This window comes from Nonomuraea sp. NPDC048892 (assembly GCF_040649735.1).
GTDB lineage: Bacteria > Actinomycetota > Actinomycetes > Streptosporangiales > Streptosporangiaceae > Nonomuraea > Nonomuraea maheshkhaliensis.
In genome coordinates this window covers 1-56,618 of record NZ_JBEZFZ010000020.1, presented here as the reverse complement: position 1 = coordinate 56,618, position 56,618 = coordinate 1, and the positions used below count along the sequence as shown (strand labels likewise).

Here is a 56,618-nt window from a genome sequence, read left to right as displayed (position 1 = left end):
TAGTACCGACCGGGCCGCCTGCTCCATCGTCTGCGGACCGGGGTGATACCTACCGTTCGTGGTCATGACCACACAAACGCTCCGCCGCCCCGCCGTGTCCTGGCTCAGGATCGCGGCGTTCCTGACCATCACCTTCGGCGCCATCTGGGCCACCGGAGCCGCCCTCTGGTTCGGCGGAGGTGACGTCCAAGGGGACGCGGCCACGCCCATCCTCATGATCGCGATGTACACGCCGACGCTGGGAGTGCTCGTCACAGCGTTGGCGACAGGAGAGTTGCGCCGTCCGCGCGACCTGCTGAGGGAGACGGGCGTCCTGCCGTCGCGGTCGCTGCCCCGGATGGCCGGCTACACCGCAATCGGCTTCCTCCTCGCACCGGCCCTGACGCTCGCCGCGCTGGGCGTCAGCTCGTCCGCCGGTCGCTTCGCCTTCCACGATCCGCTGCCGCTTGAGGGCCTGGCGAGCATGCTGGCCCCCCAGATCCTGATCTTCCCGCTCGGGATGGTGCTGACGTTCGGCGAGGAGTTCGGGTGGAGCTACCTACTGCCCAAACTCCTCCCGCTCGGGCTCTGGCGCGCCCTGCTGACCAGCGGCGTGATCTGGGGAGTGTTCCACGCCCCGTTCACCTTGCAGGGCTACCACTATCCCGGGCTGCCGGGCGGCCTGGCCGTGCTCGCCTTCACCATCGCGTCGGTGCTGCTCGGCGCTCTGCTGGGCTGGCTGCGCCTGGCCGCCGGCAGCATCTGGCCCGCGGTCGTCGCGCACGCCGCGGCGAACCTGATCGCCTCCGCCCTGCCCGCGCTCCTCGGAAAACCCCTGAGCGCCGCGGACACCGCCTTGCACGCATCGCTTTCCGGTTGGCCGGGCTGGCTCGTCATGGCCGCCACGATCGCCGTGCTCATCGTGACAGGACAGTTCAGGAAACTCGCGGTCTAAGTAGCTGGTATCCCCACCGCCTCAGTGATGCGCGGCGGTACGCGCCGAAACCGGGTCTGTCCAGTGAACGGCTCTGGCCCGTAATCGGTGGTGGCATTAAGTGATCATCACTGAAGCAGGATGCGGTGGCGCAGAAGGTCGAACCCGACCCGGCCGTGCATCTGGCGCATGATCCTCTTCGTGCGGGTGTTGACGCCTTCGGTGCGGCCATTGTGGTGGGGAAGGGTGAGGGCGGCGTTCACGGCGGCGCGGTCAAGCTCGATCCCGTTGGCGAAGCCGTGCAGGTGAGGTAGATCGGCGACGCGGATGGTGGTGATCCAGGTGGTGAGCTTGTTGTCGTTGCCTTCAGCCGGGTGAGGAGCGCGGCGAAGTCGCGGACATGGTGGGCGAGGTCGGTCAGCTCGGGACAGGCGGCGGTGAGCTCTTGCACCAGCCGGGTGTCGCTATCACGGAGTCGGTCGGGGTGAGTGAGCAGCAGACGTGCCAGGCGGCGCGGGGTGGTGACGGGCCGTTCTCCTTCGGCTCGGCCTTGGGTGATATAGCGGTAGAGCAGGTTGAGGCTGCCGGTGTAGCCGAGGTCCTTGATCTCACGGAACAGCTGCTGAACGGGCACGGCTGGGTCGGTGGCGCGTCGGTCGCGCAGGTGATCGCGGTAGGGATCGACGAGCGTGGGCCGGTAGCGCGGTGCGCGGCGTGAAGCCTCGGGCTTGTGGGTGCGGGCGTAGCGCTTGACGGTGCCCCGCGACAGGTTCAGGCGGCGGGCGCATTCCAGCAGGCCGACACCCTTGCCCAGCAGGTCGTGGATCTGCTCCCAGCGCTCGCGGGTGGTCCGTTCGTGGACGCCGGCGGGGCGGGGCGGGTTGACCGTGGCCCAGCAGGCGCTGTGGGAGCGAACCTCGGCGAGGGTTTTGTCGCAGAAATTCGCCCATAAGGCACTGGTGGGCCGCTGGCGAGGTGCCCGCGCGGAGCGCGGGTCCTTTTCCTGCGGCCCCCAGTCCGAACGACGCATGCGACTTTCACCGCACGTCGCTCTCCGGTGACTACTGCGTGAGCTGCGATTTCGGCTGCCCCGTGTGGATGGAGTCATGGCAGGTCCGGCAGACCACGAGGGTCTTGCGCCGTCGCCTGGCCATGAGCTCCGCCCATGCGGGTTGCGGCCGTCCCGGCCGGGCGAGGTCAGCGAGGCGTCGGACGTGGTGCACCGAGATGCCGTCGTCGGCCTTGCAGATCTCGCAACGGTTCGCCAGGAGCCGGGTGACCAGCTCTTTGTGGCGGATGGTACCCGGGACCAGGACGCGGTCGGTGATGGCCGCGTCCTTGTTGCGCCGTAGTGGAATGCCTCCGAACCGTGCGACCAGTGGCTTCCTGCCGCTGCGTTCGATTCTGGCTTCGAAGCACTTGCGCGGCCCGTGCGGCGTGGCGATGGTGGCCGCGTATTTGCGGGCCATCTTCGCCACCGACGAGCGGTGCTTGTTGGCCAGAGTCTTCAGCAGCGAGGTCTCCATGACCCAACCGAGCCGGTGGAGACGATGGACGTTCCCGGCCAGCAGGTAGTACTGGACGATGCCCCGCCACTCGGACCCGTAGGTGTTGACGATGGTGTGGTCGTCTTCATTGATCAGACGGGGCCTGCCCTCAGGTTTGCCGCGAGACAGGTAGGGGGCCTTCTTAGCCTTGATCACCGATGCCGGCACCTTGAGGCTGACGACGCCGTTGGCGCTGCGCCGGCCGCGCGTGACCTTGCGGTCGTTGTGCAGCACGGTGATCTCATAGCCGAGGAAACGCGCCGCCTGGGTGCGGGCGTGCGTGATCAGTGTCTTGTCCGCCGACAGCTCCAGCGCGAGTTCGTCGCGCAGGAACGCGGTCAGGCGAGCTTTGATCTCCTCGGCTTCGGCCTTGGGTCCGGTGAACCCGAGCAGGGTGTCGTCGCAGTACCGGACGTAGCGCAGCCGCCGGAAGCCGGGATCTTGGGGATCCCCGCTGGGCATGCTGCGCAACTGCTTGCGCAACTCCCGCGCCGTGGCGTGGTCTCCGCGCTTGTGCGCCCGGTCTCTGGCGGCGCGCACCCTGGCATAGGCGGTGTCCTGCCTGCGGATCCGCCCTCGGGTGTAGTGCGGGATCAGAACCTTCTCGACGAAGTCGTCCAGCCGATGCAGGTAGATGTTCGACAGGATCGGTGAAACGACGCCACCTTGCGGGACCCCGCTCAGCGTCGCGTTCCAGACCCAGTCCTCCAAGTATCCGGCCACGAGCATGTTCCGCATCAGCCGCAGGAACCGGCCATCGTGGATCCGCTCGGCCAGCGTCGAGAGCATGATCTCGTGATCGAAGCTTCCGAAGCAGTCGGCGACGTCTCCTTCGATGAACCAGGTCGTTCCGGTCCAGGTCTCATTCACCTTCCGCAACGTGGTGTGGCAACCTCGACCGGGACGGAAACCGTGGGACAGGTCGGAGAACGTCGGCTCGTAATAGGCATCCAGCAGGAGCCGCACCACTTCGCCGACGAGCTTGTCCGACCACGGCGGAAGGCCCAAGGGCCTGGTCTTGCCGTTCTTCTTCGGGATGTGGATCCGCTTGACCGGGCTCCACCGATACCGCTCATACCGCAGCGCCTCGATGATCGCCTCAATCTTGCCGATCGACATGCCATCCACGGTCTCCCCGGTGACCCCGGGCGTCATCGCCCCCTTGTTGGCGTAGATGCGCCCGTAGGCCAGCAGATACAACTGCGGGTTGAACAACTGCCGATATAACTCGTTCAACGGCAGGCCACGCCTGCCGCGCTCACGCAGGACACCCAGCACCGTTTCGGCGCTCTGCATTACGCATACCTCCCGACCCTGAGGTGTCCGATCACCTGGCCCCCTTCGCCCTGCGTCCGTCTCTCCCGAACTCCTTGGCCGGTCGTGACTCCGGCGACTACTACGGGGCCTCCGTCGCCATAGGACTCGCATCCCGTAGGCGATCCCATGTTCGTCCTGGCCGTACGTGACAGCGTGACGTAGGCGTCCCACTCATCTCCTTCAATGCCCTCACTGGGCATCGCCCCGCGCTCGGAAGGTGCCCAGGCCATGGCACTAAACCCGGGCAGAGCGCGGCGTCGGCTTCGGGCGTCGCTTTCCGACGGATGCGACCTTCCATCAACTGGAGATTGGGATTCAGGCAATCCAGCTTTCGCCATATCACGCGGGTCCCACGACGCGCCGCCTCCAACGCCTGAGCACGGCCGCCGCTTCAATGACATGCTGCTGTCCCCTTCACCTTTCGGATCCAGGTAAGTCATCGGACCCAGGAACCTCCTTCCAATTCCTCCCGGCTGAGCCGGGGATACGACCAGGCGCCTCATGGCGCACTGCCACCGATCCCCGACCTGCACCGCATCCGGCAGAGCACGTCGAATCGCCTCCCCGTAGGCACCTGACCCGTCCCGGCAGACGATCTCGACGCCAGGGTGCGATCGCATCCATGCCTCCAGCAGATCTGGTCAACCATGTCTCCTACACCGTCGGCTACGCCTTCGGAGGCGTGATCGTCGCGCTCACCGGGCTGTCTGTGGTCCTAGTGTTCAACGCCGCCACCTTCGTCCTGTCCGCTCTGGCGATCCTGTTCGGTGTGCGTGTCCGGCCGGCGACCGCCGGCACCGATTCGTCACCGTCCTGGCTCGGTTCCTTCCGCACCGCGACCCGCTACATCACCGCACACCCCAGGCTGCGGGTGATCATGCTTTTCACCCTCCCCATCGCCACCTGCCTCGTGAGCGCGACGCTCGCGGCGCCGTACGCGGTGCAGATCGACCACGGGACGGCCGCCGCCGGCCTGCTGATGGCCGCCACCCCCGCGGGTATCGTCATCGGACTCTGGCTCCTGCCCCAGCTGATCCCCGAACAGCGCACACCACACGTCGTGGTCCTGTCAGCCGTCAATTGCCTACCGCTGATGCTGTTCGTCGCCGTGCCCGGGGTGGCGGTCGCGGCTGTGCTGATCGCGATCTCCGGAATAGCCCTGTACTTCTGGATCCCGCTCGCCGCCGAGTTCACCCAGACCGTCCCCGACATGCGCGGGCAGGCCGTGGGACTGCTCACGACGACCATGCGTGTCACCCAGGGCATCGCCATTCTGATATTCGGGCTCGCCGCCCAGAACGCGATGTCATCTACGGTGATCGCGGCCTCTGGAGCGATCGGAACAGCCATGGTGATCGGCATGTCCGTGGCATGGGTACGGGCGAGCAGGCCTACGGGAATCGCGGTAGCACGGCGGAACGGCGATGGGGCCCCGTAGGACCGCGGCGACAGACCGGGCGGTCGCGTCCTTGGAGGACTCTGTTGGCGAATCTGGCAGTGATCTGAAGCCTATAGTGAGCCTCCCCTTGCTGGAACCTTCTCAGCGGCGGCAACTGTGGCGATTCTTTCGGCGGACGGCTCCCTGTCCCGGGTATCCGTCCAACCGGCTGGGGGTTTCCTCACTCATTGGCGATATGACCCTTGACGGTGGTCGGCGAGCACTACATCAGGTCGCAGGCGGCGGGCCTATCGGCGGTCTCACCGACGACGGTCATGTCCGGGGGCGCGTCAAGAATGATCCGGAACGACCATGCTGATGCCTTCCTGTCGTCGGCGATGAGGATCCGAATGGCCATGCCGATCACTGAGAGCGGCGCTGTGACGTTGGTCAGTGAATCCACCACAGTGCGGCAGATGGTGGTGGTCACCTCGGCCGGCGCGGTGTTAGTGAGGCAGACGGCTCCAGGCAATCTTGTCCGACTCGATCGGGTGCACTCTGACCGAGGAGATCCAGCAACCGACACAACGCAGAAACACCCATGAGTTTGTTCATGGAGCTGGACCTCGGTGCCATCTGGGCGTTCCTTGCCGTGGTAGACCACGAACATTTCACCAAGGCCGCCGCGCTTGGACATGTCCCAGCGGGCCGTGTCCAAGCGCATCGCCAAGTTGGAAGGCGACCTGGGAGTGCCTCTGCTTATCCGGTCCCGCACTGGGGTCGCGAGCCTGATGGCTCGAAGGAACCGGAATCAAGCGAGCAGCTCATGGTGTCGAGCGAGAGTGCTCCACCTCACGACAAGCCTACGAAAGGGATAGGAAAGTACAGGCCTCTAGCATCGTCGTCCAGTAGTTGAACCACGTAAGAAGGGCAATGAATGAACACGACCCGCATCGCAAAATTCATCACCGCTGTCGCAGCCGGTGCGACAGTGGCAATAATCCCAATCGGGGCATCGGCGCAGGCCAGCGAGACGGCGTCGACCTCGACGTCAGAGTCCGTCGCAGCCGTACGGCTGGGGTACTACGGCCCATACGCGGACATTAACGTGTGCGAGTCGATTCGGCGTGCCTTCGATGTGTTGTATGACACCTCTTCCAGCTGCTACTGGGAGGACTACGCTGGGCCCGGCCGGCCAGCTGGCTGGTACTTCTGGAGTTACGCTCCGTAAGGCAGATATCCGCCGCTAGTCTAAGCGGCCATGGTATTCAACGGCGCATCGGTGCAATTCGAACAGGTCAACACCACTGTTGTCTCTACAAGCGCAGGTGAGCCAGCTGTACTCGGGGCCGGTCCCTTTCGAGGCCGGGCCGCTAGGCCGTGGCCCCGAAGGGGACCCGTCGTTGGAGATACCAGGTGATATCGTCACCTGTTTGGTAGCGGCAAGTGGATGCGTGGCGCGCGAGTGAGCGGCCACCTTGTGGGCCCAGTCGAGCACGGTCGTTCGTTGTTGCCGACCTATCCGGGTTCGTCTGAATCGTCAAAAGTGCGGCTCTCTTTGAGGGAGGCGCACCCGTCCAGCGTCCTGGGTGGTGGCGAAGCGTTTATGCATGTCAAATCTGTTGATAGATCGTGGTGGCAAGATCGCTGGACGCGTCGAGGAATAGGTAGGTGGCGCCTTCGGCGATGGGGTCGCCTTCTGTGTCCTGTGCTTCCTCTAGCCTCGGGCTTTCGCGGCGAATTTCGCGCGAGTTGATCATCTACATAAGCAGATCGCTTCCGAACTGGGGATGGGACTTATCTATGCGGGCGTTTTGTCCTGAAAAGTGACATAAGGACCGTTTTGCTCCGCGCGTTGATCGCCATATCGATGTGCGCTTCGACCCACTTCGGTGTCGGATAGGCAATTCGAGGGAGCGCGGGCCGCCCGTCTGGCCCCGAAAGATCCTGTCTCATCCCAAGATGCGATACCTCGCCCTGGTTTGATCGACGGCCGGACGGCCGTCTGGCCAGCCACTTCGTCCGGCAGTACGCCAAAGGCATGACCGAACCGCGACCGTATCCCAGCGACCTGTCCGACGCCCGATGGGCGCTCATCGAGCCCGTGCTGACCGCCTGGCGCGCCGAACGCCGCTCAGGCGCCCTGGACATCGGCCGCCCACCCGAACACGACCTGCGCACCATCTGCAACGCCATCCTCTACAACCGCACCAGCATCCCCTGGCGCTACCTGCCACACGAGTACCCGCCCTGGCAGACCGCCTATGCCTACTTCGCTCTCTGGCAGAAAGACGGCATCTTCGACCAGCTCACCGGCCTGCTCCGCCGACACGTCCGCACCGCGGCAGGGCGTGACCCCGAGCCCACCGCATGCGTCATCGACGCCCAGAGCGTCAAAACCTCACCCAACGTCCCCGCCACCAGCCAGGGCTACGACGCTGGCAAGAAGATCGCCGGCCGCAAACGCAGCATCGTCGTCGACACCCTCGGACTCCTGCTCGCCGTGCTGGTCACCGCCGCCGGCATCTCCGACAGCGCCGCCGGCCTGCCCCTCCTGACCCAGATCGCCGCCACCCAGCCGGCGATCACCAAGGCCTGGGCCGACAGCGCCTACCGCACCACCGTCATCGACGGCGCCGCCGCCCTCGGCATCGACGTCGGAGTCGTCCGCAAAGACCCCGCCACCAAGGGATTCACCCCACTCCCGCGCCGCTGGGTCGCCGAACGCACTCTCGGCTGGCTCATGCTGCACCGCCGCCTGACCCGCGACTACGAAGCCCTGCCCACCCGCTCTGAAGCCATGATCCACATCGCCATGATCGACCTCATCGCCCGCCGCCTCACCGGCGAGAACACCCCCACATGGCGCGACACCTGAACCCGGAATTAGACAAGATCAAACGCCCACTAAGGTCCTGGCCGCGCCAGATCGAGATGCACGTTCCACGCGAAGCCTATCGCCTCTCACCGCACGATCACCGCCTCTGCCGACGGCACCGGACTGCTCTCCCACGCCGGGAGTCTGCTGCTCAAGACCCTGCTCGTCACCGGACTGGACCGGGCACTGTCGGTGCAACTGAAGCCCTGGTGATCAGCCCGCGCTGGGCACAACCCCGGCAAGATCATCGTCGGCCTAGTCGTCGCCGCCCTCGGCGGAGACTGCCTGGCCGACATCGTCCTGCCGCTGCACCACTTCGCCCGCAACTAGATCTGGTGCGAGCTCGTCGCCCTGGCCTGCGAACTGCTGGCCAGGATGCAACTTCTCGCCCTGCCCGGCACCGCCGCCCGCAGCTACGAGCCCAAACGCCTGCGCCTGCGACTGTTTGCGGTGGCCGGACGGCTGGTGCACGGTGGCCGCCGACTGCGCCTGCGCATCGCGGGACGAGGCGCAAGATCACGAAAGGGGGAGGCTAGGACCGTACGTCCTCAACATGGTGGGGCTGAGGCTTTGGGCCAGTAGTCCCCCACCGAGAAAGCCAGCGATCTGGGCGGACTGGATGGTGATCTGCCGAATGGACAGACCGACCACGTAGTGGTCGCCGGTCAGGACGTCGGCCAGCAGAGCCAGCTGGGCAGCCTTAAACGGACCGCTCAGTGCGGTCATCACAGCCAGCAAGACGCCCAGAACCGGCAGGGGCATACCCGGTAGCGCCATCAGCGCGACCAGCGCCGCACGCAACAGATCGACCGCGAAGATCACGTCGCGGCGCGGGTACCTGTCGCCGATCCAGCTCAACGTGAGTCCGCCCACCATGGACGGCAGATACGTCAGCGCGTACGTCAGCCCCGTCAAGGCGGCCGATGAGGTTCGCTGAAAAACCAGAACCGCGATCGCCACCCTGGCGAACTGGTCTCCTAACTGGGAGAACAATTCAGCCGACCACAACGCCCTGAATTCCGTGACCGCCAACACAGCGCGAAATGTCGCAGGCTTTTCCGATGCAACTGCCTTCAAAGCCAACTCCGTCATGTCCTGGAACCGATGCCGGAACTGCCCTCGGCATCACCCACCGTCATGGACGGTGATCGGAGCATCGGTGTTATCGGCTCGGCATACGTCCCTGGCGGCTCAAGCGACCCAGTAGTCGAACCACCAGAGGCCGTTGTACATGTAGCATTCGCTCACCCTGTAATGGCGGGCGAAATTCGACCGTGTGGTTATGCACGTGTCATAGCCGTAGGGACCCATGGCTTTCCACCAAGCCGGCGCCACGGGATCGGCCGAGACCGTACGTACCTGGGAAACCTGCGACTGAGCTGCCTCGGCGGCGGCAGTCCCCGTTCCGATCGCGGCGACCGCGATAACGGCGGCGGCGGCCGACATTCTCAAGCTGGGCATGATGCCCCCTTTCCCTTCGCGATAGCCATCACGATAGGGAGGAGCGCTGTCGGCGACCTGTCCTGAACCTGTCGCAAGGCAGTTCTCACCGGCCGGTACGCCACGGCCCCACACCCATGCCCACTCATTACAGGCCGTCTAGCCGAGAAACCGAGCGCGAAAATACCCACTACCACGCTTCGGCAACAATGTCGCGGCACATCCAGTTACAGACAGCAGTGCAGGCCGCGGGTCACGGCGCGGCGGCCGGGACGGGCACGGTGCTGAACGTCTCGGCGCACTCACGGGCGTACTGACGAAGCAGCTCATGCATGCGGTAGCGACCGGTGCCGAACGCCTCCACCAGTTGGCCCTCGACCAGGCTTTCTAGCAGCTCATCGGCGCGTCCGACAGGAAGGTCGACCAGGGCCGCGACTGCCTCCGGGCCCACGTCCTTGCATCCGAACACTGCGGCTGCCGGAAATCACATCCGGCCAGGTCATGCCCTCGCTTGGGCTACGTAGTGGCATGCACGAGTTCCGCCGAGCAGGAGAGGGAGGCGAGTGCTGTCCCGCTCGGAATACGGTTCCGTGCCCTGAACTGGGGTTTGCTACATGATCAGACCAGCGACTGCGACCATCGCTAGATCGCTGATGTGAAAATTAGTGATCGGCTGCAGGCCTGACGAAGGGCGTCCATGGTCGGTGTGTGAAGACTGACTTGGACGCCCTTCTGACCGCACTTTACGTGCATCTGGACGATCACGTGATGCCTTCGCAGGGCCGGCCTCGCGGGCGGGGCCGGCCGCCGGTGCTGACCCCGGCCGAGGCGGTGGTCGTGGCAGTGGCGCAAGTACTGCTGCGGTGTGACGACGAAGGCCGCTGGATGCGGATGGCGGCCAGCCGGATCGGGCATCTGTTCCCCAGACTGCCGTCCCAGTCGCAGTACAACCGGCAACTGCGTGCACTGGGGCCGGCCATGTCGGCGGCGGCGTTGTGGCTGGCACGCCAGGTCCCGACCTGGCACGAGCCTTTACGCCTTATGGACGGCACCCCGATCCGCTGCGGCGCCTCGCGGGTGACGGTCAACAGATCGCACCTGGGTGAGATCGCCGGATACGGCATGGACAAGTCCCACCACGCCTTCTACTGGGGTGCCAAGCTGATGCTGATCACTACCGCTGACGGCGCGGTGACCGGCTTCAGCCTGGCCCACCCCAAAGAGCTCGACGAACGCAAGCAGGCCCTGCACCTGCTGCACGTCCACCAGATAGCCGGCGGGCCAAGCCCGATCGTGTGCGACAAGGGATTCGCCGGAGCCGGCATCGAGAAGGCCGCCGCCGATCTGGGCCATCTCCTGATCCGGCCGGCCCGCGAAGACGAACCTGCACGCACCCTGCCATTTCCCGGCTGGCTGCGCCAGCGCATCGAGGCGATCATCTGGACACTGAAGAACCAGCTCGGCCTCGAACGCCACAACGCCCGCCACCCGGACGGCCTCTGGGCACGCATCAGCCAACGCGTCCTCGCTCTCAACGCCGCAATCTGACACAACTGGAACACCGACGCACCGGTGAAACGGTCCCTGACCGCCTACGACCACTAACCAATTTCACATCAGCGATCTAGGTGTTGATGTCGCTTGTCTACCGGTTGATGAGGGGCTTGTTCGGCCTGCTGACGGTGCTGGTCCGCTCCGATCTGTCCAAAGATGTTGAGGTGCTGGTACTCCGTCACGAGAACCAGGTCCTCCGCTGTCAGCTCGGCAGCCGGCCTCGGTGGGGTGGCGCCGACCAGCTCTGGCTGGCAGCGTTGTCGCGACTGATCCACCGCCGTCGGTGGGCGGAGGTGTTCCCGGTCACCCCGGCCACGATCCTGCGTTGGCGCCGCAATCCTGTAGCGCGGCGCGGAAGTGGACCTTCACCGACAGGCGGCGCCCGGGACGGCCCTGCACCCACCAGCCGGTCAAGGCACTCATCATTCGGATGGCACGAGGGAACCCGACCTGGGGACATCGAAGAATCCAAGGCGAATTGGCCCGGCTGGGTTACAACATCGCGGCCTCCACCGTGTGGGAGATCCTGCACGCCGCCGGTATCGATCCCGCGCCCCGCCGGGCCGGACCGACCTGGCGGCAGTTCCTGACCGCACAAGCCCACGCGATCATCGCGTGCGACTTCCTCGTAGTCGAGACGCTGCTCCTCAAGCGGCTGTATGTGCTGGTCTTCATCGAGCACGGCACCCGGAGACTGCACCTGGCCGGAGTGAGCGCGCACCCGACCGGAGCATGGACGGCCCAGCAGGCTCGCAACCTGGTGATGGGTCTGGGTGATCGCATCACCGGGCTGCGGTTCGTGATCCACAATCGGGATCCGCTCTTCACCTTCGCCTTCCGGGAGGTCTTCACGGCTGAAGGGCTACAGGACATCACCACCCTGCCGCGGACGCCGAGGATGAACGCCACCTGCGAGCGCGTCATCGGCACCCTGCGCCGTGAACTCCTGGACCGGATCCTGATCCTCAGCGAACGCCACCTGATCTGCGTGCTCCGCGAGTATCTGATCCACTACAACGGCCACCGGCCGCACCAGTCCAGGCAACAACGTCCCCCGGACATCGCAACGCAGCCCGCCCGCGGCGTGACCGAACTCAACAACTTGCGATCTATACACCGAAAACCCGTCGTCACCGGCACGATCAACGAATACCACCACGCCGCATAACCGCAGCTCAGACCACGTAACTCAATATTCGAGCGGTACACCATCGATAGGGGTGGATCGCCGTGCTCGGCACGTGCTCTAACCCGTACACCACTCCCGTGGACGCTAACCGGCGGTAAAGCCGACCAGCCCGCATAGCGGGGCAAGAACAGTCGATGCGCCGCCAGGCGAACCGGCGTCCACCCGGCTCAGAGCGGCGGTTCTGCTGCTCGATGTACTGGCGCAACTCTACGTTGTCGTCGGACATGCCCAGGACCCAACACCGGCCGCGCCGCCATTCCTGGCGGGGCGCGTCAGGGAGTCAGGAAGCCGGTGATGGAGCGCCGAAGGTTGTCGCCCGCGCCCGCCTCCACCTTCCTCACCCGGTGGAACGTGCCGGCCACCATCACCGCGAGCCGGTTCGGCCGGGGCGCGATGGACGTGGCCGGCACGGGAGCGTTCATCAGGTCCTTGGGGACGTCGAACTCGGCACACGGCACCTCGCCGACCGGGCAGTCGAACAGCTCCAGCTCGCCGCCCCACGTCGCCCGCCACTCGCCCGACAGGTAGAGCGTGTACGCCGCCCCCCGGCCGCTCCCGTCGTCGTGCCAGTCCAGCCCGGACCCCCGGCCGTACCGCCAGAACTTGAACCGGTCGTTGTCCGCCGCCGTCACGCCGAGCGCGTCGAGGCCCCTCCTGACGGCCGACATCACCTCTCCGGCGTGCTCCTCGCCGGCTTTCGCGGAGGCGTACGACGCGTCGGCGTAGAACGCCACTCCGTCGAACATCGGATCGACCGAGCTGAAGGTGGGCCGGTACTGCACGGCCCGCTCCTCCTCCCGCCAGGCGGCCAGGGCGTCCGGGGACAGGGCGTTGTCGACCACCACGAACCGCCGCCCCTGTACGAGGGTCACGGCCTCGGCGGTCCGTCCGTCATGAGCTGCCACGCTCGCGCCTCCTGATCTCCTTGGACATGGCCTTCCGCCTCGCCTTCTCGGCCACCCTCGCGACCGGATCCCGGGGAGGTCGACGAGGGCACCCCCTGCCACGCCGAGTCACCGGCGCCGTCCTCAAGAGCACGGTCCCGCAGCCCCGAACGCGGGACCGCCCAGACGAGCACCGCCGCTGCCGTGGCGACGATGACGGCCGCCAGCCCGGCCAGGTACGCCGTCCGGCCCACCAGGTTCGCGAGCGGCAGCGCGATCACGAAGCCCAGCGGCACCATCGCCGTGGTCATGGTCGTCTCGAACGATCCGACCCGCGACAACATCGGCTTGGGGACCGTGAGCTGCACGAGGGTGTCGAAGACGACCCCGGCGACCCCCGCCGCCAGAGCCGCCAGGAACAGGGCGCCCGCGACCACGACCAGATGCCGGCCGTACGCGAGAGTTAGGAGCTGCACCGGCATCGAGACGACCAGCAGGGCGACGGTGAGCACCCCGCGCCACTCGACGCGCACGTGCCCGCTCACCAGCGCTCCCAACAGCCCGCCCGCGGCCAGGAACGTCACGATGACGCCCCACTGCTCGATGTTCCCGGACCTGTCCTGCACGATGATCGGTCCGAGCACGCTCACCGAGGCCAGCCCGACCTGCACCGGAACCCAGACGAGGATCGCGCCCAGGACCAGCGGCAGGCGGGGCATGACGCGCACTGCGTCGAGGAACCGCACGCGCTCCCCCGCGCCGCCGTCATCGTCCTCGGCGGGTCCGCGCTCCGGCGGCCGGGCCCGGATCAGCCGCCTCAGCCAGGCGAGCGAGACGAGGGAGACGACGAAGGTGGCGGCGTCGAAGAAGAGCGCCAGCGGCACGCCTCCCACCACCACCAGCAGCGACGCGAGCGCGGGCCCGGCCAGCCGTCCGGTGTCCCCGGCGACGTCGAGCCAGGAGTTGGCCTTCTGCAGCTGGGCGGGGCGGACCAGCTCGGGGAGCAGCCCGACGGCGCCCGGCGTGAAGAAGGCCGTCGCCGCGCCATAGACGGCCGCGGACACGACGAGGTGCCAGAGCTCCGGGTTCCCGAGGGCGAAGGTGATCGCCGGGAACACCTGGGCGGCCAGGCGGACGGCGTCCGCGCCGAACATGACCGGCAACCGCCCGACCCGGTCCGGCAGGCTGCCTCCGTACGCGATGAAGACGAACCTCGCCAGCCACAGGGCCAGCAGCACCATCGGGATGCCCCGCCCGTCGGGCGCGACGGCCAGGGCGGCGAACGCGAAGGTGACCGAGACGACCCCGTCCCCCAGCTGTGAGACCGCCTGCCCCGCCAGGTAGACCCTGTAGAGCGGCGACGACAGGGGCGAGCCGGGTACGGCGGGAGCGTCGGTCATGCGTCTTCTCCGGCGAAATTGTTCACCAGCGAGCCCCGCCGCCGCCCCACCACCTGCCCCGCCTCCGCGAGCTGGACGGTCTCCACGAGATCGGCCAGATGGGCGGCCGTCAAGTGGCGGCCGGACGGGGAGGGGCACGCCTCCACCAGGTCGCTCGCGACCAAGCGGCCCGCTGCGGCGACGCTCCGTACCAGGGCCGTCAGAGTCGCGGGGTCGAGACCGCCGCCGGCGGGATAGACGACATCGGGAGCGTACGCCGGGTCCAGCACGTCGATGTCCACCGTGAGGTGCACGGGCGCGCCGGCGCAGAACCGCGCGATCGTGTCCGCCGCCTCCGGCGCGCGGGCCTCGTCGGCCGTCAGGTAGGAGACGCGCCCGTCCGTGGCCTGGTCCAGGTTCGTGTCGACGCCGCGCACGCCGATGGTGAGCCATTCGACGTGGGGATGCTCGGAGAGCACCCAGCTGACGAAGTTCCCGCAGTCCGCGGTGACCGCGTTCCCGGCCGGGCGGCGGTCGGCGTGCGCGTCGAAGTGGACGACGCGCAGCGCCGGATGCCTGCCCGCGACCGCGCTGATCACCGGGTAGCCGATCGAGTGGTCCCCGCCGATCACCAGAGGCCGGTGGCCCTGCGCCAGGACGGTGCCGACGAGGGCCCGCAGCCGCTCGTGTGCCGCCGCCCCCGTGTCGGTCTGCGGATGGACCGCGAGGTCACCGTGATCCACGAGGCCGGGCAGTCCCTCGGCCGGCCGGGCCCGCAGCGTCCACGACCAGGTGCCCGGCTGGGCCAGAAGCCGGAACCTGCCCGCGAGGGCCTGGCGGATCACGGGGACGGCGTCCTTGGGCCGGGGGCCGGGAGGGCCTCCCAGGTCCACCGGCGCTCCGATCAGTCCCCATACGGCCGCGGCGGCCCTGGTGCCCGCGGGCAGGGACAGCGGGGTCCCGGCCGTCCGCGCGAGCCCGCCGGTCGCCGCCGCCGAGGCGTCCGGCGGCACGATCAGGCGGATCCTGCGTAGAGCCTTTTCCGCCTCCTCAGTGAGCCGCACCGCTGGCGCGCCGTCACGGCGTTCCCCCAGCTCCCACAGCTCTCGCAGGGGCGGGGTCAGGGTGAGCCGCGTGCCCTCGGCCTCGTTGACGAGGTCGCCGCCCTGGATCCGGAACGCCGGGTTGAGGACCCACGGGGCCCCGGACTGGTCCACGCTCGTCATGGCGAGGCTCACCGGGCCTGCTCGACCAGGAGGAGCCCGGCGCGGACCAGCGAGTCAAGCGCCTGGTCGATCTCCGCGTCGGTCAGAGCGATGGCCGCCGTGTCATCGCGCAGCGTGGTTCGCCCCGCCGACCACTCGTTCATCCAGGGTGCGAGACGGCCGTCGATCCTGAGCCGCACGCCGAGGCTCTCGATCGCCATCAGGCCGTCCCCGGCCTCGACCAGCGGCGGGAACCGGGACGCCCACCTGAGCCGGGTACCGGTGTACGGGACGCTCTCCACCGACCACGGCAGCGACAGGCCCTCGCGCCTTTCGAGCGACTGCGCGGAACGCACCTCCCGCGCCCGGTGCACGTCCGAGGCCAGGGCGGTCATGAGGGAGTCGAGCTCGCCGCCGTCATCGGGCGTCCCCTCGGTCCTGGGCCGGTTGGACCAGGCGTCTAGCGCGGTCCGCGCGAGGTCCTCGGGGGTGGACGCGTGCAGGCCGAAGGTCCAGTGCAGGCTCGGCCCGATGCCGGTGGCCTCGTGGTCCCATCCCCGGGGGATGTGCCACACGTCGCCGGCGTGCATGTCCGCCTCCTCGATCAGCCGCGCGCCGGGGCCGGAGCCCTCCCAGATCCGCCAGCGCTTGCTGCCCTCCGCCTGGAAGATCACCGTGGCGTGGCCGTCCGCGTGGCGGCCGAACGCTGACTGCGTCGTCCAGCAGGCGTAGCAGTTCACCCAGGCCGGGTCGTCGGCGAAGTACTCGAACTCCTCGCGCAGGCGAGCAGGGCCCACGTGGATGCGGTCGGCCCTGTTGGCGACGAGGGTCGCGCCGGAGCGGAGGTACTCGACCATTGCGCCGTAACGCCAGTTGCGGTGCACGATGTCGCCGCCGTCGATCCGCGTGCTGATGTAGGTGCCGGGATAGGCCATGGGTTCGGACGACAAGCGGATCATCAGCGGTTCGATCGTGGTCGTCCTCATGATGTGGTCGATGACGCCCCATCCGAGCAACGCGCGCCACGATCCCTGCGGGACCCGGCCGGCCAGAAGCTCATTCCCGAACGACTTGCGCCAGACGGACTCCCCGCCGAGCGCGTCGACGATGTTCTCCCACGACAGTGTCATGACTGTGTCCCAACGCTCCGAAGGACGCCCACGCGGACCAGGGCCCGCACAGCGGCTCGCAGCTCTGGCGTGGTGGCCGCGTCGCGCAGCTCGTCGGCGCCGACGAGGGCGCCGGGCTTCAGCAGGCGGGCCAGCTCACCGAGATCGACGGAGAGCTCTCTTCCCAGGGCGAAGACGCTGTGGTCGGCGATCACGACCGGCAGGCGGGTGACTGTATAGGGTGGACCTTGATCGCTGGTTCTGCCGGGGAACCGGGGCGGCGAGCCGTACCCGCACGACCGGCGGAGCATCGCCTGCCGCCGCACGGCCCGCTCGACGCCGTCGTCACCGAGGGCGTCCCTGAAGGCGTCGATCGCGCCGGCGACCGGATCCCCGTCGGCCTGTTCCGGGTGCTGGGCGTTCCGGCGGCGTATCTGGTGGAACAGCGCGTCCGTGGCGGTCTGCCCGGGATCTTCCGGATACACCGTGAGCCCCAGGAACAGCGACGGGCCGTCATTGCGGAAGAGGTGGTACATCCCCGCGGGAATCAGCAGGAAGTCACCGGGCGCGAGGCGGACGCTGTCCGCCGACGGCAGAAGAGGCTCCGCGTCCAGCGTGTGCGGGCGCCCCTGGCCGAGTGCTGGCAGGCTCAGCCCTGGCCAGGTCCACGCTGTCTTCGCCGCCGGGCCGAGGTGGAAGATGAAGGAGGGCTCCGGGTCGGTGTGCACGCCGAACGGGGTGGTGCCGGAACTGGCCACGAAGCAGTACCAGTCCACCCCTCTCGTCAGCGGAACGCCCGCCGATTCGAGCGGGAGGACGAAGCCGGTGTAGAGAAGCTCAGCGAGCTCGGCGTCCCAGGAGTCCAGGCCGTTGATCGCCAGGCAGATGTCGTCCTTTCCGGTACGGGCGGAAAGCCAGGAATGTACCGCGGACCGCCCGGAAAACGCCCCCGATACCAGTTTTTCCGTGGCGTCATAGTCGAGGCAGGTGTCACGGAACGCTCTCATGGCGGGCAGATCCGTGTCGTCGCCGTCCACTCTGGTGGTGGCGGCCCGGAGAGCGCCGAGAACGAGCTCCGCGAGAACGTCCGGTTCGCGGATCAGGCCGGGAATGTGCACGCGTTCGGCGAAATACGGCCCGTCCCGCTCGCAGAGTTTCCGCCAGGTGCCTTCGTCCAGCAAATCTCAGACCTCCGGAATCGTGCGGTGAATGGTCCCGTCAAGCCGCCTGACCAGCCCGGTGGACGCGGGAACCCGTCCTGTGCTCAGAGAAGTCCCGCGCCCACCGGCCTGCGGATCAGTGACCGACGTCCCGCTGCGGCCGCATCCAGAGCTGCCGGTCCTGCAGAGCGGCGACCGACTCCTCCGACACGATGATGTCCGCGATGTCGACGAGAACGGGGCCCCGCCCTTCGTGCCGGTCGAATTCGTTGTGCGACGTCATTTCCATGTGACTTCCCTTCTTGTTGTCACGGGCCCGCGACGTGCACGGACCCGGTAACAGGAATCAGCGGCTCCGAACCACGGGAGAACCCGTGACGCTGCGGCACGGGCATTCCGGCTTTTCTTATGCCGCTGAGGGGGCGTTATTGCTGAGTCTTCACCCGTGGAAGGGCGTTCGCCCAGGTCACCGACCGGACATTCTCCGGACAATCACCGGGCGAATCCGTGACCCTTGCCGCCCGGCGTCTTCGATTCACGCCGCCACCGGTTGCTGACGGCTCAGGTGTCGCCCGCCCGCGCGGCGCGGCCGAGGCGGAGGGCCGAGATGCGGAAGAAGATGCCGTCCGGGATGGCGTAGCTGGCCGCGTTGAACAGCGTCGGGCTCTGCGCGGAGGCGCCGGCGATAAGGACACGCCGGCGAGCGCTAGTGGCCCGTCACGCAACCTTGACCGGGTAACTAGTCCAGCTCCGGATGGGTGAGCTGGCGGCGAAGCTGGTCTTCGGTCGGGCCCGGGCGTTGCGCCATCGGACATGGTCGGGTAGCCCGGAGGGATCTCACCTCCGGGCTACCACAGATCCGTGCGTAACAGTCCCGTTACACGGCTCTTGTCGTTCTGGTCATCTGACGGCCGGTTTCGCCCAGGCCCAGTGTGCGAAGTACCGAGGCTGCCGGACCACCGCGTCGCGCATCGCCTGGGTGGTCTTCGTCCAGTTGCTCAGCCTCTTGTACTTGTTCATGATCCATCGCATCAGATAGGAGTTGATGCGATGGAGCAGGGGATACAGCGCATGGCGGTAGAAGGCTCCGTAATAGGCCATCCAGCCCCGCACCACCGGATTGATCATCCGGGCGAGGTCCACCGCGGTGCCGTTGACCCGGCGGTGCAATCTGTGCCGCTTCATAACGCATCGCAGGGTGCTTGATCTGCGAAGGTCTACGTAGGAGGACACTCCTCACCACGAGCAAGCCAGGCCTTCAGGTCTTCCCTCTCTGAGGCCGTTCGACGCCCTGCCAGATATCGTCGTGCTGCCTCCTGCAGCGTTGAGGAACAGTAAGGTTTCGGCAACACCGCAACGCCGATGGCCTCTTGCCAAACCGTTCCGACGACGAATACCGAGCCGCTCATAGAAGACATCACAAATCCGGGATAGCCGTGCCCGGAGCCGACGACACCGGACGCTGCTCCTTGCCCAGCCAAATCCCATCCAGCTTGGAGCTCCACCGCTCCCCACTCGCATTCCCACCAGGCCGGGTCTGTTGAGTCATCGGACGCCTCCCGAGCTCGGTCAAAATCCGGATCGATACCTGGATCCAGCGATACGAGGAATTGGTGCTCGCCTGAAAACAGCCCCGCCTCAGACGAGAGCGCATACCAGTCACGGTTGAATATTTCGACTGAATTGGGGTTGCTGCGGCTGACCGTGCGATCATAGCGCCCCTCGCCCGGGCCGACAGTCGTCATCACCGACGCCACCCAGGTAGGAATTCCCGTTCGCCTTCTGGGCCCAAGGAATTTCATGCCGAAACTTGACATGAGTTCGGCGATCAACTGCTCGTTCATCGGATGACCCATTCGCAATGTAGACTAGTCGCAGAACGATCTAAGGTTCTTATAATTGTGGTTTTGGACCCACACATATTTGCCATCCTTTTCGAGAATTCTAAAGCTATTATTTCCTTCAACTCCGTAGATCTTCGCCCCGTCCCACCACCTATTTTTACGCGGATCCCCCCTAGCCCAGTGCGCCGATTCGGCTCCCTATACCGATAGAAGTCTAGACTGCCATCAAGATTTGTGCGCTGCCCAAGGCTGCCGTCTTTAATAGCTCTGAGCATCTCAGTGACGAACGGAGGAATGCGCTCGGCATTGTGAACCAGAACGCTAACGCCACCTACCCCAACATAGTAGGTATGCACGTCGGCGACGGTCAGATTGTACACCTGCTGCGCTGCCGTCCATCGCTTTACGCCGGTGACCTTGACCCAGGTTCCGGCAGAGGTGCGGAGCCGCTTTCCCGGCTGGAGATAGGTTGCGTCCACCCATTGCCGCAGGGCAGGAACCCAGAAAGGATGGCCGGCGGTAGCCACTATCGAGGTCTCTGCCGTTCCGCTTCCATTCTCCAAGCGGACAGAGATCTGCACCAGCTCTTTCGTCCCGGCACCGAAAATCGTATCGGTGACTTCTTTGGCTACCGTCTGTCGCTCACCGGGTCGGTCGCAACAACCCGATCTCCGGGGCGGATGTCCTTGATGGCCTTATGACTGCCATCGGCCATCAATACGAGAGTTTCCCCTCGGAAGCTGTTGCATGCCGCCGCGCCAGAGCGAAGGGCTTGAGCCACCTTGGGCAAGTACTTCGCCAGCTTTCCGATGGCTTTGGCTGCGCCCCACCCGGCAGAAGGTTCGCGATCATCAAAAAGCAGCCAGCTCCACTGCCGTTATTACAGGCTATCGCGTCACCCCATATGAACTCATTGACGCCACTGAGAAGTTTGAAGAACCAGGACCCTGATGTGTCGTGTGCCGAATCCCGCAGTTTCCTCAGTTCCAGCCATTCCGAAGGGCCGATGCCTAGCCTTTTTGCAATGCCATTGCAGACACCTGCCAGGTACTGATCTGCACTCATATCGCCATTTAGGCAGTTGTCATAGTAGACTTTGACATCAAGTACCGGCGGCCGATCAGCATCGCCACCATGCACCGCATCCGCGCCACCCTCCGGCACGCGCTCAACATGGCCATGCGCCAGGACCGCCTCATCGACTTCAACCCCGCCGCCGTCCTGGAAATGGCCGCCTACACCCGGCCCAAGCCGCTGGTATGGACCGAAGACCGCGTCCGCGCCTGGCAGGCCGACTACCGCAGCTACCGGGACGGAGAAAAGCAACGCCGAGGCGGACGACGGGTCGACCCGATCGACGCCTACACCAGCGCGCCACGACCGTCCCCAGTAATGGTGGACACCCGCCCAGACCCTGCCTGTTCCTCGAAGAAGCACGACGCCACCGCCTGTTCGCCCTCTATCAGCTGGTCGCGCTGCGTGGACTGCGACGGGGCGAGGCGTGCGGGCTGCGCTGGAACGAGGTCGATCTCGCCAGCAACACGCTGACTGTGAACTGGCAGCTCGTGCAACTGGCCTGGGAGGTTCACGAGGGCGCCCCGAAGACCGACGCCTCGGTACGGACGATCGCTCTGGACAGCGACACCGCTCGGGTGCTGCGGGCCCATCGGCAACAGCAACTTCAGGACCGGCTGGCCATGGGCGAGGCGTGGTCGGACACCGGCTTCGTGTTCACCCAGCCCGATGGGAGCCGCCTGCATCCGCAGCACGTCTCTGACCAGTTCCTCTGGCTCGCCTACCTCGCTGGCCTGCCGCCCATCCGGCTCCACGACCTCCGCCATGGCGCGGCCTCGCTCATGCTGGCGGCCAGGGTGAAGATGAAGGTGGTACAGGAGACCCTGGGACACACCTCCAGCGCGTTCACCGCCGACACCTACGCCTCCGTCCACCCGCAGGTCGCCACGGCCGCGGCCGAGAAGACCGCCGCCCCGCTGTTCGGCAAGGAAGACCAGGCCCAACCCAGGCACGTCATCTCGCTGAGGAGCTGAACAGTCGGATTACGCGTCCGGCCCCGCCTTCGCCACCTGCTCCCGGCGAGGCGGGGCCGCTGCTCTCCGGCCGAGTGAGAGGATGGCGAATGGATCATGGTGTGTGCGGGGTTGGTGCGGGCGAGCACGTACGGAGCACGCAAGCGCTAGACGGAGATTCTAGAACGCGTCCGATCTCGCATCACCGCAGGTCAGGCCATGATCAAAGCGCGCCCTGCAGGATTCGAACCTGCGACCGTCGGATTAGAAGCAAGATCCTTTAGTGCCGCAGGGTGTCATTTGATGGTAGTTCGTGCCGCCTCCGCGCACATTGCGTATCAAGCGGTGCCGGGCCCTGACGACACGTGCCGGGACGTACGAGCACGCACCGAGCACGGCCGGGCCACTCCATTCGGCATTGCATCGCGGCCCCCCGAATGGATCCCGCGCTCCAGCCACGCTGGCGCCATCTATAGATGGCGGCCGCGGTGCTCGGCACGCGCTCCAACCCGCATACCGTCTCCGTGGACGTGAACGTCACCACAGGCCAACCCGTTCGCCGAACGGTTCGTGGGGATGCTGCACCGCGAGCGCCTCGATCACCTGCTCATCTACGGTGAGCGGCACCTGCGCAAGATCCTGACCGAGTACGAACACCATTTCAACCCGGATCTACCGCCGAAGGACCGCCACAGGACTGATCACCAGGTACCGCAGAGCAGGCTGATCGCCCGGCAAACGCCCAGCTCAGCAACAGTATCGGCGTTTTTGGCACCGCACACGCCCAGCCGCTCGGCCCGTCCGGCAGAAGTGCAGCTCTTCGGCCAAGGCCAGGAAGATCTCGATCTCCCGCCATGCCATGACCCCCAGATCAGCGATCGTTGTGGGAGCCCGCGTCGGCAAGCTCGACGTCCCGTGCACGGTGTTCGCCGCGATGTTCTGTGAAGCGGTACCGCGCTTTCCAGCGATACCTCAACAGGAGACATTGACGTTTGAGGAGGGGCGGTATGGAGGACGATTCGTGGCCGACGGTCCTGCTGAGGTTCCTCCGCGTCAACCTCCTGCTCCGCCTGACGCGATTCTGCCTGTGGCTTGCCGTCGGCTGGGCGCTGGCCGGGCCGTTCGAGGTCGCTGCGAAAGACGGCGCGTTCCTCGTGCTCGTCGCGCTGTCGGGCGCCGCGGTGGGCGCCGTCGGAAGCCTCGCGTGTGCGTTTGGCGCGACCTCGGCCTTCCTGTGGCACGGAGCCGAACCGCTGGTCCTGCTGTGGTGGCTGGTGCCGTTCGTGGTGGTGTACGCCATTGTGCAGCTGCGGCTGAGCACAGTGGTCTCCGACGAGCGTACCGACATGGTGTTCTTCGCCATCTCCGGGCTGGCGCTGTTTCGCCACCGCCGCTCTTCTCTTGTCGCCCGGCTGACCCTGATCCTGGGGTACGCGGTCCTCGCCGTACCGCTGTGGGTCCTGTGGGAGCACAAGGTCACCGGCGGCGCCTGGACGGCTGCGGCGCTCGCGGCGATCCAGCATGTTTGGTTCTTCCGTGCGACCGGGAGGCTCAGCCGCTACCGGCGCACCGAGGCTCGTGTCTCGTCCGTCTCCTGGGTCGTCTTCTGTGCGTTGCTGGCTCTCAGCCCGGTCGGCCGCGGCTTCGTCCAGCTGTGGCGGGAGCGGGTGCCGGGCACTGCGGCCGGGGTGGCGATCTACCTGGTGCTGGCCATCGCACTCGCGGCCGCGTTGAACGGCTACCTGAGGCTGAGCGAACGGTCGTACCTCTCCTTGCGCGCGGCCCCGCAGCTACGCCACCGGATGGCCTTCGTGGCGGTCTACGGCTTCTTGTTCCTCCCTGTATGGTTCTGTACGCTCAGCGTCGCCGTGCACGCTTCCGCGTCCGCGCTGTCCGGCACCTTCGCCCTCGCCGTCGGGGCACAGGTGCTGTTCGCGTCGGCCTGGCTCAGCGGGCCCTCGGAGCGGCTGCACCGGCTGGACGCCTCGCTGTTCATGCGCTACGAGGAGGAGGGGCAGCGCGACACCGCGCGCCAGGTCTGGCTTGCGGAGGTGACGCGAGGCCCGCGCGGCCGCCCCAACTTCACGCTGGTGCGAGTGCTCGCCGACTCGGCGGTACGCATCTGCTTGGGCACCTTCATCCCGCCGCCGCCCCGACAGTGGGAAACGCTCGAAAGCGGCCTCGCCCCGCGGGTGGAACTGGCGGTCCACTGGATCGACGAGGCCACTACCCTGCTGAACATGATCAAGCTGCCATCGGGCGGCGCGGACTTTCGCACGGAGTACTACGCTCACCGCATCCAGTGCCTGCTCGCGCTGAACTGCGCCTATACCTTGCACGGCTACCCCGAGGACGCGCGCAGGGCATTGCTGGAGGCCGTCGAGATGTGCAGGCGGGCCGACATGCCGAATCTACGAGCCATGTTCACCCGCGACGCCTGGGCGGCCGGCCAGGACTTCGACCCGGTTGATCCGGCCGAGGTGGAGACAGTCATGAGCGATCAGCGGATCGACCCGCTCGTCCGGGCCAGAATCATGATCGACGTGAAGTCCCTGCTGTGCGCCCAGGGGCGGCGCGAACGCGCCGTCCGCTTCCTCGCGAACGTGGCCGGCACGCCCTACCTGCCGGACGGCACAGGCAACGACCGGATCGTCCGGGTAGTGGGACCGCTGCGGGCCACGCAGGTGAGAGTGGTTACCAAGGGGCTGGACATGACCATTCCCTCCTTACCCGCGGACCTGAGCGTCCTCGAACTGGGCGGCAAGGCCGTCGACGACATCGAGTCGCCCCTTGGACACCGCGAGCTCCTAGCGGCGGTGCTGATGGGACGGCTGAGGGTGCGGGGCGCCCGTGGCATCAAGGCAGGCATGACACTGCTGGCCAGGGGCGCGGCCGGACGCGGCGTGGGCCTGCTCCTCAGTGCGGCTGATCGGCTGCTACGCAGGGGGCTCGACGCCGTCGCGCTGGAGGTGCTGGAACAGGGCGGCACCGCCGTCAAGCAATTCGACGCCCAGATGGCGCTGGCCTGTCTCGAACCCGCCAGCCGGATCAGGGACCGGCACCGGGAGTACCTGATGGACGCCAAGCACCGCCTTGCTTACGCGGCGACCACGGAGCCCCTGTATGAGGACGTGATCGGGCTCCTGGTGGCCACCGCCCAGCCATCGGAGTTGATCCAGGCGTTCGATCTGGTGGAAAAGGCACGCTCGCGTGACCTAGTCGACCTGCTCGGCCAGACCGTGCCGCGCCCGGCCGACGACGGGGTGCCCGAGGTCACCGTGAGGCTGCTGCGCGCAGAGAAGGCAGCACAGCGCGTGGTGGAGAGCCGGGCCCGCCTGGGTGATGCCTACCGGGAGGCGGTCGGCCGGGACCGGTGGCCCACGCCGCATCGTGACGATCCGGAGGAGACGGCCGGCTGGATGTGGGCCAAGGACCTCGATGCCGCCATGAGCGCGCGCAGGCACGCCCTCCTGGAGTTGCAGCGCCTGCGCGATTCCAGCGCTGAGCCTCGCGCCATCTATCTCGCCTGGCTGTTCGCCCAGGAGGCGCTGGCCGAGCACCGACTGCGCGTTGAGGCGCGGCGCATGCGTACCGCGCGGGACAAGACGGGGCCGCTGCGGGGCCGGCGCCAAGCCAAAGATCAGCAGGAGCAGATCTGGCACCAACTGGCCCAGCAGGGCGGACGGGCGGCCGAGTACGTAGCGCTGCGTTCGGGAGCCCCCGTCACCTTCGACGAGGTGCGGGCGCTGCTCGCGCAGTCGTCGTCCGCCACGCCGTGATCGTCCTCAGGCCGCAGGACCGCGTGAGATCCGCTCCCGCCCGCGAAAGGGACACGATGGGATTGGTGCTGGTCGAGTATTACGTCACCGAGGACGCGGTGCTGGCCTTCGGCGTCACCGCCGAAGCGCGCGAGCCCGCCTTCGCCAAGATCGACCTGCCCCGAGGCGAGTTGCACCACCTCGCCCGGCAGGTTCACCCATCGCTCAAAGAAGGCGACACCGGATTCCTTCACGACGAACGGCTGACGCGGCTGGCCGAACCCGTGCTGCGATGGGCACGCCCCGGCGACCTGGTGTACCTCGTCCCCCATGACGCGCTCCACACGCTGCCGCTGCACGCCCTGACCGCCGAGGGAGCACCGCTGATCGACCGCAACCCCCTCGCGCTCATCCCCAGCGCCTCCGTCCTGCGCTTCTGCCAGGCCAAACGCACGGGCAGGCGCGAGTCAGCGCTGATCGTGGCCGACCCCGTGGGCCGCTACCCGCTGGTGTTCGCCAGGGAGCAAGCCGCGGCCATCACGGGCACGTTCGCGCGGCACGAGTTGCTCTCCGGCGCCGAAGCCCGCCGCGCCACGCTCATGGACCGGCTCTCCGACGCCGCAACCTCACCGGACGTCCTCCACTTCTCCGCGCACGGGACTTTCGACAGCGACGACCCGATGAAGTCCGGCATCGAACTTTCCGATGGCCGACTGACCGCCGAGGACATCATGAACCTGTCGCTCCACGTCGACCTCGTGACGCTGGCCGCCTGTGAGACGGGGCTGACCGAACGTCGCCCGGGCGACGAGCTCATCGGCCTGACCCGCGCCCTGCTGTACGCAGGAGCGCCCTCGGCCCTGGTGTCCCTGTGGCGGGTGGACGAACTGTCCACGACCATGCTGCTCGGCCGGTTTTACGCACGTCTGAACGACGGGCTCAGCAAGGCGCACGCCCTGCGGGAGGCCCAACGGTGGCTCAGGGAACGCACCCTGGCCGATGTCCTGGACCACGTGTCGCGGGCCAGGACCAGGCTGGGCGACGACCCGGTCACCACGGCGACGCTCCTGCTGGAGGAGGCCGAGCTGCGGCTGGCGGCCTGGGACTTTCCCGCCGCGGCGCTCGTCTACGACCAAGTCCTGCGGATGCCCGCCATCATTGACGACCAGCGGCACACGGCGAGGATGGGCGGTCTCAGAGCCGGAGTGCCGCAGAGCGACCATCCACCCGACTACACGCTGCGCGCCTTCGACGACCCTTTCCACTGGGCCCCCTTTGTCCTGGTAGGTGACTGGCGATGACAGGCGAACGACTCGTCGCCGACGTGATGAGCGACCGGTTCACGGTATGCGAACCGCACGCCGAACGCCCGGAGAAGGGCTTCGCCGTGGTGATCGGCGCGGACGGCTCCACGGTGGGCCTGCTCGGCCCCGACGGCCCAGGGCCCGCCTTCGTCGTGGCTGCCGACGCCACGGTCATGAGCCTGCTGGACTGGCCCGAACTCCTGGAATGGCTGCGTCACGGGCTCCCCGCGGCGGTGGCCGAACGCGACGGACGCCCCGTGGGGGTGGTGACCGCCCGCATCATGGCGGCGGAGATAGCCCGGGCCGCGAGAAGGCGCGGATCACGCCTGCTGACCGGCGACTACGCGCCCTACGGCCAGGCCGCGCCCGCGGGTGAGGCCCGGGTCTTCTGCGCCACCTGTGGTTCGGCGAACATCTACACCCGGTTCAGCAAGGCCAAGGCCTACCGCTGCCGCGGGGGTCATCAACTCGACCCCGTCTGGCCCGGCTGATGGGCGGGCTGCTCGAAGCCGCCTCGGGCGTTCTGGAGCGCCGCACGCTCGTCAGCGCATTCCTACCCGTGCTGGGGTTAGCGATGGCTCTGTTGGGCATTGTGCTGACCGGCGTCGGCTGGCCCGCCGCGGTGCGCTGGTGGTCGGCGCTCACCGTCGACGCCCGGATCCTGCTCTCGGCCGCCGCGCTGCTGACCGGCCTGCTGCTCACCCAGATCGTCGCCTATCAGCGGGTGAGTGCGGTGCGGCTACTCGAAGGCTACTGGGACGCTCTGCCCGCCGGACGCGAACTCGCCAAGCAGGGACGCGAACGCCACTGCCGGATCTACGCCGGCCTGGCCGACCACGATCCGCGCAAGCTCACCTACCCCATCGACGAGGACAGGTTCATGCCCACCCGGCTCGGCAATCTTCTTCGCGGGGCCGAGGAACACAGCAGGGAGCGCTACGGCATCGACGCCGTCCGAGCCTGGCCGCGCCTTTACCCGACGCTGCCGGAGGTCTACCGCCAATCGCTGGCCTCGGCGGCTGCCGCCATGGAGATGATGGCGACCGTCACCTGGCTCGGATGGGGCTTCACGGTCGCCGGCGGCGCTCTGGCCGCGTTGCTGCTGCCCTGGTACGGGGTGGCCGCCTGCGTTTGGGGTGGATTGCTGGCCACGTGGCTGGGCTATCGCGCCACCTTGCGAGTCGCGGAGCCGTACGCGGAGCTCTTCCGCTCGGCCTTCGATGTGTACCGATGGGGGCTGCTGGACGCCATGGGCCTGTCGCGCCCGGACACCTACCAGGAGGAGCCGGAGCGATGGCGGCAGCTGGACAAGCTGTGGGCGATCGGCACCATCGACAGCCAGGGCCGCTTGGGCTACCCAGGCGACAACCCGCAGGAAGGAGGTGACTCACCCTCCAAAGGCGCTCCGCCTGCACCGCCTGCTCCCCCGGCACCGGCCGCGCCGCTCCCGTCCGTTGCCCAGGCCGATGCCGCGTCTTCCGCCGCCGTCCCTCCGCGGGAGGCGTCGGCGGGCAGGCGGTGGTGGCTGCTGGTCGTGGCGGCCCTGGCCGGGCTGCTGGCCGCGGCCGCCGGCCAGCTCGTGGATTTGAACCCTCCGGCGAGCCTCCGGGCGACTCGGGCGCTGGCGCCCTACCAGGTCCTGGCATCCGGCGACGTGACAGGGCCGGGCGCGAACGCACTGGTGGACAGGTATCCGCTGAAGGCGATGCCCAAGGGGGCAGAGCTGCCCGACAGCGTTCTCGGGCCCAAGCTCTCACCCGGCGTGCTGGCGGGCAAGGCAATCGTGACCTTGCGGCCCGCCAAGCTCTCCGCCGGCGCGGTGTCGGCGGGAGCAGCGGCATCGCTGCGCGTCCCCGGCGACCCGCCGTTCGCCCTCGACGACGTGCTAATCCTCGACTCGCAACCGGGCAATGTGACGGTGGCCGTGCCCCCCGGATGGCTGGACCCACTCCTGATCAAGATGAAAGAGGGGGAGCTGTACGTGGTGGCTATCCCGCCGCGCTGACCGCGCCGCCCGCTGCTCCACGCCGCGGCACCGAACACGGCTCCGGTGTCCCGCTCGGAAACACGTTTTCGCACTGTGATCTGGGGTTTCCCTGCGCGACCAAGACTGCGTCTGCGACTGTCGCAGGGTGTTGGTCTTGCCTATTCCGGGCGTGCCGGCCAGTGCATGAGCTTCTCCCGTTCCCCGGGCACTTGACCTGGGTTCACCCTGATCGAGTGCGAGCCCTAGCTGGCGCGTTGGTCGTCGCACACCGTGAAAGGTGGAGGTGGGGCCAATGACAAAACTCGGGTGCAGGTCAGCAGGCGATGCGGCTGTGTTGACGCGGAAACAGGACGTCAGCGAGGCATGACATATCCGCGTCCGCCAGCAGACGACGATCACGGCGATGGTATCCCGCGGTGCAGGTACGCGGCCTGGACGGACAGCGGCAGCGCGTCCGCCAAGGTGGCAACGCCGACCCCGAGGAAGCGCAGGCGGCCGCGCCTTGGCCGCCGCCGACCGCGACGGCGCGGGAGCTGCCGGATGCACGCTCGGGCAGCGGCTGGCACGCTGGCTGACCAGCAAGGACCCCCTGCGTCCGTCGCCCCGGCAAGGTTACGCCACGCACATCCGCCTCTACCTCATCCCGCAGCTGGGACGGATCCTGCTCCGCCAACTCGCCTCACGCGACGTCAACGGACTGCTCGCGACGCTCGCCTCCCGCCCCTCGCCGACAGGCCGCCGGCCGTCGCCCGCCACCGTGGTGCGGATCCACGCCACCTTGCGGACCGCGTTGAACGCGGCAATCCGCGCCCAGGTGATCCCGGTCAACCCCGCGAACGGCGCCAAACTGCCCCACCCGCGGCGGCCGCATCCGGTCGTCTGGACCACCGGGCGAACGGCTCGCTGGCAGCAAGCGGGGGAACGTCCAGCGGTGGCGGTATGGACCGAACAACAACTCGCGGCCTTCCTAGCCGACGTCGCGCAGGACGACCTGTACGCCGCCTGGTGGCTGGCCGCGCTGCGCGGCCTGCGCCGCGGTGAGCTGGCCGGGCTGCGCTGGACGGACTCCGACCTGCAGGCGGCGGAGCCGACGGTGGCGCAGCAACGGATGCACGCCGACGGCCAGGTCGTGGTCGGCCCGCCGAAGAGTGCCACGACCTGGGGCACGGCGCCGCCACCCTGGCGCTGGCCGCGCACACCGATCTGAAGGTGGTGCAGGCCATGCTGGAGCACGCCAGCATCGTGCCTGTCGGTGCCAGAAATTGTGTCGCCTCATGCGACCTGGGCGTATTCATGGAGGAGACCGCCGAGCCGGTCTCGTCGGGAGACATGGATGTCCGCGTCGACCGGATCGGGTAGCGCCCGCAGAGGGCTGGCCTGCTTCAGGGCCCGGTGCGGACGATGCAGGTTGAAGTAGGTCTCGTATTCGGCGAGGACCTTGCGCAGGTGACGTTCGTTCATGATGAGGATCCGGTCGAGGAGCTCGCGACGTACGCTGCCGACCCACCGCTCCATGATCGCGTTCATCCGAGGAGCCTGCGGTGCGGTGAGCACCACACGGATGCCCTCGGTCGTGAACACCTCATCGAACACAGCGGTGAACTTGCTATCCCGGTCTCTGATCAAGAACCGGAAATCACCGATCCGACCACCCAGGTCGAGCATCAGGTTGCGGGCTTGCTGGGCGACCCAGCCAGCAGTGGGGTGCGCCGTGACCCCCAGCACGTGGACCCGCCGGGTGGCGTGCTCGACCACGGCGAAGCAGTACAGCCGCGCGAACATGACCGTCTCCACGCTGAAGAAGTCGCACGCAAGAATCCCGGACGCCTGGGCCTTGAGGAACTGAGCCCAGGTCGGACCGCTACGCCGAGGCGCGGGATCGACGCCGGCCCTCTTCAAGATCGCCCACACGGTGGCCGGGACACCTTCCGGCCCAGCCCGGCGATCTGCCCGGCGATGCGCCGATATCCCCAGTCCGGGTTTTCGGCGGCCAAGCGCAGCACCAGGGCTCGGATAGTGGGTCGGATCGGTGGCCGTCCCGGCCGGCGCCTGGGGTAGGTCCAGCGTCGCTTCACCAGATCGGCGTGCCAGCGCAGCAGCGTCCGCGGTGTGACAAACAGGTGACATCGACGGCATCGAGGCACGAGTCGCACCAGCGCGGAAAGAATCGCCCGATCCGCCCACGACGGCCGGGGAACGGCCACCTGGCGGCGAAGCACCGCCAGCTGATGCCGCAACACCAAGATCTCTGCATCCTTGGACGCCGATGATCGGGCGAGCAGCACAATCCAGTCGAATACGCGTAAGACGATCACGTACAACAGCCGCAGAGCCATCCCACGATCCTGCCGGAGCCGAGCCATCGAACACAGCAAACCCCAGATCAAACCCTGTGACACAATATTCGGCACCCACAGGGTACAGTCGTGCCGCTACGAGCTTCTCGACCGCTGCCTCGTAGGGAACGAACACCACCTGCGGCACGCCCTGCGCGAGTACGAACACTTCTACAACCAGCACCGAGCCCACCAAGCCCTGAACCAAGCCGCCCCGCTGCATACCGTCCCCGATCCAATCACCGATCCAGAGCGAATCACCGACCTGAACATACGCCGACGAGACCGGCTCGGCGGCGCCCTCCACGAATACTCACAAGCGGCTTGACCCGCATGAATGCAATTTTCGGCAGGCGCAGATTCATCGAGGTCAGACAACGCATCTTATTTATGGGCCCTACGGGCTTCGTTGCGTACATCACCAGCCACTGATTAAGCTCCTCGCTCCGCAGGGATGAGGGGAAGCGAGGTATCGCAGTCCGATACTTCGAGAATCAGAACCGCGCAGTCTCTTATATCCTCAACATCATCAAGATAATTGGCTTCATTTGGCCGAAGGCTTGCGAATGTCACACTCCCCGTATATAGGTCATCGTCTCGAGAGTCATCAACGCGACAAATTGAAATGTACGCCTCCATTGGCGGATGACCGGTCATTGTTCTCAGCCCAAAGAGCGCCATTCTAGCGAACGCATATCCCCTCCTGGCAAGCTCCCTTGCGCGCTGGACACCAGTACTCGAGAGGTCGATATCTGGTATCCCGCGACCGTTAACGCTGGCCTCATATCCGACCACATCGCCAGGAGAACAATGAGGACCGAAGTAGCTCGATTTGAAGGATCTGAGCAACCAGGCACCCGTTTCATCGCGCATCCATCCTTCACGAAGAGATGCCCAATAGGCCTCAGGAATATCTTCCAGTGAAGCGCCTTCCAGAATCGCCTCCGTGGCAATATCACTGAACATCGAATTATAGCGCATTCATAAACTCCGATCGAAGATTCTCTGACCAACTCGACGGATCAGCATATCTCGCCAAGCGTGGCGAGGCCTTTAGCGATCCCTCTCCGAAATTCCGGAAACTTCTTCTCAAGCTTTTTTTTCAAACTACTTGGCATCCCATCGAACTCTCCAGTCTCAAAATTGTACAGATACTTCGCCTCAGTCGCTTTGTCTTGGAAGTGGATTTGTCCTGCCCGTTGACCTGGATTTGGATTCTCGACATCGATCCTATAAGGGCCATGCAGCCAAGTCGTCCTACTTGTAACTTTGGTGCCATTGGCGCCAATCATGCCGGGATCGTCATTGTGGACGAGGACGTTAACGTCCCCTACTCCGACATGGTAGGTATGGATGTCGGCGATGGACAGGTTGTAAACCTTTTGTGTTGCAGCCCATCGCTTCACATGGGCAACTTGAATCCATGTGCCAGCAGCGGTACGCAACCACGATCCCGGCTCAAGGTAGGTTGCGTCGACCCAATTCCGCAGGGAAGGCACCCAGAAGGGATGACCACTTGTCGCTACGATTGATGCTTCACTTGCCCCAGCCTCAGGTTCACCATGGAGAGTGATCTGAACCAGGTGTTTCACGCCAGCGCCGCTGATTGTGTTGGTGACTTCTTTTGCCACCGTCTTCCCGTTTACAGGATCTGCGGCTAGGACATAATCGCCGATCTGAATCTCTTCGATGGGCTTACGATTGCCATTAGCCATAAGTACAAGAGTTTGCGCAGCGAAACTATTGCAGGCTTTAGCCGCACCACGTAGGGCACTGACGACCTTCGGGAAGAATTTCGCGAGCTTGCCTATCCCCTTGGCGGCAGCTCCTCCCGGCAGGAGATTGACGATCATTAGTACACATGAGATCCCGCCTTGCGCACTGCAGGCTTGCACGTCTCCCCAGAAGAAGTCGCTAACTCCCTTGAGAAGAGTCCAGAACCATTTGCCTTCTGCCGCCAAATCATTGCGATATTGCACTTTGAGCGCTTCAAACTCATCCGCTTTGATCCCTAGCTCATACTGCCATTCCTTACACCAATACTTGGTTGAATCACTAAGCATATCGGCGAAGCATGTGTTGTAGAACGCTTGAGCTTTAATCACCGCTTTCGCAGCATTACGCAAGGCTTCACATTGCTTTTTAGACGTTCCGCCCGGACACTTTGATTCACCGACGGACTTGTCCGCAAGTAACTCGCCCTTCGAATTCACCTGGACGTGCGGGTCTTTGAGCCAGGACCAAATGGCCTCTGACTGTTCTACGCTGAGCCCGTCTTCGTAGATGGCGTTGATAAGATAGTTTATTTTATTTTCGCCGGCTTCAAAGAATCCCTTCGGCAGGTACATCCCATTGGGCAGGTGACCCCTTCTTTTCATGTCTTCTTTGGTCATGACGAGAAGGAAGCCGAATTCGACGTTGTCGGTGCAGGTGACGCATGGGCCGTATACGCCGCCGGACCAGTCGTGTCCCAGGGTGTTTCCGGTGGTGCCGTTGCGGTTGTAGAGGTCTTCGAGTTCTCCTGGGCGGGCGCTGGCGGAGGCGGGGACGGCGGAGTGGCCGGTGGGGTCGATGCCGGTGAGGGGTGAGGCGTTGGCGTAGGTGTAGCGGTTGGCTTGGACGGAGGGGCTGGGTTCCAGCGTCATGCTGTCGCGGCTGGTGAAGGTGGCGGTGCCGGGCTGGTACCAGCGGGCGTGCATGTTGACTTTGCCGGTGTCGGGGTCGGTGTATTCGCCCTGGTAGCCGAGGTTGCTTCCGCTGCCGGTTTGGGCGGTGGTCTCGCCGAAGGGGTCGTAGGCGGTGGAGCTGGCCAGGGCGGTGCCGGTGTGGGTGGCGACGAGGTCGCCGTGCAGGTCGCTCATCGCGGCGACGGCCGGCGCGCTGCCTTCTTGGATGCCGAGCAGGGCTCCGAAGGGATCGCGGCTGTATTTGGCTTGGATGCTGCCGCTGACGCTGATGGCGGCCAGGTTGTTGCTGAGGCCGGCGTACAGGTGGGTCTGTCTGGTGGTGCCGGTGATGCGGGAGGTGACGCGGTCGAAGGCGTCGTAGGCGTAAAGGCTGTCGCCGTCGGCGATGAGCCGGTCGAAGGCGTCGAAGGTGAGCTGGGTGGTGGTGCCGTTCTTGGTCTGGGAGGCGAGGGTGCCGCGTGGAGTGTAGGTGTAGTCGGTGCCGTCGCCGGTGGTGAGGCGGTTGCGCTGGTCGTAGGTGAAGGTCTTGTTGCCGGCTTTGGTGCGGTTGCCTGCGGCGTCCCATTCGTAGGCGGTGGTGGTTCCGCCGGGGGCGGTCCAGGAGGTGAGCCGGTTGGCGTGGTCGTAGGAGTAGGTGTTGGTGCCGGCGCCGGCCAGGCCGGTGGTGGTCTTGGTGGTGAGGTTGTCGTCGAGGTCCCACCCGTAGGTGATCTTCGCCAGCTCGGTGCCGGTGCTGCTCTTCAGGGTCTGGGAGGTGTTACGGCCCAGGTCGTCGTAGCCGAAGGTCTGGATGTTGGCGGGGTTGGCGGAGGTCAGGCTGGTGACGCGGTTGGCCTTGTCGTAGCCGTAGGTGTAGGTGCGGCCGGTGACCGGGTCGCCTGCGGTGGCCAGGCGGCTGGCGTCGTCCCAGGTGAAGGTGGCGGTGCCGGTGGCGTCGACGCGCTGGGTGAGGTTGCCGGCGGCGTCGTACGTCATGGTGGTGGGCGGTTGCGCGGGCTGGGTGAGTTTGGCCAGCAGGCCGCGGTCGTTGTACTCGAGGGTGGCCTCGCCTGCGGTGGTGAGCCGGCCGGCTGGGTCGTAGCCGAAGGTCCGCTGCGCGGTGGCCGCGCCACCTCCACTGCCGTCCTCCTGGGTGAGGCGGCCGAGATGGTCGTAGGCGCGGGTGATGGTCACGCCGCCGGGCTGGCGGATGCCGGTGTTGTTGCCGGCCTGGTCGTAGCTGTAGGTCCAGGTACGGTCGGCTTCGTCCGGATGCTGGCTGGTGGCGGGTTCGATGACCTTCTCGACGAGGTCGAGGCTGTTGTACGTGGTCCAGGTGGTGTTGCCGCGGCCGTCGGTCAGCTTGGTACGGGCGCCGGCGGCATCGTAGCCGAACCGGGTGACGATCTCCTGACCGGCGGAGACCGGTTCGGTGAGCGTGGTGAGCCGGTTCAGCGCGTCGAAGCTCTGCTGGACGGTGTGCTGTTCGGCCGAGGTCTGGCTGACCGGGTTGCCGGCCAGGTCATAGCCGACCTTGACCGAGCGCAGCACCGTACCGGCGTCGTTAACGCTCGCTAGTTTGAGGTCTTTGACCTCGGTCGGCCGTCCGGCCAGGTCGTAGCTGGTCTCGGTGGCGGCCAGGGTGGCGTCGATGACCCGCAGCGGCCGCCCGGCCAGGTCGTAGGTGCCGCGGGTGGTGTTGTTCGCGGGGTCGGTCGTGGCGGTGACCTCGCCGGCGGCGTTGGGTGTGTAGGTGGTGGTCTTGCCGCGCGGGTCGACGGTCGTGGTGAGCATGCCGGCGCTGTTGTAGCTCATCTTGGTCGTGTGCGCGGCCGTGGCGGGCACACGTTCGATCGCCGTTTCGGTGATCTTGCGGCCGAGGTCGTCGTAGGTGGCTTCGATTCGGGCGCCGTTGGGGTCGACGCTGGCTCGTTGCTCGCCCGCCTCGTTGTATTCGGCGATCCACACGCCGCCGGGTCCGGACGGACCAGGGTCGGTCTGGCGCACCGGGTTGCCGAGCGCGTCGTAGTCCGTCGTGATGGTGTAGCCGCGCGGATCGGTGGTGGAGACGCGGCGACCGGCCGCATCGTAGGCGTGCGAGATGGACGGGGTGAGCGCCGTGCCGCCGGGCGGGGTGTAGGTGGGCATCGTCAGCTTCACCGCGCGGCCCGCCTTGTCAAAAGCGGTCGTGACGGTACGGCCCTCGGCATCGACGGTGTGCGTCTGGTTGCCGAAGGTGTCATAACCGGCCCGGGTCGTCGGACGGACAGCCGCCGTGTCCGTGCCCGCCTTGTCCACCTGAACGCTGGGCGCCTTGGTCTCGATCAGGCGGCCGAGCGCATCGTAGGTGCTGGTGGTGGTGTAGTCGGCCGCGCTGGCGCCGTCGGCGTTGCCGCGCGGATCGATGACGGCGACGGGCAGGCCGCGGTCGTCCACCGTCCAGCTGGTGATCAGGTCCTGATCGCCGTTCTCGATCGTCTCCCGGGTCTTGATACCGGCCGCGTTGTAGGTGTAACTGGTGCTTTCCTCGCGGCTACCACCCACCGCCGTGCGCAACACCTTCGTGGTGAGGTTGTTGGCGTCGTAGGTGTAGGCGGTCTTGCGCTTGAGCCCAGCCGGATCCAGAGTGGACGAGCTCAGCCGGCCAGCCGCGTCGTAGACGAAGTCGGTGCTGGTGAATCCACCCCCGGTCACCTTCTTGGTGAGGTTCCCGGCCTCGTCGTAGCTGTTCTCCTCCAGCACCACGTCCACCGCGGTGGAGCCGCCGTTGAGCTTGGCGTCGTCAGCGGTGGCCCGGTAGAGCAGGTCGCTGTCGTGATAGCTGTAGGCCGTCCTGCGGCCCATCACGTCGACCTTCACGGCCAGACGGCCCGCGGGGTCGTAGGTGTACGACTCCAGTACGAGGTCCTTGGCCGGCTTCGGATTGACCGGGCTACCGGTCCAGTTCTTCAACACCACCGTGGCCGCCTCACCGCGCTCGGTGTAGGTGAAGGCGAGGACCGAGCCGACTTCGTTGGTGACGCTCGACTCCAGGCCGAGGCTGTTCCAGGCGGTCCGGACCACGCCGCCCTCAGCGTCGGTGACGCTCTCCTCGCGGCCGTGCGCGTCATAGGTGTAGGTGATCGTGCGCGCCGCATCGCCGCCGGTCAGGTCCGTGACCGTTCCCGTCAGCTTGCGGCCGTCGGCGTCATAGGTGTACGTCGTCCTCGCCGTGTGCGTGACGTTCGTGATCTCGTTCTTCACGCCTGGTGCTGTCTGGGTGGACAGCCGGCCGGCGGTGTCGTAGGTGTAGCTGGTTTTCACGCCGCCTGGGTGGGCGTCGGAGATCTGGGTCTGGGAGGTGACGCGGCCGAGCGCGTCGTGCTCGTAGGTGGTCACCAGGCCGGCCGGGTCCGTCTGCTCGGCCAGGTCGCCTGCGGCCGTGTAGCGGAAGGTGGTGCTGTTGCCCTTGGCGTCGCTACGGGTCTTGACCAGCCCGGCCGGGGTGTCGCCGCCTCCGGCGGCGGGTTCGCTGCCGTCGGTGTAGGCGGTGCTCGCCGAGCGGCCGTTGGGGAAGTCCGGCGTGGCCGGAGTCTTCTGCTGGGTCTGCTCGCCAAAGGCGTTGTACTCGTAGGTGGTGGCGTAGGTGTTGTCGCTGGCGGAGGAGGAGCGGCCGTCGCGGAAGGCGGTCACCCGGTCGTTGCGCGGGTCGAACTCGTCATCTTCGTTGACGTGGTAGGTCCAGTAGCGCTCGTTGATCGCCTGGGCGCCGGGGACGGGGAAGAACCCGCCGCACGACAGGGGCGGCTCCTTGTCGTCGGTTTCGCCCCGGCACTGCCCCGAGTAGCGCAGGTTGCCGCGTTCGTCGTAACCGGTCAGCGCGAAGATGTTGTTCGCATTCTTCACCCAGGACGGGTAGCCGTCGGCGTCGTAACCGTAGGTGGTCTTGTGCCCGAGCTGATCGGTATAGGCGGTGATCCGGTAACCGCGCCAGGCATCGTGCTCCAGCTTGACGTCCTTATTAGCTGGATCGGTCAGCGTGACGATCGAGGAGCCGGTCTCACGGTCGATCTCGCTCGGTTCGCCGATCTTGTACAGGCCGCCGTGCTCGTCGGTGTGCGTCAGCAGCCGGTCCCTGCGTCCGTCGTAGGTGTTGTCCGCCCAGATGCGGCCTGACGGCAGAGTGATCGTCGACAGCAGATGCGGCGCCGCCAGCCGGGCCGCGAAGTGCTCGCCCACATCCGCCACGCCAAGCGGGCGGTCGTACAGGGCCACCTCGTCGATCTGGCCGGTGAACCCCCACTTGGTGAAGGTCAGATCACCGGGGTCGAGCGGCTTGCTGGCCGGCCAGCCCGTCTGGGTCAGGCCGTGGCCGATCGTGGTGTAGGCCATCCAGTTATGGTCGATCTTGCCGTTCAGCGACCCGACAGCGGTCCCGTCCAGATACAGCGTCTGGGTGTTGCCCGACCCGGCCAGCACCGCGTGATGCCATTGCCCGTTGTTCACCGCCGCCGAGGAGGTGATCGGAGAGAGGATCATGTCGCCGGCGGAGTCGCGGGCACGCCACTGCCCGCGCAACTTACCGTCGGTGCCGACGTACAACACCGGCGCTCCGTCCGGCGGGAACAGCGTGCCGGGCGGCGGGGGCGCCTCCACCGCGGTGTAGGCCAGCACACCCGAGGAGGTGGTCTTGAACCACAGCTCCAGCGACAACTGATCGTCCAGACGAGGAATGACGCTGTCCGGCAGTTGGATGAACGACTGCCCGGACAAGCCGACCGCAGTGTCCGTCGAGCCGGCCAACGCGCCCTGCTGTTCGAAACTCAGCCCGCCGTAGTCGGCACCTCCGGCCCCCCACCCGAAGTCACGCAGCAGCAGATCGTCCCCGTCCGGCACGCAGAAGATGGGGTTGATCTCGCAGTTCGGATCCGTGGGCGTCGGAGTCGGAGCGGGCGCGGTGTACGGGTCGCCCAGCCGCCAATAGCCCACCGGCTCGTCGTCCTCGACCAGGCCACGGTATTGCGAGCCGCTGCTGTAGGTGTAGGTGGTACAGTTCGGCGCCGCCCCCGGCCGGCACGCGGTCGCCAGCTTGTCCCCGTCATAGGTGTAGGTCCACCTCAGCGGCGCACCGTCGACCGCGTCCGTGGCCACGCCGGACACGTGCCCGCCGCTCCAGGTGAACGTCAGCGACCGGCCACCTACCCCGGTCACCGTGGCCAGCTTGCCGTCGCTGCCGTACCTGAGTTCCTGCGCCCGGCCGCGAGCATCCACCACCCGCGCCAGTCGGCCCTGCGCGTCGAAGTGGTAGACGGTGGAGCTCTTGTCCATCAGCTTCCACCCGCCGGCCGGCACCACGCCCAGCGTGGCGTGCATGCCAGGCGGCGGCTGGAAGGTGCCGTCCCCCTTGGCGCCGAACCGCAACCGGCGGCCATCGGGGTAGGTCACCAGCAAACTCGCGCTCGACTCGGCCACGATCCGCATGTCGAACCGGGTCGACCAGCCGGCACCGAACAAGCCGTCCCGCCGCGCGTCCATACTGTTGTACGTCCGCACCACCGACAACGCCGGCCCCGCCGACGGCACCGAGGCGTCGACCACCGTGGAGGTGTAGTTACCCGACACGGCCTGGAACTCCTGACCGGCCTGGTCCCGCGTGGCCAGCTGCGAGCCGATCGCCGGCTGCCGCACTCCGGTCACGAACGTGTGATACGCCGAGGTGACCGAGGCCCCGCTCGCATCAGTGACCGCCACCTTCCAGGCGAAGGTGGCCCCCCACTTCAACTCCCCGGCCGGGACCGTCCACGCATGCACCCCAGGCGCCAGCTGCCCGGACGACGCCACCGGCCCATGCCAGGTGCCATCCGGATCTTGCCGCAGACACCACAGATCGAACTCCGCCTCCGAAACCACCCGCGGATCATCCGTCGGAGCCTGACAAACCGTGAAGTCATACCGGTACGGCGCCCTGCCACCCTCCGCGTGCGCCCGCAGCGTCGGCGTCGCCGGCACCGTCCTGGCACCGCTCAACGGCCACATGTCCGTCACCCTCGGCGCAGCCGCCACCGCCGCGTCCTGCGCCTCAACCCGCACCGCCCCCGGCGGCAACCGCCGCCCATCAGCACGCGCACTCTGCACGGCCAGCGTGCTCTGCGAACGCGGAGCCCAATCCGGCTCATTCAGCCCTGCAGGCGGCTTCGCCTTCCCAACGTCACGCTTGCCCTGCACCGCAGGCGAAGCCATCGTCACATCCGCAGACACCACCGACGGCAAACCTTCACGGCCCACCCCCATCTGCTGGGGTGGGGTCTGCCATGTGCCTTGTCCAGTTACGGCTGCCACGCTTTGGGAACCGGCCACTGCAGGCAACGCGACCGCCTGAACCAGCCCCGGCAGCAGCGCCACCAACACCACAATCCGCGCGGCTAACCAACGGCGACCCGAACGATTCCATGCCGAATACCGGCGCATACGCCGTCACGCTCCCTAACCACAACGAGGACACCCCCACGGGGGCGCCAAACGTCGCTCCACCCCACCCGGCAGGCCGATCCCGACTCGTGCGGCTCAGGAGCACTTGATCAAACGGACAGAGCGTAACTTTTGTAAGATCACCCGACAAGAGCGACTTTAGTGATCACGGCAGCGCGGAATGCGACGTTCCTGAAGCGTGCGGACGGTCACAGCGCGGCCGAAACCGCTGAGCTGTTGGTGTCGAGCCGTTGTGCGGTTCCTGCATCTGCGAATGAATGGGCTACCGGGCTGCTACTCGGCGTGTTCCATATCTGTGACCAGATTCGCTTTCTGTCACTGGATAGCATCCGCATGAGACGGCATCTGTGTTCTTCTGTCATGGGAGAGATGCTCGGCATCGATCCGCCGTACTTGCTCTGACAACTGCAGCCCGGGGCGACAGGGGCGTCGTCTTCCACGGCATCCCGGCTGGTCAGTCCTCGATGGCCAGCAGCGAGCGCACGTCTCGTACCGCCGGCCGGGCCCGCTGCTCCACCGGGACCGCACACAGGGCCATTCGTGCGGCTTGTATGACCATGGTTGTGCGGTGCTTGTCCGGCAGATCGTCCATGACGCCTGCGGCCTCTCGCATGCCCTCGTCCACGTTGCCGGCGACCACGGTGCATTGCGCGGTCAGCAGCTTGGCGATGGCCGGAAACTGATAGTCCGGGTTGGAGGCGATCACCTCATCTCGCGCCTGGCCCGCCCGCTCGATGTCGCCTGCTGCGCTGTATACCCAGACGCGGGCGTACGGGAGCTGCCCGGCTCGCCAATAGGCGGGCATAATGCTGGCCGGCAGGCTCCCGGTCATCAGCCGTTCGCTGATCCGCTCCAGCGTCGCCCGCGCTTCCTGGTGGCGGCCGATCATGGCCAGGGTCCTGGCGCGGGTGTAGTCGATGAGAGCGGCGCCGTACGAGCCGGGTACCCGGTCCATGAGTGGTTGGGCGGCATCCAGGAGTCTCAGGACAGCCTCGGGCGCCCGTTGGCCGCTGTCCACGCCGTGGCCTGCCTCTGTCGACCGTACGCCGAGCTGTAGATACAGATCGCCGGAGGAGTCCGCGGCGGCCCGCGCGGTCCGCCACCACCGGATCGCCGCCCCGTGCTCGCCGAGGCGGGTGAGCATGTTGGCATGCACGGTGGATAGGGCCGCCAGCACCCGGTGCAGGTCGCGGGTGTGCCGGTGATCGACGCCGTGCTGCGCGGTCGTCTGCTGGAGCTGGTTCAGCACGAAAGCGAGGTCGATGTGGATGTCTACTTGCGCCTGTGCCGGTGGTCGGTAGCGGATGGCGTGCAGGTGGTCGGCGCAGGCGAGTTCCCAGTCCTCAAGGGTCCGCGCGGCGGGGACATTCAGGTCGATGAGCTGGCGAAGCGCCTCTGTCGGCCCGAGAGCTCCCAGTCCCGCAGCGATCTGTAGCAGGCGGCGGCGTTCCGTGGCGTCCTCCCCGTAAAAGGTGTCAGCTCTTTCCAGAGTACGCACGGGGCCCATCGTGTCGATAGAGGAAGAAAACTCTGCATTTCGGGTGCGGCGTTTCTCGTCCTCCTCGATCGCCTCGATCAGCGCTCCGCGCGCATTGGTCGCAGCTTCCAGCGCCTCGACCACTGTACGAGTCGGCTTCCGCTGCTCGTTTTCCAGCTTGTACACGTAACTCGTGGAGATGCCTGCCGCCTTCGCTACCGCTTCAAGGGTGCGGTTGCCACGCAGGCGGCGCAGGACCTGCCCGAACGTCTCTTCGCTCATCGCCACCTCCGCCAGCCCAGAGATCTTTCCCCTGACTTTTCCTGAAACTCGAGGAAATGGCGGGGACCGTGAGGCAACGCACCGTGTCTAGACCGCGCCTTCCCGTGCTGGCCACGCTACTGCTGAACGGCGTAAACGTCCCGCGAATCCTTTTCTCGCGCACCCTCAGGACGAAAAAGCCGCCAGGAATATGAAATGGAGGTCCGGAAATGTCCGAGTCGCTGTGCGATTGCGCCGAATCCCCGATCCGTGACGCCGTGATCTGGGAATGGCTGCGGCTCAGCGCGCGAAACCGGCAACTCGCTGTGCTGCGCAACGCCTTCCGCCCGTGGCGGATCACCTACGACCGCGCCCGAACAGGGCTGCTCTGGAAGGCCGAGCCATCGTGGCAGCTCACGCAGGACGAGGTGACCGCCGGAGTACGGCAGAGCGTGGAGTGCCACAACCCCATCGACCTCATGGCCGTGCTGACCGACCAAGCAGCGATCATCCAACGCCTGACCGGCCCCCGCCCCTGAAGCCCCCATGCGCCACATCGCGCTCCACCGCAACCCGCGAGCCCCGGCAGGGCTCCGCCCATCAGCCACAACCATGAAGGAAGACAGCATGACCGAAACCCTGCCCGACCCCATCGCGCCTCCTACGGCCGCCGAAGCCGCCGCTCACCTCGGCAAGCTGCAAGAAGCGCTGCAAAGCCGCGGCCTGCACGCTCACCTGCTCACCCAGAACGGCCGGCTACCGCGCCTACGCGTGATCAACCCCCAAGCCACCGCCCTGTCGGAGACCATCTCCATCGTCCAGCAGCAGGACCGATGGCTGTTCACCTGGTCATGGAACGAACCGATCACCGAAGTCACCCACCTCGCCACCGCAACCGAGCACATCCGCCGCGTCCTGGCCGCAACAGCCCCCAACGCCGGATAACCCCGCTCAACACGTGCTCGACGCGTTCACTGAACCTGGTGGCAGACCGATCCTGCTCTCGGTCGACCACCTCCGCGGCGATGATCAGGGCGCTCCCCCGGACACCTGATCGTCGCCGAGGGCGGCCTCGCTGATGCTGGCGGCCGGGGTGGAGATGAAGGTGGTACAGGAAACACTGGGACATACCTCGAGTGCGTCCACCGCCGACACCTACACCTCCGTCTACCCGCAGGTCGCCATGGCGGCAGCCGAGAAGACCGCCGCCTTGCTGTTCAACGATGACGGTCAGACCGACACTGCGAAGCTCATCTCGCTGAAGAGCTGACAGTCGGATTAAGCATCCGGCCCCGCGTTCGCCGCCTGCTCGCGGCGAGGCGGGGCCGCCGCTCTTGGGCCGAGTGAGAGGATGGCAAATGGATCATGGTGTGTGCGGGGTTGGTGCGGGCGAGCACGTACGGAGCACGCAACCGCTAGACGAAAATTCTAGAACGCGTCCGATCCCGCATCACCGCAGGTCAAGCCATGATCAAAGCGCGCCCTGCAGGATTCGAACCTGCGACCGTCGGATTAGAAGTGGAGCGATGGTTATAGGTCCCCTCAGGCCCAGACCTCAGGGAATGAGCCGTAGGCGCTCAAATCATGAAGATCATTCCGCGCATGTTCCGGATCATGAATGCTCGGCCCCAGTGGCGCAGCCGCTGCAAACCAAACCGCATTAGCAGCTTGGATCGTGCCTGTCCAGATCCGTTCCGCCTGGACCAGCATGCTCCCGTGATCCACGCGGAACGTCCTGGTACAAAGATGAACTGCAACCCGAACTGCAACCCTAGGTGATCCGGGCTGACGTACAGGTGCCACCTCATCTGCCAGCCACCGCGTCCAGGGGCTGAGCTGATACGAAGCTCAGCTCGTCGATCGCCGCAAGTCGCAAACCGCGACGAAAGCTCGACAGGGTCACAGCTCGTGGCAGCTAGGACATAACGTGGCCGCTACCTGCACGTAGATACACGCTGTCCTATACACGGCCTTTGATCATTATGCGCATCTTGCGCAGCCGCTTGAGAACTGGCCTCCTGCCTGCACGTCGCGGCCAGACAAATCAAGTCAGAGGTCCATAGTCATCAACTTGAAGCAACTACAGTTGTGACTGTTTGCTCCGAAATGACGGATGTCGTTAGCTATGTCGGTTTAAGCGATTTGCAAGCCTGGACGCGTTACCATACGGAGGCGTCTACGGACTCACGCGATAAAGTCACGCGGAGGGAGCATTTATGGCAGGCCCGAAAACCATTCATTGGGATCTGGAACCCCACACCAGAGCTAAGCACGAGATCCTCCGCGGATACCTCAACGGATGGTTTCCCGTCATGTCCCGCTACAACAACCGAATCTTCTTCTTCGATGGATTCGCCGGCCCGGGGCGATACAAGAACGGCGAGGCAGGCTCTCCCATTATCGCACTCACGACACTGCTCGACCATGCGCATTTTTCTAGAATGAAATGCGACTTCCTCTTCATGTTCTGCGAACACGACTCGAAAAGATTCACAAGCCTGGAGGTGGAAGTAAAAAAACTTAAGGAAGCTCGTGCGCCCTGGCCAAGCAATGTGAAAGTCCAGCTGGTCAACAAGGAGTTCGAAGCGAGCGCCTCAGATATCATTACCGAGATGCAGAGGCTGAAGAAACAGCTTGTGCCAACCTTCGCCTTCGTAGATCCATTCGGCGTCTCTGGGCTACCAATCACTGTTATCAAAGATCTTCTCGCCTCTCCGCGCTGCGAGCTCTTTGTCAACTATATGGTCGATTCCGTGAACCGGTTCGCGGGTGCCGGCAACATAGACCATCACCTCAAAGACCTCTTCGGAACCGAACGCTATAAGGAGGCTGCGGCTCTTCAGGGACAGCCGCGCCAACAATTTCTTCATAACCTCTATGAAGAGCAGTTGAAGTCAGTCTGCGAGTTCTCGTTCGTGCAATCATTCGCCATGATCAACACATACGGGCACATCGGCTATTACCTGTTCTATGGCACGCGAGACATCAAGGGCCTAGAACTTATGAAAGATTCGATGTGGAAGATCGATCCCGGAGGGGACTACCGATTCTCCGACAGGCTTGTTGGACAAACTGTCCTATTCATCGAAGACGGAGTAGACGCGCGCCCTTTGCAACAAGCACTGCGCACAGAATTCGCTGGTAAAGCTGTACCGATCCAGCAGCTAGAGGATTTCACGATTACACGGACGCCCTACAAGAAGTCTCACCTGCGCCGATTTGCCTTGACTCCGCTGGAGAGAGAGAACGCGATCCAGGTACGACGCCCAGGAAGGTCTCAATTCCCTCCAGGTACAGTTGTGATCTTCCCTGCCTAGTGTTCTAGGCATCTCCTAGTGCTGCTCTATGCATTCACGAGGTTCAGAGAGCCTGATCGTTCAGGCATCTCATCCCAAGTACGTCCGTCAAGCATACGTCCTTGAGCTTTAGGGGTCCTGCCGCCCCATTGCTTGAAGAAGAATGGCACATTCGCGCCCACACATCGATCCCGAATCTCCTTAACCCAATATGGGTCAACGGGACGATGGTTGCGGCCACTTTCGCCACCTACGATAACCCAGGATATTCCGTCCAGATCCAGGGAAGGAATCGGTCCCAGCAGGGGCTCACAAGAGAGGAAGCGAGTCCGGGCTGGGATCCGCCTCAAATCATCGATTCGATCAGCTACATCCGAACTCTCGACACTAGTCCCTACCCAAACATTTTCCGGCCACGGTAGTTTATGGGCTATCCGTCGGAGACGTCGGGCACGTTTGGTAAGTATCTGATACGTGTGTTGAGGAGTCTTTTCCATTGTTTCGAATACACGGACTACGAAGTCCAAGGGGACCTGTGCATGAAATAGGTCACTCATAGAGTTGACAAACACGAGGCGAGGCTTCCGCCAGCGTTGAGGGAGATTCAACAGGTCTTCGTGTAGCGTTACGCCAAATCCAGGTCCGGAGGTCCTTGGATCGCCGTCGCGTTGATAGCGAGCTTGCCCCATCGCCTTGAGCCTTTTGGCGAGGCTTAGGGCATAGCAGTTGTCGCAGCCATGTGAGACGCGATCACATCCTGTTGTTGGGTTCCATGTAGCTTCTGTCCATTCGATGAGGCTACGGTCGCCCATTGCTACACACCTCCTCCGGCATGGTGAACGCTCTTGCGACACCGTACCGATCGTCAACGATCATAGCCGATCTCGAACGAAATTTCGATACTTCTGCCGCGAGTATGTGCAACAGTAGCTGGACACCGCAATCAAGATCAGTCGTTCGCCGCGTCCATATGCTTCACCGCCGGTCTTAGCGAGCGACACTCCTCGCGTGCGTGCCGAGGTTCGAGCTTGCCACACTTGCGAGTTGCTGCGTCGCCAATCCACTTGCCTCTCAGGCGAGTGCCTCCTGGTGTCTGACCCAGCTCCCTCCCGTCCGACACGAGACATTCACCTCTATCTGTCCAGCCCGTCGTCCCGTAGACCAACCGCCGCCGGGGCAAAGAGGTCAGCGACGATAGCGTCGCCGTGTTCTTGAATCCTGGGATCCACAGCTCGAAGATCAGCCACGTTATTCGGTGAGCCAGGGTGAGGAACGAACGCTGGATCGTCGATCGCCCCCGAGCATGTACGGCGACCGGCCGTGCAGTGGCGATCGTAGGGCTGCATCTGTCCGGCGGCGTGGCAACCCCGGTCGGAGCGTTCGGTCCGTACGGCTGGGCCGGCGTGCGGTGGCCGGCCCGGTGCCCCGCCGCCGTCCGGGACCGGCCCCCAGGCCGCACGCCCGGACGGCGGGCGGGCGGAGGGCCGGGAGTACGGCGGCGCGCCGCGCCGCCGCTTGATACCTAAGAGAACAACTCGGCAATTCGGCAGACCTGCAAGTGGTCCCGCTTCTCGCTCAATCGAGCAGGTCCGGACGGCGGTTAGTGAGGGCTCTACGGGCAGTGACGAACCGTTCGTGGAACTCTTCGGCAAGCGCTTCGCGTCGATAGCGCTGCCGTAGCACACGGTCGAGATCTCCAGCACGGTGCACGAGGTCGGTAAGGGACCGTCGATCGATGTCGAAGGCAGCCAGTCCCTGATCAACAGCCGCGTCAAGATCGCCGCGCCGAGCGTGGACGATGCCAAGGTCTATGTGTGCATCGGCGACTCTCATCGGGGCATTGGAGGTGCCGTCAGGGCGCATGTGCATCTGGATGGTTTCGCGGGCATGCTCTTCAGCGCGGTCATCATCGCTCAGCCATGTGTAGCAGGTGGCGGCGTAGAAGACCCACTTGGCGTGGTCGAAGACGAAGTGGTGGTCCGGGTGCTCGGGCATGGACAGGGTGCTGAGGACCTCGGCTCCACGTGTTAGTGCGCGGTCGGCTTCACGGCGGTCGCCGATGCGGGCAAGGCCGCGAGCCTCTTGCAGGGTTAGCTGAACCATGGCGCTGCTGGTCCCAGCGACGGCCTGGCCCATGCGGGCGGCGGTGACGACGTCTTCGTAGCGGCCTTCGACGAGGGCGAACCATGCTGACATTTCGTGTGCCCAGCCCATGAGTTCGCCGTGTCCGACCTGGCGGCCCATCTCGAAGGCGGCGCGTCGCGCTGTTTCGGCCTCTTCCCGCTCCCCCAGGTCGTAGTGGACGCAGCCGAGCAGGGCGGTGAGCCAGCCGGTGATGACGAGGAGTTCGCGGTGCTGGTCCAGGGTGAGGCGGCCGGAGAGCAGGCGGTTGATCTGTGCCAGGCGTTTCTGCGTCCGGTCCCGTAGCGTGCCTGCGGGCACGATCGGGTAGGCGCGGCACAGCAAATCGACGGCCTCGGCAAGAGCCTCCAAGGTTCCGGTGCCGACGTCGGATGCCTGGAGTTGCTGGGCGAGTTCCATGGTGCCGTACAGGTCGGCCTCGACACGGAGGGCGTCGGCGGGGATGACCTGGGCCTCGATGAGTCTGCTGTTGGTCTGTCTGGTCTGGGAGAACCCAAGTGCTTCCGGCTCCATCCCGGTCAGTTGAGTCAGCGCTAGCCGGTACGGCGTGCGTGGCCAGCGGACTTCGCCGGCCTCCCAGCGGCGGACCCGTTCCTCGTCGCACGTGAGGCGTTCGGCGATGCCTACCGGTGTGGCGTTGATGCGGTCGGCCATGTCGGCGCGGGTGAGGTGGTGCTCGTTGCGCCAGGCACGTAGCCGCACGTTCGGGATGTAGTCGGGCATCTTCGGGTCTTCCTCCCGGCTGGGGGCTCGAAAGGGGAAATGAGGGGGCCGTTCAGGGGTCCTGCTCAGACTCGGTTGCCGGTGGACTTGTCATCAAGCAACCACGGTACGTCACGCGGCCTCCCGCCACAGGGAACGCCGGATGAACGAGGAGATGGCGACGGTGATCCGGCCAGACGAGACAAGCAAGACGTCGCCCTGCCCCGGCTGCCGGGGACGCGGGAACAAGCTGCGCGACTCGCGCCATGCGCTCCTCATCGGCGACTGCGACACCGATCAGACCCGATGTGAGGAGCGAGAGTGTCTCGACTGCCTCGGAGGCGGCCAGGCCGAAGGGAACGCGAAATGAACTCGATCATGGGGGCGGCGATGGCCGGTTTCCCACCGATCCAGCAAGAGGGCGACATGCTCGTCCGGCTGCGTGACGAGCTCACGCACCTCGGCGTCAACGCCGAACTGCGGGACAACAACAGCGCGCTCATGGTGCACAAGCGGGAGCCGGGGATGCCGGTGTGGGTGTTCGTCGGATTCGGCGGGGCCTACTACTCCTGGCAGAGCGCTGAGCAGCGGCACCCGACCGCTGATCCGGAGGGTGCGGCGAAGCTCCTGGCTGACTACATCGCCAGGTGATGACCGGCGCGAAGAGGCGAGTGCGTTTCTCTGTCTAAGGGGGGCAGGGATCGCCGCCGCCCTTGTCTCGTCGCGCCTCCTTCCCGGCAGGCAGTGCAGTGGTGGCCCCCGCGGCGTTCTTCCCCGTCCGGCTGCTGTGCTGCCTGCCGGTTCTTCTCCTATGGCTTCCCCGCCTTATCCCAACCGCGTGGACAGGCTGTGGTTTGCCGGTTACTCTCAAACTTGGTAAAACAACCTGTCGGCTGTTGGACGGTCAAGATGTCGCTAGAGTCCGTGCCGCCTAAGTATGCGCAGCTTGTCCAGACTCTGCAGAGGCGCATCGAGGCAGGAGACTACCCACCGGGCACGCTCCTCCCCAGCGAGAACCAACTCATCCAGGAGTTCAGCGTCTCCCGCCCCACCGTGGTCGCCGCCCTTCGCGTGCTGCGTGAGCAGGGCTGGATCGAGTCCCAGCAGGGCAAGGGACGCTTCGTGCGCGGCCGTCCGGCCATGGCCTCCATTGAGCAGAAGCGGCCTGGACAGGCGTACCTCACTAAGCCGGAGGCCGACGCCAGCGGCGAGGTCGTCGAAGTGGGCGCCATGACGGCCCCGAATCGTGTTGGCGTGCTGCTCGACGTCCAGCCCAAGAGCAAGGTGTTCGTCCGGCGGCGGCTCATCGTGCGTGACGGCGAGCCGACCGAGCTGGTGTCGCTCTGGTTGCCATTGGATCTCTCCGGAGGTACGGATCTCACCAGTGGTGAGCCGTTGCGGCAGGGGTTGCGGGAACATCTCCAGGCGCGCAAGGGGGTCCGGTTCGATCACATCGTGGAGCAGATCACCGCGCGCATGCCCTCTGCCGATGAGGCCAAGCGCCTCGGCATGCCGAAGAACGTTCCGCTTCTGGCGGTGTTCGGTGCCGTCCGCGATGCCTCCGGCCGGCCCCTTGCTGTTGTCGAGGTGCTGCTGCCCGCTGACCGGCATGAGCTGGAAGACGCCTACCCGGTCACGTGATCCGGCTGCCGTCTACGCACAGCGGAAGTCCCAGTCGCTGGGGCTGATGTCGCCGAACGACACGGTGACTTCCATGTCGTCTCCCGTGGCGTCACCGAAGCGCAGAGACACATCCGCTTTTCCCTTGGTGTCGGCTCCGCTGATGCGAGCCTTGTCGTAGTAGGTGCGGATCTCGCCTTGAGACAGGCGGGTCTGGAGCGCCCGTTGGACGCGGTACTCACAGTAGTCGCCGTTGCCGTCCGAGATCTTGCCGAAGGTTGCGTCGTCGCTGCCCTTGCTCTGCGTCTTGGGCGGCAGCGGGTAGGCGAGTGCTCGCTCGCGGAAGCCGTCGAAGCGGGCGTCGTCGCGCCACATCGGGATCTTGAACAGTAGGAACAATCCGATCAGCGGTACGACGACGACCACGGCTAAGCAACCCACCGGATTTCGCACCGGATCCTCCTGATATGTCGGGCCATGGCTTTGGGCGACTGTCTATCGCAGTGGTGACACGCACGTCACCTCACACCTAGTCACTTGACCTAGCAAGCTACGGACAGTTATCGTCTAGCTACTTGATAGGTCGAGTGCCTGTCATCCAAGAGAGGAACGTAGTTATGGCTCTGCAAGGCCCCATCCCCGTCACCTTCGCCATGGTCTTCCCGCACGGCTGCTACATCGTCGGCGAGGTCGAGCCCGTCAAGGACTTCGACGCCTCCTCCGGCGGCCGGTTCGTGCAGGCCCGCGACAAGCAGACCGCTGAGCTGGTCTGGCAGGTCGCGGTCATGGACGGTGACCCGACCCTCAAGCCCGCCCAGAAGACGGTGGCGGTCAAGATCCTCGCGCCGGTTCAGCCGGTGCCGCCGCAGCCCATGCCGGGGTTGCCGTTCACGCCGGTCGCGTTCGACGGCATCACGGTCACGCCGTACGTCAACGCGGCTGGACGGCTCGCGTACTCGATCAAGGTGCGGGAGATGCACGCACCTCGCCAGCTCAACCAGCCCGCCCAGAGCAAGGCTTCGGCCGGAAAGGACGCCGCCTAAATGACCCGACGCCGTACGCCACGTAACAGCGTGATCCGGCTGACCACCGGGCACGCCGCCCACACGCTCAACCACCCGTTCCCGCGCCGTCAGCCCGTCCTGGCGCTCGACTTCGGCGCCACCTCCGTCCTGGTCACCACCAACGGACCCGTGACGGCCGAAGACCTGGAGTTCGCGCGGCAGCTCGCCCGCGAGGCGCACCGCTTCGCCCGCTCGCTGGAGCGCAGCTTCTACGGCCTCCCGGACGGGCGCGGGGTGGCGGCGTGAGCGAGCACCGCCCCTACACCTACGTCACCTTGTCCATGCAGCCCGACTCCGCGCCGGACGTCGGCGTCTCCTTCCACACCGCGCGTCTCAAGGTGCGTGCCGGACTCCTGCTCAGCAACCCGCGCCCATACCTGGACTTCGCCTCCCACGAGGCGAACGTGCACATCTCTACCACCGGGGCCGGACCAGTCACCGACGACGATCTGGCCATTGCGCGCGAGATCTTCAACGCCGCTGCTCGCTACCTGGCCGACTGCGAGCAGCTACACGCCGAACAGGCCGACAAGGACGCCGGGGACACGGCGGCCTGACAGATAAGGCGGGGCCGCTGGAAGCGGCAACTTCCGGCGGCCCCTCGGTTCTCCCCTGACTCCACATCACGAGAGGTTCCCAGCTTATGTTCAAGCGGCTGCCTGGCGATGAGGCGCGCAACCTCGTCTCCACCACGCCCGACACGGCCGTCGTCTTCCGACCGGCCGTGCTCAAGACACCCGCCATCATCACCTTCCTCGTCTACGGCTGGCGCTTCCTGTCAGCCCTCGTCCGCACCACCTGGCGGCATCCGATCGCCGTCGCCGTCCCGGTCATCCTCGGCGCCGTCTGGTACGGGTACGGCTGGCCTGCTGCCGTATCCACGTTCGGCTTCGTCGTGCTGTCCCTACTCGCCTGGGCCTGCACCGACGGCGACTCCTTCGCCCGCCTCGTCGGCTGGCGGCTACTGGCCTGGTGGCGGCTCATGTCGGTCTACCGCCGCCACTGGCACGGCGTCATGGACGTCTCCGGCCTCGCCAGGCGAGTCAACGGACGCGTTTACATGCCGCGCCTGCTCCACGTCACCTGCGACGGCTGGGCCGACCGCATCACCGTCCGGATGCTCGGCGGCCAGGCGGTCAAGGACTGGTCCGACCGCCTCGACAACCTCGCCCACGGCTTCGGCGCCACCTCCTGCCGGGTGGCGCTCATCAAGGGCGGCCGACTGCTGCTCATCTTCCCGCGCCATGACCCGCTGGCCACGCCCATCCCCGCACTACCCGTCCCCGACGAGCCATCGGTCGGACCGGTCGAGATCGGCAAGCAAGAGGACGGCCGACCACTCCGGCTCAAAGTCCACGGCACCCACATCCTGATCGCGGGCGCGACGGGGGCTGGCAAAGGCTCCTTCCTGTGGGACACCATCCGCGGACTGCTCCCCGCCATCCGGGCGGGCCTGGCCGAAGTCTGGGCGCTCGACCCCAAGCTGATGGAACTGTCCTTCGGCCGCGAACTGTTCCAAGGCCGCTACGCCGCCGACCCGGCCGACTGCGCCGACCTGCTCGACGAAGCCGTCTCCGTCATGCAGAAGCGGGCCGCCCGCTTCGCCGGCCTCCAGCGCTCCCACGTCCCGACCATCGAGGACCCGTTCGTCCTGGTGCTCGTCGACGAGGTGGCGTTCCTGACTGCCTACCAGCCCGACCGGCAACTCCGGCAGCGCATCTCCGCCGCCCTGGCCACGCTCGCCACCCAAGGCCGCTCGGTCGGTGTCGGCGTCATGGCCGCACTCCAAGACCCGCGCAAGGAAGTCATGAACATCCGCAACCTCTTCCCCGACAAGATCGCCCTCCGGCTCGACGAGTCCGAACAGGTGGACATGGTCCTCGGCGACGGCGCACGCGATCGGGGAGCACTCGCCGACCACATCTCACCCATCCCCGAACTGGGCGCAGGCGTCGCGTACATGCGCCTGGAGACCTCACCCGACCCCATCCGCGTCCGAGCCGCCTACGTCTCCGACACCGACATCCGCGCCATGGTCGCCTACCACGGGCAGGCCGCATGACTCACCTGCTCCACGGCCTGCGTTGCGCCACCTGCCTCACCCTGAACGCTCTCTGGCTCGACCCCGTACGCGGCCTGGTCGAGTGCGCCGAGTGCGGCCAGACCGCGCTCATCGTCACCGACCCCGACGAAGGGAGGACCGCATGACCCATGCGCACGACCGCGCCCTCCCCCGAGCCGTCCGCCAAGCCATGCCGATGGCCCGCGACGTACTCGTAGAGGTCGCCAAGCAGCACGGCGTCTGCATCCGCCCGATCCCGCTCAAGCGCCTCGACACCCACACCGGCACCTGGGAGGTCATCGACGTCCCCTGCGGGGCCACCCTCGACAGCAAGTGCCCGCCGTGTGCCAAGCGCAACAAGCAGCTCCGCAAGGCCCAGTGCCGCGAAGGCTGGCACCTCGACGAAGAACCCACCATCACGCCGGACGAACCCAACGAGGAACAGCGCTGGCTGGTGGAGTTCCGCGCGGACTACCAAGCCCAGCGCGACGCCGCCGAAAAGGCCGGCGACGACACCACCGAACTCGACGCGATCATCGCGGGCCTGGACGAGGAGATCAACGCCGCAGGCATGCGCGGCAGCGTCCTCGGCCGCACCACCGCCAAGCGCTCCCGCTCCACCCGGCGACGCCAGGATGCGCCGGACCTGCCCAAGCGCAAAATGGCCCACACCACCCTGGGACGTACCTTCCAAGCCAGCGACGGCAAGGTCTACCGGCCCTCACTCTTCGTCACGCTCACCCTGCCCTCGTACGGCAAGGTCCGCGACGGCGTACCCCTCGACCAGCACACCTACGACTACCCGCGCGCCGCCCGAGACGCGCTGCACTTCTCCAAGCTGATCGACCGCTTCGTGCAGAACTTGCGCCGGGTCGCGGGCTATGACGTGCAGTACTTCGCCTCGGTAGAGCCTCAGAAGCGACTGGCTCCGCACCTGCACATGGCCATCCGTGGAACGCTCCCACGAGCGGAGGTCAAGCAGATCGCCGCCGCGACCTATCACCAGGTCTGGTGGCCGCAGGCTGACGAAGTCGTCTTCGAGGGCGAGCACATGCCGGTCTGGCAAGACGGCACCGGCTACCTGAACCCAGCCACCGGCGAAGTCCTGCCCAGGTGGGACGAAGCCCTTGACGCGATCGACGAGGACGCCGAGCCGCTGCACGTGATCCGCTTCGGCGAACAGGTCGATGTCCAAGGCGTGCTTGCGGGCACCCCGGACGCCGACCAGTGCATCTGGTACCTGTCCAAGTACCTCACCAAGTCCATCGGCGACGCTCTCGACGGCGGTCAGGCCCAGCGCGAGCATGCCGCCCGCCTACTGGATGCCCTCCGCTACGAACCCTGCTCACCCACCTGCCCGAACTGGCTCCGCTACGGCATCCAGCCCAAGGGAGCCAAGCCCGGCATGAAACCCGGCCGCTGCCGTGGCAAAGCCCACAAGCCCGACCACCTCGGCTACGCCGGACGCCGCATCCTCGTCAGCCGCAAGTGGTCCAACAAGACGCTCGCCGAGCACAAGCAGGACCGCCGTACCTGGGTCCTCGAAGCCCTCGGCCAAACCGACCAACCCACCGACCCACACCGCTACATCTGGCGGCCCGTCCCGGCCGGAGACGCCAACGTGCCGCCTCTCGCCGTACGCCTCCTGCGCACCGTGGCCGAACGGCAGCGCTGGCGAGCCCATCTGCGAGAGCTGGAGGCCAGAGCAGCCGGTCAAGATCTTTCGGCAACCGAGGACATGGGGAGGGCGGCGTGACCAAGCGAGACGAACTATTGACCGTTGCTCAAGTCCTCGACGAACTCGGCGGCGTCTCCCGCCGCACCTTCTACCGCTGGCGCGAGATCGGCAAGGCACCGAACGGCATCCGCCTGCCCAACGGCGAACTCCGCATCTACCGCAGCGACCTCGACGCCTGGCTCGAATCCCTCAGGAGCGCCGCATGACCACCTCCTACAAGGTCAAGTTCTGGGATATCCGTACCAACACCCGAACGGACAAGCCCGGCAAGAAGCCTCGGATCGTCTCCCACACCGTCCGGTGGACGGTCGGCAACCGTGAGAAGTCGCAAACCTTCAAGACCAAGGGGCTGGCCGAAAGCTTCCTGTCCGATCTGCGGCAGGCGGCCAAGAAGGGCGAAGCCTTCGACGTGGAGAGCGGTCTTCCCGCTTCGATGGTCAAGGCCAAGGATGCCCGGACCTGGTACGCCTTCGCCGTCGCGTACGTCCACGCGTGGTGGCCTCACGCGGCGGCCAAGTCCCGTGAAGGCATGACCGATACTCTCGCCAGCGTCACCCGCGTTCTGGTCGGCGACGTACCCGGCCGACCGTCCGACGAGATCATCCGGCGGGCGCTGCGCGAGTACTCCTTCCTGCCCGAGGACCGTCGCCGGGAGCCGACACCGGAGATCGCTCGCGCTGTCCGCTGGTTGGAGGGTGCTTCGCTCCCGTTGACCGCTCTTGAAGAGACCAAGCACGCCCGTGCGGCGCTGGAAGCCTTGGCGCTGTGCTTGGACGGCAAGCCTGCGGCGACCTCGACGTACCGCCGCAAGCGGGCCGTCTTCCATCACGCGCTCGAATACGCCGTGGAGCTGGAGGAACTTTCGGCGAATCCACTGCACAAGGTCAAGTTCCGCAAAGCCAAGGTGAGCGGCGAGATCGATCGGCGCTCGGTGGTCAGCCCCAGGCAGGCGCGTGAACTACTCACCGCGGTGACCTACGTGGGGCGGTCGCGCGGGCCGATGCTGGCCGCCATGTTCGCCTGCATGTACTTCGGCGGTCTTCGCCCGGCAGAAGCGGCGGGACTGCGGCAGAAGGACTGTCGGCTTCCAGAGACAGGCTGGGGGCTGCTGACGTTGGAGAAGACTAGACCACAGAGCAACAGGCGGTTCACCGACTCGGGGCAGGCTCACGACGAGCGCGGGCTGAAGCATCGGGACGTGAAGCACACGCGCACCGTGCCCGTCCCGCCCGAACTCGTGGCCATTCTGCGGGATCACATCGCGGCGTTCGGAGTCGCCGAGGACGGCCGGCTCTTCCGTACGCGCACGGGCGGCGTGATCTCGGGTTCGGCGTACGCGAAGGTCTGGCAGGAAGCCCGGACGTACGCCTTCACACCCGACCAGGTCGCCTCTCCCCTGGCGGGCCGACCGTACGACCTCCGGCACGCTGCCGTCTCGCTCTGGCTCAACGCGGGAGTGCACGCCCCGGAAGCGGCCGAGAGAGCGGGACACGGCGTGGACGTGATGCTGCGTGTCTACGCCAAGTGCATCGACGGCCAACAGGAGATCGCCAACCGGCGCATCTTGGAAGCGCTCGCGGCGTGACACAGGAGCTACGGCAGGACCCCGGGACACCTCGGGGTCCTTTCGCCGTTCCGAGCCTCGAAACCCCCGTGCCGACCTGGGAAAACATGGCTGCGGGCATTCCGCGTATGTTCCGTGAAGAGTGGCACAGGGCTGCTTCGGGCCGCCTCCCACTGCCTACAGGGCAACTGGGCCGATCATGCAAAAGACCAGGTCAACCCGTGGATTGCCTGGTCTCGAACGCGCGCCCTGCAGTGTGCTGGTTCAGGACATAGGAAACCCATGTCGCAAGACATAGGAAACTTCAACAGAGTGTGTCTCGGGACATAGGCAACCATCGCGATCATGA

Annotated in this window: 52 protein-coding genes and 3 pseudogenes; 29 read left to right on the top strand and 26 right to left on the bottom strand. The window is 66.1% G+C overall.

The window, feature by feature from the left end:
• The first annotated feature begins 64 nt into the window (after positions 1 to 64).
• Complete coding sequence (locus AB0C28_RS41930; protein ID WP_358081100.1) at positions 65 to 934, top strand: CPBP family intramembrane glutamic endopeptidase; 870 nt, start codon at positions 65 to 67, stop codon at positions 932 to 934.
• A 107-nt stretch (positions 935 to 1,041) separates the two neighbouring features.
• Here AB0C28_RS41930 and AB0C28_RS41925 read toward each other — a convergent pair.
• Together AB0C28_RS41925 and AB0C28_RS41920 are read right to left on the bottom strand one after the other, a co-directional pair.
• Positions 1,042 to 1,865 (bottom strand): annotated as a pseudogene (locus AB0C28_RS41925) (transposase); the annotation flags it as partial.
• A gap of 109 nt (positions 1,866 to 1,974) precedes the next feature.
• Positions 1,975 to 3,756, bottom strand: coding sequence for a reverse transcriptase domain-containing protein (locus tag AB0C28_RS41920; protein ID WP_358081097.1), 1,782 nt, complete (start codon positions 3,754 to 3,756; stop codon positions 1,975 to 1,977).
• A 415-nt stretch (positions 3,757 to 4,171) separates the two neighbouring features.
• Between AB0C28_RS41920 and AB0C28_RS41915 the strand changes: the two genes are divergently transcribed.
• Positions 4,172 to 5,215: an MFS transporter gene (locus AB0C28_RS41915; RefSeq protein ID WP_358081094.1), complete on the top strand. Its 1,044-nt coding sequence runs from the start codon at positions 4,172 to 4,174 to the stop codon at positions 5,213 to 5,215.
• Between the two features lie 223 nt (positions 5,216 to 5,438).
• On the opposite strand, the gene AB0C28_RS41910 is transcribed toward AB0C28_RS41915, so the two are convergent.
• A complete protein-coding gene (locus tag AB0C28_RS41910) occupies positions 5,439 to 5,645 on the bottom strand; it encodes a hypothetical protein (protein ID WP_358081091.1) in 207 nt (68 codons plus the stop codon).
• A 205-nt stretch (positions 5,646 to 5,850) separates the two neighbouring features.
• Here AB0C28_RS41910 and AB0C28_RS41905 point away from each other — a divergent pair, with 205 nt between their 5' ends.
• Positions 5,851 to 6,033 carry a LysR family transcriptional regulator gene (locus AB0C28_RS41905; protein ID WP_358081219.1) on the top strand — a complete coding sequence of 61 codons (183 nt, stop codon included), beginning with the start codon at positions 5,851 to 5,853 and terminating at the stop codon, positions 6,031 to 6,033.
• Positions 6,034 to 6,768: 735 nt separating this feature from the next.
• Here the strand turns inward: AB0C28_RS41905 and AB0C28_RS41900 are convergent.
• Entirely contained in the window at positions 6,769 to 6,915 is a 147-nt protein-coding gene (locus tag AB0C28_RS41900; RefSeq protein ID WP_358081089.1) for a hypothetical protein, read from the bottom strand.
• 281 nt (positions 6,916 to 7,196) lie between these two features.
• Between AB0C28_RS41900 and AB0C28_RS41895 the strand changes: the two genes are divergently transcribed.
• Positions 7,197 to 8,033, top strand: a complete 837-nt coding sequence (locus AB0C28_RS41895) for an IS5 family transposase (RefSeq protein WP_358081086.1) — start codon at positions 7,197 to 7,199, stop codon at positions 8,031 to 8,033.
• A 300-nt stretch (positions 8,034 to 8,333) separates the two neighbouring features.
• Positions 8,334 to 8,615: pseudogene (locus AB0C28_RS41890) on the top strand (transposase); the annotation flags it as partial.
• On the opposite strand, the gene AB0C28_RS41885 reads toward AB0C28_RS41890, so the two are convergent.
• The 3 genes from AB0C28_RS41885 to AB0C28_RS41875 form a co-directional block, all read right to left on the bottom strand.
• Positions 8,550 to 9,125, bottom strand: a complete 576-nt coding sequence (locus tag AB0C28_RS41885) for an MFS transporter (protein ID WP_358081083.1) — start codon at positions 9,123 to 9,125, stop codon at positions 8,550 to 8,552. The pseudogene AB0C28_RS41890 and the gene AB0C28_RS41885 sit on opposite strands and share 66 nt — an antisense overlap.
• Positions 9,126 to 9,224: 99 nt before the next feature.
• Positions 9,225 to 9,494 carry a hypothetical protein gene (locus AB0C28_RS41880; RefSeq protein WP_357847897.1) on the bottom strand — a complete coding sequence of 90 codons (270 nt, stop codon included), beginning with the start codon at positions 9,492 to 9,494 and terminating at the stop codon, positions 9,225 to 9,227.
• A gap of 232 nt (positions 9,495 to 9,726) precedes the next feature.
• The gene (locus tag AB0C28_RS41875; protein ID WP_358081080.1) at positions 9,727 to 9,924 is read right to left on the bottom strand and encodes a hypothetical protein; all 198 of its coding nucleotides are present in this window, start codon (positions 9,922 to 9,924) and stop codon (positions 9,727 to 9,729) included.
• 257 nt (positions 9,925 to 10,181) lie between these two features.
• On the opposite strand from AB0C28_RS41875, the gene AB0C28_RS41870 reads away from it, so the two are divergent.
• Together AB0C28_RS41870 and AB0C28_RS41865 are read left to right on the top strand one after the other, a co-directional pair.
• A complete protein-coding gene (locus AB0C28_RS41870; protein ID WP_358081078.1) occupies positions 10,182 to 11,021 on the top strand; it encodes a transposase in 840 nt (279 codons plus the stop codon).
• Positions 11,022 to 11,250: 229 nt separating this feature from the next.
• Positions 11,251 to 12,195 carry an integrase core domain-containing protein gene (locus AB0C28_RS41865; protein ID WP_358081075.1) on the top strand — a complete coding sequence of 315 codons (945 nt, stop codon included), beginning with the start codon at positions 11,251 to 11,253 and terminating at the stop codon, positions 12,193 to 12,195.
• A gap of 293 nt (positions 12,196 to 12,488) precedes the next feature.
• Here the strand turns inward: AB0C28_RS41865 and AB0C28_RS41860 are convergent, their stop codons facing one another.
• The 10 genes and pseudogenes from AB0C28_RS41860 to AB0C28_RS41815 all read right to left on the bottom strand — a co-directional run bounded on the left by AB0C28_RS41860 (position 12,489) and on the right by AB0C28_RS41815 (position 20,961).
• Positions 12,489 to 13,121 (bottom strand): 2OG-Fe(II) oxygenase, encoded by a 633-nt coding sequence (locus AB0C28_RS41860; protein ID WP_358081072.1) that lies wholly within the window; start codon positions 13,119 to 13,121, stop codon positions 12,489 to 12,491.
• On the bottom strand, positions 13,085 to 14,500 hold the full coding sequence (locus AB0C28_RS41855) for an MFS transporter (protein ID WP_358081069.1): 1,416 nt from the start codon (positions 14,498 to 14,500) through the stop codon (positions 13,085 to 13,087). Before AB0C28_RS41855 ends, AB0C28_RS41860 begins: the two co-directional genes overlap by 37 nt.
• A complete protein-coding gene (locus AB0C28_RS41850) occupies positions 14,497 to 15,717 on the bottom strand; it encodes an arginase family protein (RefSeq protein WP_358081066.1) in 1,221 nt (406 codons plus the stop codon). The genes AB0C28_RS41855 and AB0C28_RS41850 overlap by 4 nt, the downstream gene beginning before the upstream one ends.
• A complete protein-coding gene (locus AB0C28_RS41845) occupies positions 15,714 to 16,814 on the bottom strand; it encodes a cupin domain-containing protein (protein ID WP_358081063.1) in 1,101 nt (366 codons plus the stop codon). The genes AB0C28_RS41850 and AB0C28_RS41845 overlap by 4 nt, the downstream gene beginning before the upstream one ends.
• The gene (locus AB0C28_RS41840) at positions 16,811 to 17,974 is read right to left on the bottom strand and encodes a hypothetical protein (protein ID WP_358081061.1); all 1,164 of its coding nucleotides are present in this window, start codon (positions 17,972 to 17,974) and stop codon (positions 16,811 to 16,813) included. The genes AB0C28_RS41845 and AB0C28_RS41840 overlap by 4 nt, the downstream gene beginning before the upstream one ends.
• A gap of 115 nt (positions 17,975 to 18,089) precedes the next feature.
• Positions 18,090 to 18,242 (bottom strand): hypothetical protein, encoded by a 153-nt coding sequence (locus AB0C28_RS41835; protein ID WP_176993608.1) that lies wholly within the window; start codon positions 18,240 to 18,242, stop codon positions 18,090 to 18,092.
• 611 nt (positions 18,243 to 18,853) lie between these two features.
• Positions 18,854 to 19,138 carry a group II intron maturase-specific domain-containing protein gene (locus AB0C28_RS41830; RefSeq protein WP_358081058.1) on the bottom strand — a complete coding sequence of 95 codons (285 nt, stop codon included), beginning with the start codon at positions 19,136 to 19,138 and terminating at the stop codon, positions 18,854 to 18,856.
• A gap of 32 nt (positions 19,139 to 19,170) precedes the next feature.
• Positions 19,171 to 19,797, bottom strand: a complete 627-nt coding sequence (locus AB0C28_RS41825) for a hypothetical protein (RefSeq protein WP_358081055.1) — start codon at positions 19,795 to 19,797, stop codon at positions 19,171 to 19,173.
• A pseudogene (locus AB0C28_RS41820) lies at positions 19,794 to 20,420 on the bottom strand (polymorphic toxin-type HINT domain-containing protein); the annotation flags it as partial. The pseudogene AB0C28_RS41820 and the gene AB0C28_RS41825, both read right to left, overlap by 4 nt.
• Before the next feature lie 91 nt (positions 20,421 to 20,511).
• Positions 20,512 to 20,961, bottom strand: coding sequence for a hypothetical protein (locus AB0C28_RS41815; RefSeq protein ID WP_358081052.1), 450 nt, complete (start codon positions 20,959 to 20,961; stop codon positions 20,512 to 20,514).
• On the opposite strand from AB0C28_RS41815, the gene AB0C28_RS41810 reads away from it, so the two are divergent.
• Together AB0C28_RS41810 and AB0C28_RS41805 are read left to right on the top strand one after the other, a co-directional pair.
• On the top strand, positions 20,932 to 21,345 hold the full coding sequence (locus AB0C28_RS41810) for a hypothetical protein (protein ID WP_358081225.1): 414 nt from the start codon (positions 20,932 to 20,934) through the stop codon (positions 21,343 to 21,345). The two genes, AB0C28_RS41815 and AB0C28_RS41810, sit on opposite strands and share 30 nt — an antisense overlap.
• Positions 21,246 to 21,845, top strand: coding sequence for a site-specific integrase (locus tag AB0C28_RS41805; protein ID WP_358081216.1), 600 nt, complete (start codon positions 21,246 to 21,248; stop codon positions 21,843 to 21,845). The genes AB0C28_RS41810 and AB0C28_RS41805 overlap by 100 nt, the downstream gene beginning before the upstream one ends.
• Positions 21,846 to 22,361: 516 nt before the next feature.
• Here AB0C28_RS41805 and AB0C28_RS41800 read toward each other — a convergent pair.
• A complete protein-coding gene (locus tag AB0C28_RS41800) occupies positions 22,362 to 22,484 on the bottom strand; it encodes a hypothetical protein (protein ID WP_358081049.1) in 123 nt (40 codons plus the stop codon).
• A 347-nt stretch (positions 22,485 to 22,831) separates the two neighbouring features.
• On the opposite strand from AB0C28_RS41800, the gene AB0C28_RS41795 reads away from it, so the two are divergent.
• The 5 genes from AB0C28_RS41795 (at position 22,832) to AB0C28_RS41775 (ending at position 30,080) form a co-directional block, all read left to right on the top strand.
• Positions 22,832 to 25,603: a hypothetical protein gene (locus tag AB0C28_RS41795; RefSeq protein WP_358081045.1), complete on the top strand. Its 2,772-nt coding sequence runs from the start codon at positions 22,832 to 22,834 to the stop codon at positions 25,601 to 25,603.
• A 65-nt stretch (positions 25,604 to 25,668) separates the two neighbouring features.
• Positions 25,669 to 26,883 (top strand): CHAT domain-containing protein, encoded by a 1,215-nt coding sequence (locus tag AB0C28_RS41790; RefSeq protein WP_358081042.1) that lies wholly within the window; start codon positions 25,669 to 25,671, stop codon positions 26,881 to 26,883.
• The gene (locus tag AB0C28_RS41785; RefSeq protein WP_358081040.1) at positions 26,880 to 27,377 is read left to right on the top strand and encodes a hypothetical protein; all 498 of its coding nucleotides are present in this window, start codon (positions 26,880 to 26,882) and stop codon (positions 27,375 to 27,377) included. Before AB0C28_RS41790 ends, AB0C28_RS41785 begins: the two co-directional genes overlap by 4 nt.
• Before the next feature lie 83 nt (positions 27,378 to 27,460).
• Positions 27,461 to 28,891, top strand: a complete 1,431-nt coding sequence (locus AB0C28_RS41780) for a hypothetical protein (protein ID WP_358081037.1) — start codon at positions 27,461 to 27,463, stop codon at positions 28,889 to 28,891.
• 484 nt (positions 28,892 to 29,375) lie between these two features.
• Positions 29,376 to 30,080, top strand: a complete 705-nt coding sequence (locus AB0C28_RS41775; protein ID WP_358081034.1) for a hypothetical protein — start codon at positions 29,376 to 29,378, stop codon at positions 30,078 to 30,080.
• A gap of 65 nt (positions 30,081 to 30,145) precedes the next feature.
• On the opposite strand, the gene AB0C28_RS41770 is transcribed toward AB0C28_RS41775, so the two are convergent.
• The 4 genes from AB0C28_RS41770 to AB0C28_RS41755 form a co-directional block, all read right to left on the bottom strand.
• A complete protein-coding gene (locus tag AB0C28_RS41770; protein ID WP_358081031.1) occupies positions 30,146 to 30,784 on the bottom strand; it encodes an integrase core domain-containing protein in 639 nt (212 codons plus the stop codon).
• On the bottom strand, positions 30,769 to 31,209 hold the full coding sequence (locus tag AB0C28_RS41765; protein ID WP_358081028.1) for a hypothetical protein: 441 nt from the start codon (positions 31,207 to 31,209) through the stop codon (positions 30,769 to 30,771). Before AB0C28_RS41765 ends, AB0C28_RS41770 begins: the two co-directional genes overlap by 16 nt.
• Before the next feature lie 432 nt (positions 31,210 to 31,641).
• Entirely contained in the window at positions 31,642 to 32,175 is a 534-nt protein-coding gene (locus AB0C28_RS41760; protein ID WP_358081026.1) for a hypothetical protein, read from the bottom strand.
• 56 nt (positions 32,176 to 32,231) lie between these two features.
• A complete protein-coding gene (locus AB0C28_RS41755; protein WP_358081023.1) occupies positions 32,232 to 40,256 on the bottom strand; it encodes an RHS repeat-associated core domain-containing protein in 8,025 nt (2,674 codons plus the stop codon).
• Between the two features lie 228 nt (positions 40,257 to 40,484).
• On the opposite strand from AB0C28_RS41755, the gene AB0C28_RS41750 reads away from it, so the two are divergent.
• Entirely contained in the window at positions 40,485 to 40,745 is a 261-nt protein-coding gene (locus AB0C28_RS41750) for a hypothetical protein (protein ID WP_358081021.1), read from the top strand.
• A gap of 52 nt (positions 40,746 to 40,797) precedes the next feature.
• Here the strand turns inward: AB0C28_RS41750 and AB0C28_RS41745 are convergent, their stop codons facing one another.
• Complete coding sequence (locus AB0C28_RS41745; protein WP_358081018.1) at positions 40,798 to 42,102, bottom strand: helix-turn-helix transcriptional regulator; 1,305 nt, start codon at positions 42,100 to 42,102, stop codon at positions 40,798 to 40,800.
• A gap of 209 nt (positions 42,103 to 42,311) precedes the next feature.
• Here AB0C28_RS41745 and AB0C28_RS41740 point away from each other — a divergent pair, with 209 nt between their 5' ends.
• The 4 genes from AB0C28_RS41740 to AB0C28_RS41725 all read left to right on the top strand — a co-directional run bounded on the left by AB0C28_RS41740 (position 42,312) and on the right by AB0C28_RS41725 (position 45,398).
• Positions 42,312 to 42,620 (top strand): hypothetical protein, encoded by a 309-nt coding sequence (locus AB0C28_RS41740; RefSeq protein ID WP_358081014.1) that lies wholly within the window; start codon positions 42,312 to 42,314, stop codon positions 42,618 to 42,620.
• A gap of 88 nt (positions 42,621 to 42,708) precedes the next feature.
• Positions 42,709 to 43,026: a hypothetical protein gene (locus tag AB0C28_RS41735; RefSeq protein ID WP_358081011.1), complete on the top strand. Its 318-nt coding sequence runs from the start codon at positions 42,709 to 42,711 to the stop codon at positions 43,024 to 43,026.
• Positions 43,027 to 43,159: 133 nt separating this feature from the next.
• Entirely contained in the window at positions 43,160 to 43,351 is a 192-nt protein-coding gene (locus tag AB0C28_RS41730; protein WP_358081008.1) for a hypothetical protein, read from the top strand.
• A gap of 946 nt (positions 43,352 to 44,297) precedes the next feature.
• A complete protein-coding gene (locus AB0C28_RS41725) occupies positions 44,298 to 45,398 on the top strand; it encodes a three-Cys-motif partner protein TcmP (protein ID WP_358081006.1) in 1,101 nt (366 codons plus the stop codon).
• Positions 45,399 to 45,424: 26 nt separating this feature from the next.
• Here the strand turns inward: AB0C28_RS41725 and AB0C28_RS41720 are convergent, their stop codons facing one another.
• Positions 45,425 to 46,189, bottom strand: a complete 765-nt coding sequence (locus AB0C28_RS41720; protein WP_358081003.1) for a phage Gp37/Gp68 family protein — start codon at positions 46,187 to 46,189, stop codon at positions 45,425 to 45,427.
• Between the two features lie 763 nt (positions 46,190 to 46,952).
• Entirely contained in the window at positions 46,953 to 48,242 is a 1,290-nt protein-coding gene (locus AB0C28_RS41715; RefSeq protein WP_358081000.1) for a hypothetical protein, read from the bottom strand.
• Positions 48,243 to 48,587: 345 nt separating this feature from the next.
• Here AB0C28_RS41715 and AB0C28_RS41710 point away from each other — a divergent pair, with 345 nt between their 5' ends.
• Positions 48,588 to 48,872 (top strand): hypothetical protein, encoded by a 285-nt coding sequence (locus tag AB0C28_RS41710; RefSeq protein WP_346112219.1) that lies wholly within the window; start codon positions 48,588 to 48,590, stop codon positions 48,870 to 48,872.
• 258 nt (positions 48,873 to 49,130) lie between these two features.
• Positions 49,131 to 49,862: a GntR family transcriptional regulator gene (locus AB0C28_RS41705; RefSeq protein WP_358080998.1), complete on the top strand. Its 732-nt coding sequence runs from the start codon at positions 49,131 to 49,133 to the stop codon at positions 49,860 to 49,862.
• A 12-nt stretch (positions 49,863 to 49,874) separates the two neighbouring features.
• Here AB0C28_RS41705 and AB0C28_RS41700 read toward each other — a convergent pair whose 3' ends face one another.
• Positions 49,875 to 50,294, bottom strand: a complete 420-nt coding sequence (locus AB0C28_RS41700; RefSeq protein ID WP_358080995.1) for a hypothetical protein — start codon at positions 50,292 to 50,294, stop codon at positions 49,875 to 49,877.
• A gap of 164 nt (positions 50,295 to 50,458) precedes the next feature.
• Here AB0C28_RS41700 and AB0C28_RS41695 point away from each other — a divergent pair, with 164 nt between their 5' ends.
• From AB0C28_RS41695 to AB0C28_RS41660, 8 genes are all read left to right on the top strand, one after another.
• On the top strand, positions 50,459 to 50,884 hold the full coding sequence (locus tag AB0C28_RS41695) for a plasmid replication, integration and excision activator (protein ID WP_358080993.1): 426 nt from the start codon (positions 50,459 to 50,461) through the stop codon (positions 50,882 to 50,884).
• The gene (locus AB0C28_RS41690; protein WP_358080990.1) at positions 50,885 to 51,151 is read left to right on the top strand and encodes a hypothetical protein; all 267 of its coding nucleotides are present in this window, start codon (positions 50,885 to 50,887) and stop codon (positions 51,149 to 51,151) included.
• Positions 51,148 to 51,462, top strand: a complete 315-nt coding sequence (locus tag AB0C28_RS41685; RefSeq protein WP_358080987.1) for a hypothetical protein — start codon at positions 51,148 to 51,150, stop codon at positions 51,460 to 51,462. The genes AB0C28_RS41690 and AB0C28_RS41685 overlap by 4 nt, the downstream gene beginning before the upstream one ends.
• Before the next feature lie 86 nt (positions 51,463 to 51,548).
• On the top strand, positions 51,549 to 52,967 hold the full coding sequence (locus AB0C28_RS41680) for an FtsK/SpoIIIE domain-containing protein (RefSeq protein WP_358080984.1): 1,419 nt from the start codon (positions 51,549 to 51,551) through the stop codon (positions 52,965 to 52,967).
• Complete coding sequence (locus AB0C28_RS41675; protein WP_358080981.1) at positions 52,964 to 53,113, top strand: hypothetical protein; 150 nt, start codon at positions 52,964 to 52,966, stop codon at positions 53,111 to 53,113. The genes AB0C28_RS41680 and AB0C28_RS41675 overlap by 4 nt, the downstream gene beginning before the upstream one ends.
• Positions 53,110 to 54,723, top strand: coding sequence for a replication initiator (locus AB0C28_RS41670; protein WP_358080978.1), 1,614 nt, complete (start codon positions 53,110 to 53,112; stop codon positions 54,721 to 54,723). Before AB0C28_RS41675 ends, AB0C28_RS41670 begins: the two co-directional genes overlap by 4 nt.
• Positions 54,720 to 54,911 (top strand): helix-turn-helix domain-containing protein, encoded by a 192-nt coding sequence (locus AB0C28_RS41665; RefSeq protein ID WP_358080976.1) that lies wholly within the window; start codon positions 54,720 to 54,722, stop codon positions 54,909 to 54,911. Before AB0C28_RS41670 ends, AB0C28_RS41665 begins: the two co-directional genes overlap by 4 nt.
• On the top strand, positions 54,908 to 56,290 hold the full coding sequence (locus AB0C28_RS41660; RefSeq protein ID WP_358080974.1) for a site-specific integrase: 1,383 nt from the start codon (positions 54,908 to 54,910) through the stop codon (positions 56,288 to 56,290). Before AB0C28_RS41665 ends, AB0C28_RS41660 begins: the two co-directional genes overlap by 4 nt.
• The last annotated feature ends 328 nt before the right edge of the window (positions 56,291 to 56,618 follow it).

What these genes read in the sequence shown, in the direction of transcription:
- AB0C28_RS41930 (WP_358081100.1), top strand. Translation starts at nt 65, where the DNA reads ATGACCACACAAACGCTCCGCCGCCCCGCCGTGTCCTGGCTCAGGATC.
- AB0C28_RS41920 (WP_358081097.1), bottom strand. Translation starts at nt 3,756, where the DNA reads ATGCAGAGCGCCGAAACGGTGCTGGGTGTCCTGCGTGAGCGCGGCAGG.
- AB0C28_RS41915 (WP_358081094.1), top strand. Translation starts at nt 4,172, where the DNA reads ATGACATGCTGCTGTCCCCTTCACCTTTCGGATCCAGGTAAGTCATCG.
- AB0C28_RS41905 (WP_358081219.1), top strand. Translation starts at nt 5,851, where the DNA reads ATGTCCCAGCGGGCCGTGTCCAAGCGCATCGCCAAGTTGGAAGGCGAC.
- AB0C28_RS41900 (WP_358081089.1), bottom strand. Translation starts at nt 6,915, where the DNA reads ATGATCAACTCGCGCGAAATTCGCCGCGAAAGCCCGAGGCTAGAGGAA.
- AB0C28_RS41895 (WP_358081086.1), top strand. Translation starts at nt 7,197, where the DNA reads ATGACCGAACCGCGACCGTATCCCAGCGACCTGTCCGACGCCCGATGG.
- AB0C28_RS41885 (WP_358081083.1), bottom strand. Translation starts at nt 9,125, where the DNA reads ATGACGGAGTTGGCTTTGAAGGCAGTTGCATCGGAAAAGCCTGCGACA.
- AB0C28_RS41880 (WP_357847897.1), bottom strand. Translation starts at nt 9,494, where the DNA reads ATGCCCAGCTTGAGAATGTCGGCCGCCGCCGCCGTTATCGCGGTCGCC.
- AB0C28_RS41855 (WP_358081069.1), bottom strand. Translation starts at nt 14,500, where the DNA reads ATGACCGACGCTCCCGCCGTACCCGGCTCGCCCCTGTCGTCGCCGCTC.
- AB0C28_RS41845 (WP_358081063.1), bottom strand. Translation starts at nt 16,814, where the DNA reads ATGACACTGTCGTGGGAGAACATCGTCGACGCGCTCGGCGGGGAGTCC.
- AB0C28_RS41835 (WP_176993608.1), bottom strand. Translation starts at nt 18,242, where the DNA reads ATGGAAATGACGTCGCACAACGAATTCGACCGGCACGAAGGGCGGGGC.
- AB0C28_RS41830 (WP_358081058.1), bottom strand. Translation starts at nt 19,138, where the DNA reads ATGAAGCGGCACAGATTGCACCGCCGGGTCAACGGCACCGCGGTGGAC.
- AB0C28_RS41825 (WP_358081055.1), bottom strand. Translation starts at nt 19,797, where the DNA reads ATGAACGAGCAGTTGATCGCCGAACTCATGTCAAGTTTCGGCATGAAA.
- AB0C28_RS41810 (WP_358081225.1), top strand. Translation starts at nt 20,932, where the DNA reads ATGCACCGCATCCGCGCCACCCTCCGGCACGCGCTCAACATGGCCATG.
- AB0C28_RS41800 (WP_358081049.1), bottom strand. Translation starts at nt 22,484, where the DNA reads ATGGTGTTCGTACTCGGTCAGGATCTTGCGCAGGTGCCGCTCACCGTA.
- AB0C28_RS41795 (WP_358081045.1), top strand. Translation starts at nt 22,832, where the DNA reads ATGGAGGACGATTCGTGGCCGACGGTCCTGCTGAGGTTCCTCCGCGTC.
- AB0C28_RS41785 (WP_358081040.1), top strand. Translation starts at nt 26,880, where the DNA reads ATGACAGGCGAACGACTCGTCGCCGACGTGATGAGCGACCGGTTCACG.
- AB0C28_RS41780 (WP_358081037.1), top strand. Translation starts at nt 27,461, where the DNA reads ATGGCTCTGTTGGGCATTGTGCTGACCGGCGTCGGCTGGCCCGCCGCG.
- AB0C28_RS41765 (WP_358081028.1), bottom strand. Translation starts at nt 31,209, where the DNA reads ATGGCTCTGCGGCTGTTGTACGTGATCGTCTTACGCGTATTCGACTGG.
- AB0C28_RS41760 (WP_358081026.1), bottom strand. Translation starts at nt 32,175, where the DNA reads ATGTTCAGTGATATTGCCACGGAGGCGATTCTGGAAGGCGCTTCACTG.
- AB0C28_RS41745 (WP_358081018.1), bottom strand. Translation starts at nt 42,102, where the DNA reads ATGAGCGAAGAGACGTTCGGGCAGGTCCTGCGCCGCCTGCGTGGCAAC.
- AB0C28_RS41740 (WP_358081014.1), top strand. Translation starts at nt 42,312, where the DNA reads ATGTCCGAGTCGCTGTGCGATTGCGCCGAATCCCCGATCCGTGACGCC.
- AB0C28_RS41735 (WP_358081011.1), top strand. Translation starts at nt 42,709, where the DNA reads ATGACCGAAACCCTGCCCGACCCCATCGCGCCTCCTACGGCCGCCGAA.
- AB0C28_RS41730 (WP_358081008.1), top strand. Translation starts at nt 43,160, where the DNA reads ATGCTGGCGGCCGGGGTGGAGATGAAGGTGGTACAGGAAACACTGGGA.
- AB0C28_RS41725 (WP_358081006.1), top strand. Translation starts at nt 44,298, where the DNA reads ATGGCAGGCCCGAAAACCATTCATTGGGATCTGGAACCCCACACCAGA.
- AB0C28_RS41720 (WP_358081003.1), bottom strand. Translation starts at nt 46,189, where the DNA reads ATGGGCGACCGTAGCCTCATCGAATGGACAGAAGCTACATGGAACCCA.
- AB0C28_RS41715 (WP_358081000.1), bottom strand. Translation starts at nt 48,242, where the DNA reads ATGCCCGACTACATCCCGAACGTGCGGCTACGTGCCTGGCGCAACGAG.
- AB0C28_RS41710 (WP_346112219.1), top strand. Translation starts at nt 48,588, where the DNA reads ATGAACTCGATCATGGGGGCGGCGATGGCCGGTTTCCCACCGATCCAG.
- AB0C28_RS41705 (WP_358080998.1), top strand. Translation starts at nt 49,131, where the DNA reads ATGTCGCTAGAGTCCGTGCCGCCTAAGTATGCGCAGCTTGTCCAGACT.
- AB0C28_RS41695 (WP_358080993.1), top strand. Translation starts at nt 50,459, where the DNA reads ATGGCTCTGCAAGGCCCCATCCCCGTCACCTTCGCCATGGTCTTCCCG.
- AB0C28_RS41690 (WP_358080990.1), top strand. Translation starts at nt 50,885, where the DNA reads ATGACCCGACGCCGTACGCCACGTAACAGCGTGATCCGGCTGACCACC.
- AB0C28_RS41680 (WP_358080984.1), top strand. Translation starts at nt 51,549, where the DNA reads ATGTTCAAGCGGCTGCCTGGCGATGAGGCGCGCAACCTCGTCTCCACC.
- AB0C28_RS41675 (WP_358080981.1), top strand. Translation starts at nt 52,964, where the DNA reads ATGACTCACCTGCTCCACGGCCTGCGTTGCGCCACCTGCCTCACCCTG.
- AB0C28_RS41670 (WP_358080978.1), top strand. Translation starts at nt 53,110, where the DNA reads ATGACCCATGCGCACGACCGCGCCCTCCCCCGAGCCGTCCGCCAAGCC.
- AB0C28_RS41660 (WP_358080974.1), top strand. Translation starts at nt 54,908, where the DNA reads ATGACCACCTCCTACAAGGTCAAGTTCTGGGATATCCGTACCAACACC.